General features: G+C 72.6%; 52 protein-coding genes (2 of these 52 running past the window's edge). 24 read left to right on the top strand and 28 right to left on the bottom strand.

What is annotated here, in order from left to right; all coding sequences use genetic code 11:
* The 3 genes in view from ACFUUZ_RS07650 to ACFUUZ_RS07640 are tightly spaced (at most 53 nt apart) and all read left to right on the top strand, a layout consistent with a single transcriptional unit that may run on beyond the window.
* Window positions 1–108, top strand: partial view of a cytochrome P450 gene (locus ACFUUZ_RS07650; RefSeq protein WP_378693614.1) — the 3' end only. 1107 nt of this gene lie to the left of the window's left edge; 108 of the gene's 1215 nt are visible here — the last part of the coding sequence; the start codon falls outside the window, past its left edge; its stop codon occupies window positions 106–108.
* Complete coding sequence (locus ACFUUZ_RS07645; protein WP_378693612.1) at window positions 105–1496, top strand: FAD-dependent oxidoreductase; 1392 nt, start codon at window positions 105–107, stop codon at window positions 1494–1496. Before ACFUUZ_RS07650 ends, ACFUUZ_RS07645 begins: the two co-directional genes overlap by 4 nt.
* A 53-nt stretch (window positions 1497–1549) precedes the next feature.
* A complete protein-coding gene (locus ACFUUZ_RS07640; RefSeq protein ID WP_378693610.1) occupies window positions 1550–2809 on the top strand; it encodes a cytochrome P450 in 1260 nt (419 codons plus the stop codon).
* 48 nt (window positions 2810–2857) lie between these two features.
* Here the strand turns inward: ACFUUZ_RS07640 and ACFUUZ_RS07635 are convergent, their stop codons facing one another.
* Entirely contained in the window at window positions 2858–3628 is a 771-nt protein-coding gene (locus ACFUUZ_RS07635; RefSeq protein ID WP_378693608.1) for a CPBP family intramembrane glutamic endopeptidase, read from the bottom strand.
* 179 nt (window positions 3629–3807) lie between these two features.
* Here ACFUUZ_RS07635 and ACFUUZ_RS07630 point away from each other — a divergent pair, with 179 nt between their 5' ends.
* Window positions 3808–5490 (top strand): hypothetical protein, encoded by a 1683-nt coding sequence (locus ACFUUZ_RS07630; protein ID WP_378693606.1) that lies wholly within the window; start codon window positions 3808–3810, stop codon window positions 5488–5490.
* Between the two features lie 9 nt (window positions 5491–5499).
* Here the strand turns inward: ACFUUZ_RS07630 and ACFUUZ_RS07625 are convergent, their stop codons facing one another.
* The 3 genes from ACFUUZ_RS07625 to ACFUUZ_RS07615 all read right to left on the bottom strand — a co-directional run bounded on the left by ACFUUZ_RS07625 (window position 5500) and on the right by ACFUUZ_RS07615 (window position 7686).
* Window positions 5500–5799, bottom strand: a complete 300-nt coding sequence (locus ACFUUZ_RS07625; protein WP_378693604.1) for a hypothetical protein — start codon at window positions 5797–5799, stop codon at window positions 5500–5502.
* A 483-nt stretch (window positions 5800–6282) separates the two neighbouring features.
* Entirely contained in the window at window positions 6283–7422 is a 1140-nt protein-coding gene (locus ACFUUZ_RS07620; RefSeq protein ID WP_378693603.1) for an AAA family ATPase, read from the bottom strand.
* Between the two features lie 36 nt (window positions 7423–7458).
* Complete coding sequence (locus tag ACFUUZ_RS07615) at window positions 7459–7686, bottom strand: hypothetical protein (RefSeq protein ID WP_378693601.1); 228 nt, start codon at window positions 7684–7686, stop codon at window positions 7459–7461.
* Between the two features lie 18 nt (window positions 7687–7704).
* On the opposite strand from ACFUUZ_RS07615, the gene ACFUUZ_RS07610 reads away from it, so the two are divergent.
* Window positions 7705–8355: a hypothetical protein gene (locus ACFUUZ_RS07610; protein WP_378693599.1), complete on the top strand. Its 651-nt coding sequence runs from the start codon at window positions 7705–7707 to the stop codon at window positions 8353–8355.
* Here the strand turns inward: ACFUUZ_RS07610 and ACFUUZ_RS07605 are convergent.
* Window positions 8352–9548 (bottom strand): GNAT family N-acetyltransferase, encoded by a 1197-nt coding sequence (locus tag ACFUUZ_RS07605; RefSeq protein WP_378693597.1) that lies wholly within the window; start codon window positions 9546–9548, stop codon window positions 8352–8354. The genes ACFUUZ_RS07610 and ACFUUZ_RS07605 overlap by 4 nt on opposite strands.
* Window positions 9549–9696: 148 nt before the next feature.
* Here ACFUUZ_RS07605 and modA point away from each other — a divergent pair, with 148 nt between their 5' ends.
* The 6 genes from modA (at window position 9697) to ACFUUZ_RS07575 (ending at window position 14421) form a co-directional block, all read left to right on the top strand.
* A complete protein-coding gene (gene modA / locus ACFUUZ_RS07600; RefSeq protein WP_378693595.1) occupies window positions 9697–10458 on the top strand; it encodes a molybdate ABC transporter substrate-binding protein in 762 nt (253 codons plus the stop codon).
* 85 nt (window positions 10459–10543) lie between these two features.
* Window positions 10544–12229 (top strand): FAD-dependent oxidoreductase, encoded by a 1686-nt coding sequence (locus tag ACFUUZ_RS07595; protein ID WP_378693593.1) that lies wholly within the window; start codon window positions 10544–10546, stop codon window positions 12227–12229.
* 30 nt (window positions 12230–12259) lie between these two features.
* Entirely contained in the window at window positions 12260–12844 is a 585-nt protein-coding gene (locus tag ACFUUZ_RS07590; RefSeq protein WP_378693591.1) for a TerD family protein, read from the top strand.
* Between the two features lie 44 nt (window positions 12845–12888).
* On the top strand, window positions 12889–13413 hold the full coding sequence (locus ACFUUZ_RS07585; protein ID WP_378693589.1) for a DUF1109 domain-containing protein: 525 nt from the start codon (window positions 12889–12891) through the stop codon (window positions 13411–13413).
* 79 nt (window positions 13414–13492) lie between these two features.
* Complete coding sequence (locus tag ACFUUZ_RS07580) at window positions 13493–13825, top strand: PEP-utilizing enzyme (protein WP_378693587.1); 333 nt, start codon at window positions 13493–13495, stop codon at window positions 13823–13825.
* Window positions 13822–14421, top strand: a complete 600-nt coding sequence (locus tag ACFUUZ_RS07575; protein WP_378693585.1) for a hypothetical protein — start codon at window positions 13822–13824, stop codon at window positions 14419–14421. The genes ACFUUZ_RS07580 and ACFUUZ_RS07575 overlap by 4 nt, the downstream gene beginning before the upstream one ends.
* A gap of 12 nt (window positions 14422–14433) precedes the next feature.
* Here ACFUUZ_RS07575 and ACFUUZ_RS07570 read toward each other — a convergent pair whose 3' ends face one another.
* A complete protein-coding gene (locus tag ACFUUZ_RS07570) occupies window positions 14434–15051 on the bottom strand; it encodes a fatty acid desaturase (RefSeq protein ID WP_378693583.1) in 618 nt (205 codons plus the stop codon).
* 157 nt (window positions 15052–15208) lie between these two features.
* Between ACFUUZ_RS07570 and ACFUUZ_RS07565 the strand changes: the two genes are divergently transcribed.
* Entirely contained in the window at window positions 15209–16333 is a 1125-nt protein-coding gene (locus ACFUUZ_RS07565) for an epoxide hydrolase family protein (protein WP_378693581.1), read from the top strand.
* Between the two features lie 37 nt (window positions 16334–16370).
* On the opposite strand, the gene ACFUUZ_RS07560 is transcribed toward ACFUUZ_RS07565, so the two are convergent.
* On the bottom strand, window positions 16371–17120 hold the full coding sequence (locus ACFUUZ_RS07560) for a hypothetical protein (RefSeq protein ID WP_378693580.1): 750 nt from the start codon (window positions 17118–17120) through the stop codon (window positions 16371–16373).
* 256 nt (window positions 17121–17376) lie between these two features.
* Between ACFUUZ_RS07560 and ACFUUZ_RS07555 the strand changes: the two genes are divergently transcribed.
* From ACFUUZ_RS07555 to ACFUUZ_RS07545, 3 genes are all read left to right on the top strand, one after another.
* Complete coding sequence (locus ACFUUZ_RS07555; RefSeq protein WP_378693578.1) at window positions 17377–19170, top strand: peroxidase family protein; 1794 nt, start codon at window positions 17377–17379, stop codon at window positions 19168–19170.
* Window positions 19167–20279, top strand: coding sequence for a catalase family protein (locus ACFUUZ_RS07550; RefSeq protein ID WP_378693576.1), 1113 nt, complete (start codon window positions 19167–19169; stop codon window positions 20277–20279). Before ACFUUZ_RS07555 ends, ACFUUZ_RS07550 begins: the two co-directional genes overlap by 4 nt.
* Before the next feature lie 101 nt (window positions 20280–20380).
* A complete protein-coding gene (locus ACFUUZ_RS07545) occupies window positions 20381–22975 on the top strand; it encodes a LuxR C-terminal-related transcriptional regulator (protein ID WP_378693574.1) in 2595 nt (864 codons plus the stop codon).
* Here ACFUUZ_RS07545 and ACFUUZ_RS07540 read toward each other — a convergent pair.
* A complete protein-coding gene (locus ACFUUZ_RS07540) occupies window positions 22972–24561 on the bottom strand; it encodes an ABC-F family ATP-binding cassette domain-containing protein (protein ID WP_378693572.1) in 1590 nt (529 codons plus the stop codon). The genes ACFUUZ_RS07545 and ACFUUZ_RS07540 overlap by 4 nt on opposite strands.
* Window positions 24562–24771: 210 nt before the next feature.
* Window positions 24772–25728: a LysR substrate-binding domain-containing protein gene (locus ACFUUZ_RS07535; protein ID WP_378693570.1), complete on the bottom strand. Its 957-nt coding sequence runs from the start codon at window positions 25726–25728 to the stop codon at window positions 24772–24774.
* Window positions 25729–25940: 212 nt separating this feature from the next.
* Here ACFUUZ_RS07535 and ACFUUZ_RS07530 point away from each other — a divergent pair, with 212 nt between their 5' ends.
* Window positions 25941–27182, top strand: a complete 1242-nt coding sequence (locus tag ACFUUZ_RS07530; RefSeq protein ID WP_378693675.1) for a Glu/Leu/Phe/Val dehydrogenase dimerization domain-containing protein — start codon at window positions 25941–25943, stop codon at window positions 27180–27182.
* Between the two features lie 124 nt (window positions 27183–27306).
* Here the strand turns inward: ACFUUZ_RS07530 and ACFUUZ_RS07525 are convergent, their stop codons facing one another.
* The 5 genes from ACFUUZ_RS07525 to ACFUUZ_RS07505 all read right to left on the bottom strand — a co-directional run bounded on the left by ACFUUZ_RS07525 (window position 27307) and on the right by ACFUUZ_RS07505 (window position 32587).
* Window positions 27307–28554 (bottom strand): acyl-CoA dehydrogenase family protein, encoded by a 1248-nt coding sequence (locus ACFUUZ_RS07525; protein WP_378693568.1) that lies wholly within the window; start codon window positions 28552–28554, stop codon window positions 27307–27309.
* Between the two features lie 15 nt (window positions 28555–28569).
* Window positions 28570–29613, bottom strand: coding sequence for a phosphotransferase family protein (locus ACFUUZ_RS07520; RefSeq protein WP_378693566.1), 1044 nt, complete (start codon window positions 29611–29613; stop codon window positions 28570–28572).
* Window positions 29610–30218 carry a TetR/AcrR family transcriptional regulator gene (locus ACFUUZ_RS07515; protein WP_378693564.1) on the bottom strand — a complete coding sequence of 203 codons (609 nt, stop codon included), beginning with the start codon at window positions 30216–30218 and terminating at the stop codon, window positions 29610–29612. The genes ACFUUZ_RS07520 and ACFUUZ_RS07515 overlap by 4 nt, the downstream gene beginning before the upstream one ends.
* On the bottom strand, window positions 30211–31875 hold the full coding sequence (locus ACFUUZ_RS07510; RefSeq protein WP_378693562.1) for an AMP-binding protein: 1665 nt from the start codon (window positions 31873–31875) through the stop codon (window positions 30211–30213). The genes ACFUUZ_RS07515 and ACFUUZ_RS07510 overlap by 8 nt, the downstream gene beginning before the upstream one ends.
* Before the next feature lie 106 nt (window positions 31876–31981).
* Complete coding sequence (locus ACFUUZ_RS07505; RefSeq protein ID WP_378693560.1) at window positions 31982–32587, bottom strand: TetR/AcrR family transcriptional regulator; 606 nt, start codon at window positions 32585–32587, stop codon at window positions 31982–31984.
* Window positions 32588–32717: 130 nt separating this feature from the next.
* On the opposite strand from ACFUUZ_RS07505, the gene ACFUUZ_RS07500 reads away from it, so the two are divergent.
* Window positions 32718–33971 carry a hypothetical protein gene (locus ACFUUZ_RS07500; RefSeq protein WP_378693558.1) on the top strand — a complete coding sequence of 418 codons (1254 nt, stop codon included), beginning with the start codon at window positions 32718–32720 and terminating at the stop codon, window positions 33969–33971.
* Here ACFUUZ_RS07500 and ACFUUZ_RS07495 read toward each other — a convergent pair.
* The gene (locus ACFUUZ_RS07495) at window positions 33910–34545 is read right to left on the bottom strand and encodes a hemerythrin domain-containing protein (RefSeq protein ID WP_378693556.1); all 636 of its coding nucleotides are present in this window, start codon (window positions 34543–34545) and stop codon (window positions 33910–33912) included. The two genes, ACFUUZ_RS07500 and ACFUUZ_RS07495, sit on opposite strands and share 62 nt — an antisense overlap.
* 162 nt (window positions 34546–34707) lie before the next feature.
* On the opposite strand from ACFUUZ_RS07495, the gene ACFUUZ_RS07490 reads away from it, so the two are divergent.
* On the top strand, window positions 34708–35520 hold the full coding sequence (locus tag ACFUUZ_RS07490) for an SAM-dependent methyltransferase (RefSeq protein ID WP_378693554.1): 813 nt from the start codon (window positions 34708–34710) through the stop codon (window positions 35518–35520).
* Window positions 35521–35586: 66 nt separating this feature from the next.
* Window positions 35587–36777, top strand: a complete 1191-nt coding sequence (locus ACFUUZ_RS07485; RefSeq protein ID WP_378693673.1) for an APC family permease — start codon at window positions 35587–35589, stop codon at window positions 36775–36777.
* On the opposite strand, the gene ACFUUZ_RS07480 is transcribed toward ACFUUZ_RS07485, so the two are convergent.
* Both ACFUUZ_RS07480 and ACFUUZ_RS07475 read right to left on the bottom strand, forming a co-directional pair.
* Window positions 36767–37342, bottom strand: a complete 576-nt coding sequence (locus tag ACFUUZ_RS07480) for a TerD family protein (protein ID WP_378693552.1) — start codon at window positions 37340–37342, stop codon at window positions 36767–36769. The genes ACFUUZ_RS07485 and ACFUUZ_RS07480 overlap by 11 nt on opposite strands.
* The gene (locus ACFUUZ_RS07475; RefSeq protein ID WP_378693551.1) at window positions 37339–38820 is read right to left on the bottom strand and encodes an MFS transporter; all 1482 of its coding nucleotides are present in this window, start codon (window positions 38818–38820) and stop codon (window positions 37339–37341) included. The genes ACFUUZ_RS07480 and ACFUUZ_RS07475 overlap by 4 nt, the downstream gene beginning before the upstream one ends.
* A gap of 99 nt (window positions 38821–38919) precedes the next feature.
* On the opposite strand from ACFUUZ_RS07475, the gene ACFUUZ_RS07470 reads away from it, so the two are divergent.
* Window positions 38920–39495: a helix-turn-helix domain-containing protein gene (locus ACFUUZ_RS07470; protein WP_378693549.1), complete on the top strand. Its 576-nt coding sequence runs from the start codon at window positions 38920–38922 to the stop codon at window positions 39493–39495.
* A 72-nt stretch (window positions 39496–39567) separates the two neighbouring features.
* On the opposite strand, the gene ACFUUZ_RS07465 is transcribed toward ACFUUZ_RS07470, so the two are convergent.
* The 6 genes from ACFUUZ_RS07465 to ACFUUZ_RS07440 all read right to left on the bottom strand — a co-directional run bounded on the left by ACFUUZ_RS07465 (window position 39568) and on the right by ACFUUZ_RS07440 (window position 47595).
* On the bottom strand, window positions 39568–40272 hold the full coding sequence (locus ACFUUZ_RS07465; RefSeq protein ID WP_378693547.1) for a hypothetical protein: 705 nt from the start codon (window positions 40270–40272) through the stop codon (window positions 39568–39570).
* Window positions 40273–40397: 125 nt separating this feature from the next.
* Window positions 40398–41456, bottom strand: a complete 1059-nt coding sequence (locus ACFUUZ_RS07460) for a branched-chain amino acid ABC transporter permease (RefSeq protein WP_378693545.1) — start codon at window positions 41454–41456, stop codon at window positions 40398–40400.
* Window positions 41453–42337 (bottom strand): branched-chain amino acid ABC transporter permease, encoded by an 885-nt coding sequence (locus tag ACFUUZ_RS07455; protein ID WP_378693543.1) that lies wholly within the window; start codon window positions 42335–42337, stop codon window positions 41453–41455. Before ACFUUZ_RS07455 ends, ACFUUZ_RS07460 begins: the two co-directional genes overlap by 4 nt.
* Window positions 42338–42356: 19 nt before the next feature.
* Window positions 42357–43064, bottom strand: a complete 708-nt coding sequence (locus tag ACFUUZ_RS07450; protein ID WP_378693541.1) for an ABC transporter ATP-binding protein — start codon at window positions 43062–43064, stop codon at window positions 42357–42359.
* On the bottom strand, window positions 43061–43834 hold the full coding sequence (locus ACFUUZ_RS07445) for an ABC transporter ATP-binding protein (RefSeq protein ID WP_378693539.1): 774 nt from the start codon (window positions 43832–43834) through the stop codon (window positions 43061–43063). Before ACFUUZ_RS07445 ends, ACFUUZ_RS07450 begins: the two co-directional genes overlap by 4 nt.
* A gap of 125 nt (window positions 43835–43959) precedes the next feature.
* Window positions 43960–47595 (bottom strand): CHAT domain-containing protein, encoded by a 3636-nt coding sequence (locus ACFUUZ_RS07440; protein WP_378693537.1) that lies wholly within the window; start codon window positions 47593–47595, stop codon window positions 43960–43962.
* 150 nt (window positions 47596–47745) lie between these two features.
* On the opposite strand from ACFUUZ_RS07440, the gene ACFUUZ_RS07435 reads away from it, so the two are divergent.
* The gene (locus tag ACFUUZ_RS07435; RefSeq protein ID WP_378693535.1) at window positions 47746–48138 is read left to right on the top strand and encodes a hypothetical protein; all 393 of its coding nucleotides are present in this window, start codon (window positions 47746–47748) and stop codon (window positions 48136–48138) included.
* A 4-nt stretch (window positions 48139–48142) separates the two neighbouring features.
* Window positions 48143–49054: a hypothetical protein gene (locus ACFUUZ_RS07430; protein WP_378693533.1), complete on the top strand. Its 912-nt coding sequence runs from the start codon at window positions 48143–48145 to the stop codon at window positions 49052–49054.
* 5 nt (window positions 49055–49059) lie between these two features.
* Here ACFUUZ_RS07430 and ACFUUZ_RS07425 read toward each other — a convergent pair whose 3' ends face one another.
* The 5 genes from ACFUUZ_RS07425 to ACFUUZ_RS07405 form a co-directional block, all read right to left on the bottom strand.
* Window positions 49060–50208: a glycerate kinase gene (locus ACFUUZ_RS07425; protein ID WP_378693531.1), complete on the bottom strand. Its 1149-nt coding sequence runs from the start codon at window positions 50206–50208 to the stop codon at window positions 49060–49062.
* A 2-nt stretch (window positions 50209–50210) separates the two neighbouring features.
* Window positions 50211–51002, bottom strand: coding sequence for an ABC transporter ATP-binding protein (locus ACFUUZ_RS07420; RefSeq protein WP_378693529.1), 792 nt, complete (start codon window positions 51000–51002; stop codon window positions 50211–50213).
* A gap of 17 nt (window positions 51003–51019) precedes the next feature.
* A complete protein-coding gene (locus tag ACFUUZ_RS07415; RefSeq protein ID WP_378693527.1) occupies window positions 51020–52054 on the bottom strand; it encodes an ABC transporter substrate-binding protein in 1035 nt (344 codons plus the stop codon).
* 46 nt (window positions 52055–52100) lie between these two features.
* Window positions 52101–52838 carry an ABC transporter permease gene (locus ACFUUZ_RS07410; RefSeq protein ID WP_378693525.1) on the bottom strand — a complete coding sequence of 246 codons (738 nt, stop codon included), beginning with the start codon at window positions 52836–52838 and terminating at the stop codon, window positions 52101–52103.
* 258 nt (window positions 52839–53096) lie between these two features.
* Window positions 53097–54137 (bottom strand): LacI family DNA-binding transcriptional regulator, encoded by a 1041-nt coding sequence (locus ACFUUZ_RS07405; protein WP_378693523.1) that lies wholly within the window; start codon window positions 54135–54137, stop codon window positions 53097–53099.
* Window positions 54138–54314: 177 nt separating this feature from the next.
* Here ACFUUZ_RS07405 and ACFUUZ_RS07400 point away from each other — a divergent pair, with 177 nt between their 5' ends.
* Together ACFUUZ_RS07400 and ACFUUZ_RS07395 are read left to right on the top strand one after the other, a co-directional pair.
* A complete protein-coding gene (locus ACFUUZ_RS07400; RefSeq protein WP_378693521.1) occupies window positions 54315–55481 on the top strand; it encodes a Gfo/Idh/MocA family protein in 1167 nt (388 codons plus the stop codon).
* On the top strand, window positions 55478–55999 hold the beginning of the coding sequence (locus tag ACFUUZ_RS07395) for a dihydrodipicolinate synthase family protein (protein WP_378693519.1). 669 nt of this gene lie beyond the right edge of the window; only the first 522 of its 1191 coding nucleotides appear in the window; its start codon is at window positions 55478–55480; its stop codon lies off the right edge, out of view. The genes ACFUUZ_RS07400 and ACFUUZ_RS07395 overlap by 4 nt, the downstream gene beginning before the upstream one ends.

The raw sequence follows: 55999 nt of genomic DNA, 5'->3' as shown, positions 1-55999 counted from the left end.
GGCGCCCTGCTCGACCGGGCGCCGGAGCTCGCGCTCGCCACCGACACCGTCGAGTACCGGCCCAGCCTGATCCACCGCGGGATCGTCTCGCTGCCGGTGACGCTGTGAGGGCGGTCGTCCTCGGGGCCGGGATCGCCGGGCTGCTCGCCGCCAGGGTGCTGACCGAGCACTACACCGAGGTCGTCCTGGTGGAACGGGATGCGCTGGACGACGGTTGGCGGCGCGGGGTCCCGCAGGCGCGCCACCTGCACGGGCTGCTCGACCGCGGCCGCACGGTGCTGGAGGAGCTCTTCCCCGGCTTCACCGCCGAGGCGGCGGCGCGTGGGGCGACCACGGCCGAGGCACTGGTCGGCACCCGGTGGTACCTGGGCGGAGCCAGGCTGGCGCCGACCTCGACCGGGCTGACGTCGGTCATGGCGACGAGGCCGCTACTGGAAGCGATCGTCCGCGAGCGTGTTCTGGCGCTGCCGGGGGTCCGGCTGCACACCGGTTCCGTGCGCGGGCTCATCGGTGACGCGCACGCGGTGCGTGGCGTGCGCCTGACCGCTGCCGAACTCACCGCCGACCTGGTGGTCGACGCCACCGGCCGCGGCTCCCGCGCCCCGCAGTACCTCGCCGACCTCGGTGCCCCCGTTCCCGCCGAGGAGCGGCTGGAGGTCGACCTCGGCTACGCGTCGGCGTTCTTCCCGCGCACCGAGGGCCAGCTGGACGGCCAGTCCTCGGTGATCATCTCGACCGGCCCGAACGGTCGTGGCGGCGGCGCGATCCGGGTGGAGGGCGACCGCTGGCACGTCACCCTGGCGGGCATGCTCGGCGACCACCCGCCCACCGACCTGCCCGGCTTCACCGCCTTCGCCGCCACCATCGCGGCACCCGACATCCATGCCCTGATCACCGCCGCCGCCCCGCTCGGCGAGATCACCCCGCACCGCTTCCGCTCCCCGCTGCGCCGCCGCTTCGAGCGGCTGCGCACCGTCCCGGCCGGTTTCCTGGTCATCGGCGACGCCCTGTGCAGCTTCAACCCGCTCTACGCGCAGGGCATGGCGGTGGCCGCGCAGCAGGCGCTGGTCCTGCGCGACTGCCTGGCAGCCGAAGCGTCGGCGGCCACCGGGCACGCTCCGGGCGCCGCCGCATCCCGCGGGAGCGCCACGGCGGGCCATGCCACCGCCGGGTCCGCAGGCCGAGCGCCCGACCCCCACCTTCCCGCCCGGTTCTACGCGGCGGCGAGCGCGGTGGTCGATGTCGCCTGGCGCCTCTCGGCCGGCTCCGACCTCGCCAATCCCGGCGTGCCCGGCACGCGCACGGCGCGCACCCGGCTCACCAACGCCTATGTGGCGCGGGCGCATCGCGCAGCGCACGCCGACCCGGTGGTCTCCCGCGCCTTCCTGCGGGTCGGCAACCTCGTCGACCCGCCCGCGGCGCTGCTGCGGCCCGCCATCGCCCGCCGGATCCTGCTGCCCCGCAGCGCGAACGGGACGGGCGAGCCGACCGGGTGAGCGGCCGCAGCGCCGCGGCCGCGCACCAGAACCGAACGACACCGGAGGGACCCATGGACTCGACAACGGCGGTCGCGGAGCAGGATTCCGCGATCGAGAACGCCATCGCCCACCTGTTCGGCCCGGAGGGGCGGGCCGACCCGTACGCCGCCGCGCGCGTCCTGCGCGAGGCGGGCCCGATGCACCGGACCCCGCTCGGCCACTACGTGCTCACCCGCTACGAGGACTGCGCCGCGGTGCTCTCCACCACCGCGTGGAGCCACGCGGAGGAGGCCGGGATGATGCACCCGACCGTCAAGCCGGAGGACGCCCCCGAGGAGCTGCCCACCTCGTTCCTCTGGATGGAGCCGCCGGACCACACCCGGCTGCGCAACCTGGTGACCAAGGGCTTCACCCCGCGCATGGTGACCAGGCTGCGCCCGCGCATCACCGAGCTCACCGAGCAGCTGGTCGACGACTGCCTGGCGGCGGGCGAGTTCGACCTGATCGAGAAGATCGCCTACCCGCTGCCGCTGATCATCGCCTGCGAGCTGATCGGCGTCCCGCACGAGGCCTACGACCAGGTGCACCGCTGGTCGCAGGATCTGGCACGCGGCTTCGACCACGACTACACGCTGCCCGAGGAGGCGCTGCGGGCGCGCTCGGCCGGGTCGCGCGGCTTCATGGGGTACTTCCGGGAGCTGCTGAACGAGCGGCGCGCCGACCCGAAGGACGACCTGCTCAGCGCGCTCTCCCAGGTCGAGGACCGCGGCGACGTGCTCACCGAGCAGGAGCTGCTCGCCACCTGCATCACCACCTTCGTGGCCGGGCACGAGACCACCGCCAACCTGATCGGCACCGGCATGCTGCAGCTCATGCGGAACCAGGACCAGATCGCCGCCCTGCGCGCCCGACCCGAACTGACGCAGACCGCGCCGGACGAGCTGCTGCGCATGGAGCCGTCGGTGCAGATGACCACCCGCGCGGCCACCAGGCCGATCACGGTGGCGGGCCGGGAGTTCGAGCAGGGCGAGGGCGTCGTCATCCTGATCAACTCCGCGAACCGGGACCACGCGGTGTTCCCGGACGGCGACCGGCTCGACGTCGCGCGCTACTCCGACCCGAAGCACCCCGCCAGGAAGCACCTCGGCTTCAGCCTCGGCATCCACTACTGCCTGGGCGCCCCGCTGGCGCTGCTGGAGATGGAGGTGCTGCTCGACGTGCTGCTCCGCAAGGTGAAGGACATCGAGCTGCGGGACGACGCCCCGGTCTACAAGCCGAACGTGGTGATCCGCGGACTGGAATCGCTCCCCGCCCGCTTCACCCCGGCCTGACCCGCTCGGGAACCGGGTCCTGATCCGGCCCGGTTCCCGGTGCACCGGTCAGCCGAGCGCCGCCGCGGCGACGATGCTCGGGGTGAACAGCGCCCAGTCGTTGAGGATGTGCGCGCCCGAGCAGACCCACAGGTTCTTGGTGCGGATCCAGGCCAGCGTGAGCACCAGGCGGGCACCGCCGATGACGATGAAGCACTGCGCGACGTTCCAGTCGTAGGTGGGCAGGTGCGCGGCGCCGAACCAGACCGCCGTCACCAGCCAGGCCACCACGATCGCGGTCTTCCTGGAGAGCGTGCCGCGCCGGGTGAGGAAGTAGAGCAGCGCCAGGAACGGGATGATCGTGAACAGCTCCTCGCCGACCAGCTGAATCCCGGTGCCCAGGTAGAAGGCCACCACCTCGACCGCGCCGTCGACACCGTCGACGGCTTCGTTGGCCGCCACCCCGAACACGGCCGCGACGACGAACCCCAGCACTACACTGACCACCAGGTTCAGCAGCGCGAAGCCGACGATGGTGAGCAGGTCGCGCCCGCGCACCGGCCGGAAGAGCGCCGACCAGTAGGGCCGGGCCAGCACCGCGAGCACCGCCAGCGGGATCACCACGAAGAGCACCCGGGGCAGCAGCGCGGCGACGCTGTCCGGCTGCGGCAGCAGCACCAGCGCGGCGAAGCCGACCGCCACCGAGAGCCAGGCCAGCACCCACTGCCAGGGCCCGAGCCCGACCGGCTCGCCCGCGTAGTACGGGAAGTCGACGCCGTCCTGCCGCTCGATCCGCGGGCCGAAGCGGTCCGGGGGCGTCTCCTGCACTGTTTCGGCCATGCTGCTCCTCGCTCCGTTCCGGCTAACTCGCAGCCATTCTCACCCACGGCCCCCGTGTGCCGCTGCACAGCGATCGACCGGGCCGGATTGTGAATCCTCCGACATTCCGGCGCGGTACCGTCCGAGAGCACGGCCTTCCGGGGTTGGCTGTGCGGAGCATGGCCGAAGGGACAGTGACGATGCGGAGTCGAGTGGTCGGCGCGGTGTGCGCGCTGCTGGTGGGGGTCTCGGCCACGGGCGCGGCGCCGGTCGCGGCGGAGCCGGGGCGCACCGAGTCCGGGTACCCGTCCAGCTCGCCGGTGACCTCGGTGATCTCCACGGTGGTGACCCGCGACGTCCCGCTTCCGCCCACCGCGCTGCCGCACCCGCCCGGCTGCGACCAGCTCTCCTACCTGCGCTGGCGCTCCGCGTCGGGGCCGAGCGAATCCGCGCGGGCGGACCGCATCCTGGTCGCGCAGCCCGGGATCTTCGCGGGCGCGGGGACATTCGACGGCGTCGCCCGCAATACCGTCGCGCTGGCCGCGCGCTTCGGCATCCACCTCGAGTTCTGGGCGCTCGACCGCCGCTCCAACTGCCTGGAGGACCACACCGGCACCAGGGCCGCGCTCGCCACCGGCGACCTGGACACCGCCACCGACTACTACTTCCACGGCGCCGAGGTCGAGGGCCGCCGCTTCGCGGGCTACGCCGACGGCGCCGCCACCGACTGGCTGCGCGACCAGGGCCTCGAGCAGACCCTGCGCGACCAGTACGACCTGCTCCGCCTGGAGCTGCCCGACCAGCGGGTGCGGCAGCAGAAGCTGCTGTGCGGCGGGCACTCGCTCGGCGGCTTCGTCACCGGCTACTTCGCGGGCTGGGATTTCGACGGCAACCCGGTGACCACCGACGACGCGGGCTACAACCAGTGCGGCGGCTGGTTCGCGCTGGACACCGTGATCCGGGTGGGGCTCGGGCTGCGCGGCATCGACATCCCGGCCATCCCGCCGAGCGTCGCGGGCGGCGTCGAGAACCTCGCGCTGCAGCTCGACACCGCGCTGCCGGTGCTCCGGCTGCCCGCCGTGATCAACCCGGAGACCACCAACCTGCTCGCGCTCGCCGGGCTCGCCGCGCTGCTCGCCCCCGAGGGCGTCAACGACCTGGTCAGCAGGCTCCCCGACAACCCCAATATCGCGCTCACCCTGCGCACCCTGCTCTCGCAGAACGCCGCCGCCTTCCTCACCGGCTCCCCGGACGCCCGCGACCTCACCGCGAGCAACGAGGCCGTGCTCGGCGCGCTGCTCGACGACAACTCGCAGCCGCTCGGCTTCCTGCAGGCCAGCGTCGGCTTCGTCACCGGCGGGCCGATCGGCCCCAAGGAGTTCCCGCTGCCGGACAGCATCGCCCGCGGCCCGCTCGGCTTCGGCGGCTTGGGCGACGCGCCCAAGGTCTCGCCGACCCGCTACTCCCCCGACACCGTCTACCGCTGGCTGGACTGGGACGAGGTCACCCCGGGCACCTCCCCCTACACCAACCCCGGCAGCGAGGTCACCTCGATCGCCCAGCTGGCCCGCACGCTCTGCGAGCCGCCGCTCGACTTCACCGAGTGGTACTTCCCCTCCCGCATCGCCTTCGACCTGCAGCAGACCACCGCGCCCTCGATCACCGCACACCACCTGCACCCGCACGGGGTCAACGCGCTCCCCATGCTGACCCTGCAGGGCAGCGGCGGCATCCCGCTGCCGGACTCCGGCAGCCCGCTCGACACCAGGATCGAGCTGGCCGGCTACAACCACCTCGACCTGCTCACCGCCGACCCGGATTCGCGCCGCGACGGGTCGCCGGAGCCGGTCTCCGCCCGCCTCGTCGAGTTCGCGACCCGCTGATTCTCGGCGCTATCGACCGGCGCCGCCCCGCTCCAGCCGATCGGCCAGCATCAGCAGTGCCGAGCCGTACTCCGCCGTCTCGGCGCGTGTCCGCAACTCGGCGGCGAGTTTCGTGCGGCGGCTGGGTGTGAGCCCGCGCTCCCTGTCCTTGATTTTCGCCAGCCTGCGCACCTCGGCCCCGATCACCGTTTTCCGCGCTTCCACCAAGCGTTCCGCATTGAGTCTCAGCACCGTCTCGATCACCACCTCCGCACCGGGAGGCAGCCCACTGCCCGGCACCAGGCGACCGGCGCGATCGACCACCGCCACCTGCTCCTGCGCCCAGCGTTTGGGATTTCGGAAAGCAGCGCAGATATCGGTGCCCTTCTTGGACGTATCGCAGGTCTGCCGTTTCTCCCCCGCACCTTCGTTCCCATCACAGCAGAGCAGCAGATTGGTCCAAGTCGTCGGCGCGGCGGAATTGTCAGCGGCTCCGCTGCACAGCGCGCAATCCGCGGTCCACGCAGACGCCGACTGCGGATGGAAGTGCTCGATCTTCGTCCGGTGGTCGGGGTTGGCAGGATTCCGGAGAATGCGCTCGCAGTAGGCGCACCGGCGCCCCTGCTCCAGCCACAGAGCACGCCGGATCGCCGGGTCCGAGGACAGTACACCGAACGCTGCACCGGCCGATCGGCCGAGGTGGAAGCTGGGCGGCTGCGACGCCGCCGTCGAGCCGCTCGCGCAAGCGCACAGCTTCGGCGGATCGCCCCGCTCCCTGATCGACGAGAGCGAGGTAGTGGTCGAGGACCTCGTTTATCTCGAGAGAGGGGTCGGGGAAGCATCCATGACCTCTCTGAGCACCACATCACTGCGCAGTCCGGCCGAATAGGGAACGGACCGCGCGCCCTGCTCACCCAGCACCCGGATGCTGTGGCCCTCGACGGTGGACAGCACCTGTGGGCTGTGCGTGGTGACGATGAACTGCACCTGCGGAACGGCCTCGGTCAAGGATGGAAGAATCTGCTGCTGCCACGTCGGGTGCAGGTGCAGGTCGATTTCATCGATGAGGACGATCCCCGGCACCGACTCCAGCAGATCCTCCGCGCCGCGCGCCGGATTCGCCCGCGCCATGCGGCTCACCAGATCGATCACCAGCCCGGCGGCGATCTTTATGCCGCTGGACAACGCGGACAGCGGTAGCTCGCCATGGGTGGGGTGCCGCAGCGTCATCCCCCGCACGATCGGATTCCAGACAGGGTCACGCCAGCCCGTGGTTTCCAACATCCTGTTGCAGGCAAGCGAAATCGCCTTCAACTGGTTGCGCGCGGCCCGAGCCTCGCCACCGCGGGAATCCGCGACGAAATCCGCCAGCGTCAGTGCCTCGATGTAGCCGGCAAGCCTCGTGAGATCCGATTTACCGTCGAGAGCCGATTCGTAGGCCCCGGCCCTCGAGCGTTCGACCGTCCCCGAGGTCTTTCCGCCTCCGATCGACCGTTCCACTCCGTAGAGCGCCAACACCGGCAGTGGCCGCGATCCCTCGTCTGCCCACAGCCTGCCGACCGCATCCTGCAGGGCCGAGGTGTTGCCCCACAGGTCGCTGCCCTTGGGCCGATGACGCTCCCGGAACCATTGGAAACGCTCCCCCGCGAGAGTTGCGTCAGCTCGGCCTCGGGCGGGGTACACCGGTTCCATTCGCGCTACGGCATCTCGAGAATCGAGATCGCGAGGAATCTCACGGACGTCGCTCACCGCAATGCTGCGTGTGTCGGCCTTGAAAATTCCGAGCACTGTCGAGAGCAGGATGGCGAGTGCGTCCAGGACAGCCGTCTTCCCGGTCCCATTCGGCCCGATGAGCACGGTCAGCTTCGGATCGAACGTGATGTCGAGCCGCTCGAAACAGCGGAAATTCTCGACTTCGAGCCTGTCGATGTGCCAATCGCCGGGTTCGGGCATGCCGCTCAGGCTACTCACCACGCGGCCCGCCTCCGCTCAGCGCCGGAAGCGGCGGCGTACGGCCGCTCGCGCGCGAGACCAGCGCGACTCCGCGGCGGGCGGTGGCGGCTCGACCGCCGCCGCCTGCGCGAACCTAGTGTGCAGCTGCTCCCTGACCTGGTCGGGGGTGTAGGCGCGGCGGCGTCGCTCGCCGCGCACCACGACCGCGCCGGTGGCCACAACGCCCGCTGCGCCCGCCAAACCCAACACCTTCCACCACCTCATACCGCCTAGGCTACGGGTATGGCGGGTGTGGACATCGATCTCGATCGGGCTGTCGAGATCACCAGGACGGGTGACATCTGGTTGTTCCGTGGTCATTCCACGGCCGATCGGATGATCAGGACGCTGACCAATGCTCCGGTGAACCACGTCGGCATGGCGGTGGTGATCGACGATCTACCGGCGCTGATCTGGCACGCGGAGCTGGGCCGCTCGCTCCCGGACATGTGGTCGGGCACCGCGCACCGCGGCGCCCAGCTGCACAACCTGCGCGACGCGGTGCTGGTGTGGGCGAACCGCTACGGCCAGCAGGCGTGGTTGCGGCAGCTGGAGCCGCCCGCCGACCGGGAGCGCGAGGACGGCGCGCTGCGCGCCATCGCCCGGTTGAACGGCACCCCGTTCCCGTCGACCGCGACGCTCACCGCGCGGTGGTTCCGTGGGCGGGTCCGGCTGCCGCGCCGGTCGTCCCGGCCGCCGAAGGCGAGCGAGGTGGAGAACGCGTACTGCGCGGAGATCGTGGCCGCCACCTACCAGGCCATGGGGCTGCTCAGCGAGAAGCGCAGCCCGGACTGGTACGACCCGGGCAAGTTCTGGAGCGGTGACCGCTTGAAGCTGCTCGGCGGGCACACGCTCAGCGGCGAGATCGCCGTGCGCACGCCGCAGGCGGACTAGAAGAAGGTGCCGCTGAACGGCGGTTCGTCGGTGCCGAAGAGGGCGTCGGCCGCCGCCGCGGCGTCCTGGCGGTGCGGCACGGCGCGGCCCGCGAGGACCAGGTGTCGCCAGGGGGTGCCGCCGAGGTAGGCGGCGGCGAGTGCCGAGACGTCGGCGGTGAGCTCGGGTTCCGCGTCGGTGCGGGTGGCGCCGTCCCCGGTCACCCGGTAGACGCCGGTGTTGGCGGGCAGGAGGGGGTCGGTGATGCCGAGCAGCACCGGTTCGGCGGCGCGGTAGGTTCGGCTCGCCAGCGCGGCGGGTACGTCGACCAGGCGCAGCCAGGTTTCGTCCCGCACGCCGGTGACGGTGACCGCGCGCTCGTCGGTGACCAGCTCGGCGAGCGGGAAATCGGTGGGCACCGTGGGGAATTCGATGCGGTGCGCGATATCGAGGGCGAAGAGGTGGCGGAGCAGGCCGAGCAGCGCCTCCGGTGAGCCGAACACCAGGTCGGAGACGCTGACCGCGCGGGCGGTGCTGCGTGGCCAGTCGGCGGTGTCCACCGCGCGGTAGCGGAGGAAGCCGTCCTCGGCGCCGGGATCGCCGTGCAGCACGGTGTGCTTGTCGCCGGTGTCGAAGACCTCGCGGGCGCGCCACCAGTACGGGGAACGGTCGATCGCTCCCGGTCGCGAATGTTGCATCCGCGCATGGATTTCCGCGAGGGTCGCGAGGGCCGTGGCGCGCTCCGCGAAGCGCACCGGCCCGGAGGCGGGCACCGTGTCGCGCAGCCGGGCCGCGGCGGTATCGATCCGCACGGTGGCCGAGCGGGTCGCTACGCCGTAGCCGAAGCGCTCGTAGATGCCGCCCTGGGAGGCGCGCAGGCTCGCCACCACCTCGCCGCGGGCGGCGATGTCGGTGAGCTGCCCGCGCAGGAGGGCGCTGACGATGCCGCGGCGCGCATGCGTCGGCAGCACCCCGACCCGGGTCACCGCGGCGTGCGGGACCCGCGCGCCGCCGGGCACCACCAGGCGCCCGGTGAACGCGGCGGCGGCGCCGACCGGGAGGCCGTCCGCCCTGGCCAGCAGGGTGCGGCCGGGTTCGTGCATGGAGACGGCGGGCACCGTGCCCGGCGGGATGCCGACCATGGCGACCCGGAACACCTCGGCCGCCGCCTCGACCTCGGCCTCGCTCGCTGCGGTTTCGATCTCGATCGTCACCGCACCGACTCTACGACCGCGGTCCACCGCACTGGTCGGGCGTTACGCAGCCACGGAGATGTTCGGCTCACAGTTCCGTGAATGCGGCGATATAGTCGTCTGCTGATCGGTATGTGCGGCTCTGCCGCCGAGCAGGACGGGGTCGGACATGAAGCGCACACTGGGGGCGATCGTCGCCGCGGTGGCCGTGGTCGCCGGATGCGGCTCCGAGCAGGCCGGGGATCCGGACACCGTCTCCGGCACGGTCACCGTGTTCGCCGCCGCGTCGCTCACCGAGACCTTCACCGAGCTCGGCGCGCGATTCGAGGCCGCGCACCCCGGCGTGCGGGTGGTCTACAACTTCGGGGCCAGCTCCGCGCTCGCGCAGCAGATCGGCCAGGGCGCGCCCGCCGACGTCTTCGCCTCGGCGGCGCCGCGCAACATGCGGCAGGTCCAGGACGGCGGGGACGTCACCGCCGCGCCGGTCACTTTCGTCCGCAATCGCCTGGAGATCGCCGTCCCGGCGGGGAATCCCGGCGGGATCACCGGGCTGGCCGACTTCGGCAGGACCGAGCCGAAGCTGGCGCTCTGCGCCGAGCAGGTGCCGTGCGGGGCCGCCGCGGCCACGGTCTTCGAGGCCGCAGGCATCACCCCGCAGCCCGACACCCGCGAGGCCGACGTCAAAGCCGCGCTCACCAAGGTGACGCTGGGCGAGGTCGACGCCGCGCTCGTCTACCGCACCGACGTGCGGGCGGCGGGCAGCAGGGTGCAGGGCATCGAGTTCCCGGAGGCGGCAGGCGCCGTCAACGATTACCCCATCGCGCCGCTCTCCGCCGCTCCGAACAGCGCCGCCGCGGCGGCCTTCGTCCAGTTCGTGACCTCCGAGCAGGCGGGGGCGGTGTTCACCGCGGCGGGGTTCGAGCGACCCTGACGAGAATAGGATGCTCTCGCATAGAGAATGACATTCGTGCAGAATGAGAGCGTCCACCGCCGGTGCGGACACGAGGAGCGAGCGCATGGCCTACGTAATCACGCAGCGTTGTTGCAATGACGCGAGCTGCGTCTCCGAGTGCCCGGTCGATTGCATTCGGCCTACTCCGGATCAGCCGGGGTTCGCCACGGCGGAGATGCTGCACATCGATCCCGATACCTGTATCGACTGTGGTGCGTGTGTGGATGCGTGCCCGGTGGAGGCGATCTTCTCCGAGGATGATCTGACGGCGTCGCTGGCCAGGTATCGGGATATCAACGCGGCGTATTTCCAGCGGCATCCGTTGGAGTCGAACATCGAGCCGTTGGTGTCTCCGGTGCGCCCGCCGAAGGCGTTGGGGACGTTGCGGGTCGCGATCGTGGGGGCGGGTCCGGCGGCGTGTTATGCCGCGGATGCGATTCTGCGGCGTGCGGATGCGCAGGTGGAGTTGTTCGATCGGTTACCGACGCCGTGGGGGTTGGTGCGGGCGGGGGTGGCGCCGGATCACGCGGGGACCAAGACGGTGTCGGCGATGTTCGAGACCGCGTTCCGCCGCGATACGTTGCAGTACTACCTCAATGTCGAGGTCGGCACCCACATCACCCATGAAGAACTCCTCGATCACCATCACGCGGTGGTGTACGCGGTCGGTGCGGCCACGGATCGGCGGTTGGGGGTGCCGGGTGAGGATCTGGCGGGCAGTGTGTCGGCGACGGAGTTCGTGGCCTGGTACAACGGGCACCCCGACTACGCCGACCGGACCTATGATCTGTCGGGACAGCGGGCGGTGATCGTGGGCAACGGCAACGTCGCGCTCGATATCGCTCGGGTGTTGACTCTGGATCCGGAGGAGTTGGCCAAGACCGATATCGCCGACCACGCGTTGGAGGCTCTGCGGTCGAGCAACATCCGGGAGGTGGTGATCCTGGGTCGTCGTGGCCCGTTGCAGGCCGCTTACACCTCGCCGGAGTTCCTGGCGCTCGCGCACTTGAAGAACGTCGATGTCGTGGTCGCTGCCGAGGACCTCGAACTCGACGACGTGAGCCGGGGGCATCTGGATGATCCGGATGTCGAGCCTTCGACCCGGTTGAAGTACACGCTGGCCGAGGAGTATGCGCAGGCGTCGCGGGATCCGGAGCACAAGCGGATCGTGTTCCGGTTCCTGACCTCCCCCACCGCCCTGCTCGGTGAGGACCGGGTGACGGCTGTCGAGTTCGCCCACAACGAACTGTTCGAAGACGGCGGCCAGGTCAGTGCCCGTACCACCGACCGCACCGAAACCCTGGAGACAGGGTTGGTGTTGCGTTCGATCGGGTATCGGGGTCAGCCGATCCCGGCGTTGCCGTTCGATGACCGCAAGGGTGTGGTCCCGAACGAGGCGGGCCGGGTGGTCGAGGACGGTGAACCGGTCACCGGCGTGTATGTGAGTGGGTGGATCAAGCGGGGTGCTCGCGGGGTGATCGGCTCGAACCGGGTCGATTCCGAGGAGACCGTCGAGCAGCTGATCGCCGATTTCATGGCCGGCAAGCTCCCGGCGCCGAAGGCGGATCGGGCGGCGTTGCGGGAGTTGGTGCAGTCCCGCCAGCCGGATCTGGTGGATCGTGCGGGGTGGAAGGCGATCGATACCGCGGAGAAGACCGCGGGCAAGACCGCGGGCCGCCCCCGGGTCAAGCTCACGACCAAGGAAACACTCCTGGAGGCCGCCCGGGCGACCGACCTCGCCGTCCGGTGAATCGGACACGCACACTCTAAGGTGGATCCCATGATCACCCTTCGCAAAGAGGACGGCGCAGCCGATCTGGCAGGAATCACCGATCTCCGGGTCGCGGTGTCATGGGACCCGAGCGCGGGCGCGTCCGGGGGCCTGCTCGGCATCGCGCGCCGCAAGAAGGGGGTCGACCTCGACCTCATCGCGATCCTCATGCAGGGCCCGGAACCGGTCCGCTTCGCGGGCCTCGACTCGCTCGACCCGCTCGGCAACGGCTCCGTCGTGCACACCGGCGACGAGCAGACCGGCGCCGCCGCGGGCGACGACGAGACGGTGAACGTCGCGCTCGGTCAGGTGCCGCCCGCCATCGACGGCATCATCTTCGTGGCCGCCGCGTTCAAGAAGGGCAGCTCGTTCGAGAAGGCGAACAACGTCGCCTTCAAGATCTACGACGCCACCGGCGGCAGCAGCCAGCAGGTCGCCGAGATCTGGCCCTCGCTGCTCGGCGCCGACAATGCCAATGCCATCGCCCGCGCCTTCCGCAACGGCCCCATCTGGCAGCTCGAGGTGCTCGACCGCAAGGGCAAGATCAAGCAGGGTGACCGGCAGGGGCTGCTCCGCTTCGCCATGCAGGGCTGATCATTCCGAGTCCGCCGCCAGGCCCGCGGCTGCTCCTCGCCGCCGTGGCCGCGGTCGCGGTCCTGCTGTGCGCGCGCTACGACTGGTGGCCGTCCCGATACGGCACGCTCCCCCGCCCGGACCCGCTGCTCTGCGCCGCCGTCGCGCTGGTCCTGCTCGCGGGGGTGCTCACGCAGTGGGCGATCCGGGCGCTGTATGTGGTCGGCCGGGACCGGCGCTGGTCCTGGTGGGTGGCGCCGATCCCGGCGGTCGTGGTCGCGGCGAGCGTGCTGACCGTGATCCTGCCCCCGCCCGGCTTCGACGACCTGCGCGGTGAGTTCGAGCGGGTGGCGCTCGAGCTCATCGACACGCCCGAGCGCGAGCGCACCGACCTGGAGATCGGGCCGATCGATATCGACAGCGTGCGGGAGGAGCCGGGCGGTGTCGTCTACTTCGTGACCGCCGACGGCCCGCCCGACGGCTGGGCGTACGCGCCGGGCGGGCTTCCGGCGCACGGTTTCGCGGGCTACCGCGCGATCGGCGTCGGCGGCGACTGGTACGAGCTCGAGCTCGACTACGGGTGGCGCTGACCTCCCGTGGTGCGGCCGCGTTGACAACACCACCGCCGCTGCGCTGCGATCGCTCCATGACCGACGACGCGCCCGGCCGATGATCCTGCTCACCGGCACCCCGGCGGGGCCTGGCACCGCCACCGGCCCGGTCCGGGTGATCCGTGGCCTCGACGACTTCGCCCGCTTCCACCCCGGCGACGTCCTGGTCTGCCGCGCCACCTCGCCCGCGTGGACCCCGCTGCTGGCCCGCGCCGCCGCCGTGGTCACCGAGACCGGCGGCATCCTGGCGCACGCCGCGATCGTGGCACGCGAGTTCGGCATCCCGGCCGTCACCGCGGCGGCGCGGGCCACCGTGCGCCTCACCGACGGGGATCGGGTAGTAGTGGACGGCGGAACCGGAACCGTCAGCAACGCTCAGGACGCCCCTTGACCCACGAGACCCCACCCGACCTGCTGGTCCTGCACGCCGTGCGGACCACCGGCTACGCGAGCACGCTGCGCCTGGCCGACCTGCTCGGCCTGCCCGCGCCCGTGGTCGAGGAGCACCTGGAGGACGACCGCGCGCACGGCTGGGTCACCGAGGCCGCCTTCGCGGGCGACCGCGGCTGGACGCTCACCGAGGCGGGCAAGGCGCACGGGGAGCGGCTGCTCGCCGCCGAACTCGACGCCGTCGGGGCGCGCGCCGATTTCGAGCAGATCTACCGGGATTTCCTGCCCGCCAACGCCGTCGTCGGCGCCACCTGCACCGCGTGGCAGCTCACCGAGCTCGGCATCGGCGAGCTGCCCGCCGACGCCGAGGCCATCGTCGCCGCCCTGCACGAACCGGCCCGGCTGCTCGGCGAGCTGGAGCAGCGCCTCACCGCCCACCTGGCCCGCTTCTCCGGCTACCACCGGCGGTTCGGCACCGCGCTCGCCGCCGGGGCCACCAATCCGGCCTGGATCACCGGCACCGACCGGGATTCCGCGCACCGGGTCTGGTTCGAGCTGCACGAGGACCTCATCGCCACCCTCGGCATCGAGCGCTGACCGAATAGTCGGCTATTCGTGCGACGGGGATCGATCGGGCAGCGCGATCGGCCCGCGCAGCTGCCGCCCGACCGCTCGGAACCACCCGGCGTCGCACTCCCCGCCCTCGGCGTCGAAGGCGGGGCGCAGCTCGTACCAGCGCAACCCGGGTCGGCGGTGGTGCAGCCCGTGCAGGTTGAAGCCGAGCGCGAACAGCTCGAGCGCGGGCGGGAGCCGCAGGTTCAACGCCACGAGCGGCTGGTCCAGGTCGGTGCCGTAGTGGTAGGCGTTGTCGGAGAGCGAGACGATCAGGGCCCGGCCCCCGAGCGCGAGCGCGAGCATCCACCAGTGCGCACCGTAGGCGGCGAAGGCGAGCCCGTGCAGCACGGCGATGGCGGCGGCGTCGATCCGGAACTGCCGCAGCACCTTCGGCTGCGCGAGCCGCTCGAGGAGCGGCCCCGCCACACTCTCCGGCTCGTGGATGAGCGACCAGAAGGGGGTGGTGAGCAGCGCGAGCGGGAGCAGCGTCCAGCCCGACCACGGGTCGCCGGGGAGCAGCAGCAGGGGTAGGGCGAACATCTGATAGAGCCGGAGCGCGAGCGCGACGGCGGTCAGCCGGGTTCCGACCGTCCGGCGGGTCGGGAGAAGCATGGGTCGCTCGGCCATCGGCAGCCTCCGGTCGGGCCGCGCCCCACCGTTCGGGTCGCGGTGCGCGCCGATCCTGCCCGGCGCGGCCGGCGGGCGCCCCTACGCCGGGAGTCGCCTCGCTTACCGGCATGCGACGGATCGGGGCCGGGACAATGGCGGCATGACCGAACTCCGCCCGTTCCGGATCGACGTCCCCGACCCCGTCCTCACCGACCTGCGCCGCCGGATCGCCGACACCCGCTGGCCCGAACCGGAGACGGTGCCCGACTGGAGCCAGGGCATCCCGCTGGCGTACACCCGCGACCTCGCCGGCTACTGGGCCGACGGCTACGACTGGCGGGCGACCGAGGCGACGCTCAACCGGTTCGAGCAGTTCACCACCGAGATCGACGGCCTCCCCCTCCACTTCGTGCACCACCGCTCCCCGCACCCGGACGCCTTCCCGCTGGTCATCACGCACGGCTGGCCCGGCTCGGTGCTGGAGTTCGCGAAGGTGATCGAGCCGCTCACCGACCCCACCGCGCACGGCGGCCGCGCCGCGGACGCCTTCCACGTGGTCTGCCCCTCGCTGCCCGGCTACGGCTTCTCCGGCAAGCCCGCGGCGACGGGCTGGAACGTCGCGCGGATCGCCGCGGCGTGGGAAACCCTGATGACCCGGCTCGGCTACGACCGCTACGGCGCGCAGGGCGGCGACTGGGGCGCCGCGGTGACCACCGAGATCGGCCGGAACGTCGGCCACTGCGCCGCCATCCACCTCAACATGCCGATCGCGACCCCGCCGCGGCAGCTCGACCCGGACGCCGACGGCCCCGCCGTCGCGGCGCTGGAGTACTACCGGCGCTGGGACTCCGGCTACGCCAAGCAGCAGTCCACCCGCCCGCAGACACTCGGCTACGGGCTGCTCGACTCCCCGGTCGCGCTGCTGGCCTGGATCGTCGAGAAGTTCTGGTCCTGGACCGACTGCGACGGCCACCCGGAGAACGCCCTGACCCGCGACGAGATCCTGGGCAACGTCACGCTGTACTGGGTCACCGGCACCGCCGCCTCGTCGGCGCGGCTGTACTGGGAGACGCGCGGTGCCTTCCGCCCCGGCGCCAGGGTGGAGCTGCCGACCGGGGTCGCCGCCTTCCCGAAGGAGATCGGCCACGCCCCGCGCGCCTGGTGCGAGCCGAACTACCGCATCACGCACTGGACGGAGCTGCCGCGCGGCGGGCACTTCGCCGCCTTCGAACAGCCGGAGCTCTTCGTCGACGACCTCCGCGCCTTCTTCGGCACCGTGCGCTGAGCGCGGGCGAGCCGCCCCCTGCGGAGCTCGCCCGCGCTCAGCGTTCGATCGGCCGCCGCACCAGCGCCGAGAGCATCCGCTGCGTCTTCGTCCGCCCGCGCAGCACCGGGAACCCCGCCCGCCGCACCGCGGCCTCGAACCCCTGCTGGGTCTGCGCGGCCCTGGTCATCAGCTCCAGCGGCGTCTCGCCCTCGATCGGCTCGACCCGGATGGCGAGTTCGAGCAGGTCGGTCCCGGCGGCGGTCCAGCGCTCGACGTCGAGCTCGAGGTCGCCGAAGCGGACACCGGTCCAGCGGGTGGCGGCGATCGGGCCGACCGGCTCGAGGTGGTCGAACGCGACACCGGGGCGGGTACAGGTGACCAGGAACTGCCGCTGGGCGGAGTTCAGCAGCGAGGTCACGGCGACGCCGGAGCGGGCCACCTCGGCCAGCGAGCCGGGCGGGCGCACGCCGAGCACCGAGGCGGTGAGCGCGCGGCGCTGCCCGCACCAGTCGTCGGCGATCCGGTACTCGGTCTCGGTGTCGGTGAACGGCCGCGCCCAGCGCCCCATGAGCTGGGAGCGGCGGCACGGGCGCAGCCGGACCGTGAGGTCGTCGAGATCGCCGCTGCGCAACCGGATCACGATGCCGTTGCCGAGCAGCGCGAGCGCGCCGTCCTGGCCGTCCGCGCGCGATTCGGCGAACCAGATGCTCCGGCGCACCGCGGGGCCGCCCGCGCAGCCGAGCCGGTCCAGCGCACCGTCGACGTCCACACCGAGGTTGATCTTGATCTCGACCGGGGGGATCACCGCGCCGCCTTCCACTACCGCACTCCGGGTGCCGCCGGGCGGGCGGCACCATTGCGGCACAGCGTCACCCGGCGCACCCGCCGCGGGCACGAGTACCGCACTACTCGATCGTTCGGTGGACACCGCCCCGTGCCACCGCCGATTAGGCTTTGAGGTAGTCCACTACTCATGACCGGGGAGGCAGATCCCTCGGAAACTGGGCTTCCAATCCGAGATCGGCGAGCCGTGGCTCGCGCCTGCCTCTGGAGGTTCGTTCATGGTCGAAGCACAGCCGACGAGCGCGCGAGCGATGTCCCGCCTGTGGGGCCGGGTCGCGGAGCAGATCGACCGCAGGGTCGGCTGGTCCCGATTACCGACGCCGCTCGGCCTCGCCGTGCTGGCCGGGCTGCGCACCCGGCTCCGGGCGGAGAACCTCTACGACACCGGGGCGCACCCGGGCGGGTTCGCCGCCGAACCGGCGAACCCGAACGTGCGCACGATCGACGGCTCCTGGAACGACCGCGCCGACCCGGGCGCGGGCGCCGTCGGCTGCCGGTTCGGCCGCAACTTCCCGCCCGCGCAGTCCTTCCCGGAGAGCGAGGAGCGGCTGCTCGACCCCAACCCGCGCACCGTCAGCCGCACCCTGCTCACCAGGGACACCTTCCGCCCGGCCACCTCGCTGAACCTGCTGGCCGCGGCCTGGATCCAGTTCGAGGTGCACGACTGGCTCAGCCACGCCCCCGCCGCCGACCGCCCGCTCGAGGTGCCGCTGGACGCCGCCGACCCGTGGCCCGAGCACCCCATGACGGTGCCGCGCACCGCCGCGCTCGCCGGCGAGCCGCCGACCTACGCCACCGAGCAGTCGCACTGGTGGGACGCCTCCCAGATCTACGGCAGCACCCCGGAGTTCGCCGACTCCATCCGCAGCAAGGACCGCGGCATGCTCGCCGTCGACGAGCACGGCCTGCCCCCGGTCGACCTCGAGCAGCTGGCGCGGCGCGACGACACCGCCGCCAACTTCTGGGTCGGGCTCGCGCTGCTGCACTCGCTCTTCACCCGCGAGCACAATGCCATCTGCCTGCGGCTCTCGCGGCGTTACCCCGAGCTCACCGACCAGCAGCTCTACGACACCGCGCGGTTGGTGAACGCCGCCCTGATCGCCAAGATCCACACCGTCGACTGGACGCCCGCGCTCATCGCCCACCCGACCACGGTCGCGGCCATGCGCGCGAACTGGTTCGGAGTCCTCGGCGAGAAGAATCGAAACCGGTTCGGCCGCTTCGACAGCGAGATCCTCAGCGGCATCCCCGGCGCGCCGATCGACGACAGCGGGGTGCCGTACTCGCTCACCGAGGAGTTCGTCGCGGTCTACCGGATGCACCCGCTCATCCCGGACTCGCTCGCCCTGCGCGACCTCGCCGACGACGCGCTCCGCGCCGAACTGCCCTTCCCCGACCTCGGCGTCGCGCACGTCGGCGCCCGGCTGGCGGAGACCCCGATGGCGGACCTGCTCTACTCCTTCGGCCGCGCCAACCCCGGCGCGCTCACCCTGCACAACTACCCGAAGCACCTGCAGGAGCTGCGGCGCCTCGACCACCCACCGCTCGACCTCGCGACCGTCGACATCCTGCGCGTGCGGGAGCGCGGCGTGCCGCGCTACAACGAGTTCCGCAGGCAGCTGCGGCTCGCCCCGGCGACCTCCTTCGATGAACTCACCGACGACCCGGCGTGGGCACGGGAGCTGCGCGAGGTCTACGGCGACGTGGAGAGCGTCGACCTCATGGTCGGGCTGTACGCGGAGCCGAAGCCGGAAGGGTTCGGCTTCAGCGACACCGCCTTCCGGATCTTCGTGCTCATGGCGTCGCGGCGGCTCGCCGCCGACCGCTTCTTCACCACCGATTTCCGCCCCGAGGTCTACACCGAGGCGGGCATGGCCTGGGTGCGGGACAACGACATGCGCAGCGTGCTGCTGCGGCACTTCCCCACGCTGGCACCGGCGCTGGACGGGGTCGCCAACCCGTTCGCCCCGTGGCGCAGCACCGCGAAGCAGGAGAGGAACACCGACCGATGACCGATGTGGCCGAGCGCACCTACGTCCGCTACTCCGAGGAGCTGGAGTCACCGCGCTCGGACGAGGAGCGCGACATCGACCGGATCATCGAGGTGCTGCGCAGCAACAACGAGCGCGCCTACCGCACGCACAAGCGCGGCCTGCGCGACGCGCACGCCAAGAGCCACGGCATCCTGCGCGGCGAGCTGACCGTCCCGGCCGACCTGGCGCCGGAGCTCGCGCAGGGCATGTTCGCCGCACCGGGCAGCTACCCGGTGATCGCCCGGCTCTCCAGCACCTCCGGGGTGATCCGCAGCGACCAGCTGCGCGGGGTGCGCGGCCTCGGCATCAAGGTGCTCGGCGTGCGCGGCCCGCGCGCACTGCCCGACGACACCGCCACTACGCAGGACTTCATCATGGTGACGCACCGGGAGTTCCTCTTCGCCGACGCGCACGCCTACCGCACCATCGGCATGCCGACCGCGTGGACGCTGGCCCGGCTCCCCGACCCGCTGCTGCAGCGCGGGAGCGCGCTGCTCGCCGCGGTGGACCGCGGGGTGCTGCGCCGGATCGGGAAGCGGGTGCCCGCGAACCTGGCCGTGTTCATCGCGCCGAACACCCACATCCTCGGCGAGCCCTTCTACTCATCGGCGCCACTGCGCTGGGGCGACCACGTGGCCAAGCTGCTCTACACCCCGGTCTCCCCGGAAGCCGCTGCGCTGCAGGGGAAGACGATCGACCCGAAGGCGGGGGTGAACGCGCACCAGGAGCTGGTCGTCGACTTCTTCGCCCAGCACGGCGCCACCTACGAGCTCCGCGCCCAGCTCTGCACCGACGTGCGCTCCATGCCGATCGAGGACGCCACCGTCGCCTGGCCGGAGGAGGAGTCACCGCACCGGACGGTGGCCACCATCCGCTTCGAGCCGCAGGATCCGTACACCCCGGAGCGCCGCGCGTACGGCGACGACGTGCTTTCCTTCAACTCGTGGCGCGGGCTGGACGCGCACCGCCCGCTCGGCTCGATCAACCGGCTCAAGCAGCGGGTCTACGAGGCGTCGAGCAACTACCGACACCAGGTGAACAACGCGCCACGGGTGGAGCCCGCCGACGTCTCCGAGCTGCCGGACTGAATGGTTGCCCGCGAATAGCGGCAAGGTGAAACATGCACACCGGGTTTTCACAGCAACGAACGCATCGCGATGCAGGAGAACAGGATCTACACTCGAGCACCATGCTGGAGCGCTGGCAACTGCTCGATCGCCCCGACGAATCCGACACCGTGCGCGCGGCCCTGACGGGCGCCGATGCCGGTGGCATCGTCCTCGTCGGCAATGCGGGCGTCGGCAAGACGACCCTCGCCCGGATGGTCACCGCGGAGCTGGACGCCCCGGTTCGCTGGGCGGTGTGCACCGCGTCGTCACAGGCGATTCCGCTCGGGGCGTTCGCGCCGTGGATCGACGGCTCGGCCTCCCGCGACCCGCTGGCGCTGCTCACCGAGGCGCGCAAGAACCTGATCGCGGGCGACGACCCGGTGATCGGGGTGGACGACGCGCACCTGCTCGACCAGCTCTCCGCGACGCTGCTGCACCAGATCGCGGTGGAGCGCAGCGCCCGCATCATCGCGACCGTGCGCAACGGCGAGCCGGTGCCCGGCGCGGTGCTCTCGCTGTGGAAGGACGACTACCTGGACCGGCTGGAGCTGCAGCCGATGGCCAAGGGGCAGTGCGTCGAGCTGGTGGAGTCGGTGCTCGCCGGCACGCTGGAGGGGCTGAGCGCCGACGTCATCTGGGAGTCCTCCGGCGGCAACCCGCTGTTCCTGCGGAACATGGTCGAGGGCGCTGTCGAGGCGGGCAACCTGACCCGGGTCGAGGGCGTCTGGCAGCTGCGCGGCCCGACCGCGGTGCCCTCCGGGCTGGTGGAGCTGCTGCACGAGCGGCTACAGCGAACCGGCGCGGCGGTGGTCGACGCGCTGCAGACCCTCGCGCTCTACGAGCCGCTGGACCTCGACATCCTGACCGCGCTCGCGGACCCGGCGGCGGTGGACGCCGCCGAGCTGGCCGGGCTCATCCGGATCAGCACCGACACCCCGCCCACCGCCCGGTTCAGCCACCCGCTGCTCGGCGAGGTGGTGCGCCAGCAGATCGGCACCGCCACCGCGCGGGCCCGGTGCGGGCGGATCGTGGAGGCCCTGCGCGACCGCCCGCTCGACACCGCCGCCAGCCGCATCCGGCTGGCCAGGCTCTGCGTGGACAGCGACCGCCCGATCGACACCGACCTGCTCATCACCGCCGCCAAAGACGCTGTGGCACTGGCCAACCTGCCGCTCGGCGAGCGGCTGGCCCGCGCCGCGCACGACCGGGACGGCGGGCTGCGCGCCGCCGAAGTGCTCTCCCGCGCGCTGCTCTGGCAGGGCAGGCCGCGCGCAGCCGACGAGATCCTGGCCCGCTACGACCCCGAGCAGCTCGATCAGCTGCAGATCGTGCAGTGGGGGGTGCCGCGGGCCAGCCTGCGCTTCTGGTCGCTGGGCGACGTGGCGAGCGGCCGCCGGTTGATCGACCTCATGGGGACCAAGGCCGAGCACCCCGCGCTGCGGCTCATCGTCGACGCCGCGGGCGCGGCGATGGCGGTGCACGAGAACCGGATAGCCGACGGCATCGCCGCGGCCGAGGCGGTGCTCGAGGCCCCCGACGCCCCGCGCCAGGCCGTCGATTTCGCCGCCTTCGCCGCCGGGCTCGCCATGCCGGTGGCCGGGCGCGGTCTGGACTTCGGCCCGATCGCGGCGCGCAGCCGAGCCGAGCAGAAGGCCACCGACGGCATGATCCGGGTCATGGTCCGCTACTGCGACGTCCTCGCCCTGACCACCGTCGGCGAGCTGGACGAGGCCGAACACCGCGCCGCGGAGTACAACGAGTTCTTCTCCGCGGGCCAGTTCCTCGGCTGGGCCATCGCCAAGATCGCGGTCGGCGTCGTCGCCACCGCGCGGGGCCGCTTCCGCGCGGCCGTCACCGCCTTCGAGCAGGCACTGGCCGCGCTCAATGCCGAGACCTCGCTGCCATGGCAGCTCCCGGCCCGGCTACTGCTGGTCCGCGCCTACGCCGCGCTCGGCGACACCGACAAGGTGGAGAAGACGCTGCGCGACGCCGACCAGCACGCCGGGGCGCACCTGGCCCTGCACGAGCCGCAGCGCATGCTCGCCCGCGCCTGGGCCGCCGCCCCGCAGAACAACGCCACCGCCGCCGAGCTCGCCCGCAGGGCCGCCCGCGTCGCCCGCAACGCCGGGCAGTTCGCCCTGGAGGCCGAGGCGCTGCACCACGCCGCCCGCTTCGGCGACGGCTCCGGCGCACCCCGGCTCGCCGAGCTCGCGCCAAGGGTGCAGGGCGAGGTGGTCGCGCTCTACGCCCGCCACGCCGACGCCGTCGCGAACAGCGACGCCGCCGCACTCGAGGCCGTGAGCACCGACTTCGAGGCGGCGGGGCTGTTGCTCTCGGCCGCCGACGCCGCCGCCCAGGCGATGCCGTTCCACGACCGGGCCGGGCGCCGCGGCCCCAGCGCCCGCTGCACCGCCCGCGCCACCGAGCTCTCCTCCCGCTGCGACGGCGCGACCACCCCCGCGATCACCGCGGCCAGCCGCCCGCTGCCGATCACCCCGCGCGAGCGCGAGATCGCCGCCCACATCGCCAAGGGGCTCTCCAACAAGGAGATTGCCGAGCGGCTGGTGGTCTCGGTGCGCACCGTCGAGGGCCACATCTACCGGGCATCGATCAAGCTCGACGTGGACGACCGGGAGAAGCTGGCCGACGTGGTCTGGCCGGGGGTGCGCGGCTAGCGCCGCACGGACAGCCCGTCCGGGCCGAGCTCGACGACCGTGTCGATCCCGAGCGCCCGCAGGAACTCGTCGTCGTGGCTGACCACCAGCACCGCGCCGCGGTAATCCGCCAGCGCCGCCACCAGCTGCTCGACGCTGGCGATGTCGAGGTTGTTGGTCGGCTCGTCGAGGACGAGGAGCTGGGCGGGCGGGTCGGCGAGGAGCAGCCGGGCCAGCGCGACCCGGAAGCGCTCGCCGCCGGAGAGCGTGCCCACCGGGCGGTCGACGCTGTCCCCGCGCAGCAGCAGCCGGGCCAGCCGGTTGCGGACCGTGGCCGCCGTGGCGCCGGTGGCGACCGCCTGCACGGTGGCGAGCGCGCTCGCCGTGTCGTCGAGGCCGTCCAGCCGCTGTGGGAGGTACCCGACCCGGTCGGTGTGCAGCACGCCGTGCACGGAACCCGGCGCGGCGGAGCGGATTCCGAGCAGCTGCTCGAGCAGGGTGGTCTTCCCGGTGCCGTTCCGGCCGACCAGCGCGACCCGCTCCGGGCCCTGCAGCACGACGGTGGTGGCGCCGTCCCGCAGCTCGGCGATGCGCCGCCCGGCGGGGACGTCGGGGTCGGGCAGGTCGAGGTGGATGTGCTCGTCCCGGCGGACCAGCGCCGAGGCCGCGTCCAGCGCCTGCTCGGCGGCGCGCACCTTGGCGTCCGCGGTGCCGCGCAGCGCGCCCGCCGCGTTCTGCGCCTTGCTCGCCCGGTTCCCGGCGAGGATGCGCGGGATGCCGCCGCCCCGCTGGGTGGCCCGCCCGGTGCGCTCGCGGCGGGCGATCTTGGTCTCCGCCTCGATCCGCTGCCGCTTCTCCACCTCCAGCACCTGCGCCGCGCTGCGGGCGGCCTGCGCCGCGGCGGCCTGCCGCTGTTCGACGTGCTGCCGCCACGCGCTGTACGGCCCGCCGAAGACGTCGAGGCTGCCGTCGTGCAGCTCGGCGGTGTACTCCATCCGCTCCAGCAGCTCGCGGTCGTGGCTCACCACCACCAGGGTCCCCGGCCAGCCCGCGACCAGCCGGGCCAGCTCGGCGCGGGTCTCGCGGTCCAGGTTGTTGGTCGGCTCGTCGAGCAGGGTGACCGGCGTGCGGCGCAGCCGGAGCCCGGTGACCGCGACCAGCACCGCCTCGCCGCCGGAGAGCGTGCCGACGGTGCGGTCCAGCCCGGCCGCGCCGAGCCCGATCTCGTGCAGCGCCTGCGCGGCGCGTGCCTCCAGATCCCAGTCGTCGCCGACCGCCTCGAAGTGCCGCTCGGCGGCGTCGCCGGACTCGATGGCGCGCAGCGCGGCCAGCGTCTCCGCGATGCCGAGCAGGTCGGCGACGGTCGCGCCGGTGCCGAGTGTCAGGGTCTGCGGCAGGTAGCCGACCGGCCCGGCCGCCTCGACCCGCCCCGCGGTGGGCGTCAGCACCCCGGCGATCAGCCGCAGCAGGGTGGATTTGCCCGCGCCGTTGCGCCCGACCAGGCCGGTGCGCCCGGCCGGGATGGCGGCGGTCAGCGGGCGCAGCGCCACGGCGCCGTCCGGCCAGTCGAAGGCCAGGTCACGCAGGGTAATTCCGGAAGTGGACATGGGGGTGCTCCTCGCGCCCGGAGACGGGCAGTCGAATTCGGGAAGGATTCGATGGCTCGAAAAGCAGCGCGGAAACGGACCACCCGGATCAGGGGTGGTCGGCGAGGTGCCGTACAGGCCGGATCCGCCGCCTGCCACGAGCAGGCGGCCCGAGTCTGTCGACCTCGATGAGCACGGGGAAAGCCTAGCACCGAGGCCGAGCTGCCCGGCTCAGCGCCAGGAGTTCGCGGGCCCCGCGCTCGCGTCCTGGGACGACATGTCGGCCCCGAGCCCTTTGTCCACCGCCGCCGTGCGGATGGCGTCCACGACGATGAGCAGCGCGGCCCGCCGCGCGGTGTTGGTGCGGTAGGCGAGGGAGACCGTGCGGGTGAAGACGTCGGCCAGCGCGACGATGTCCACCCCGGCCGGGCGCAGCGCCAGCCCGAGGTCGGAGACGAGGGTGACGCCGAGCCCGGCCGCGACCATGGCCATGGCGGTCGCCTGCTCCTCCACCTCGTGGTCGATCCGCGGCTCCACCCCGGCGGACTGGAAGGCGAGCCGCACCGCGTACCCGAAGTGCGAGCGGGCGGGCGCCAGGATCCACGGGTGCTCGGCCAGCTCGGCCAGGGTGACGGTGGCCACCGGGAGCATGCCCGCCGGCACGCAGCCGTAGAGCCGCTCGACCGCGATCACCGCGCGCTCCAGCCCGCGGTCCCAGGTGACCGGGGAGTTCGAGTAGTCGAGCACGAAGGAGAGGTCGAGCGCGCCGTCGCGCACCGCCGCCGCCGTGGCCTCCGGCGGCAGCTCCCTGGTCCGCACCAGGATGCCGGGGTGCGTGCGGGCCAGCGTCTCCAGGGCGTCCGGGAGCAGCCCGGAGGCCACCGAGGCCCAGACGCCCGCGGTCAACTTCGCCGTCACCGACTCGCCCGCGTCCTCCAGCGCCTGGGTGGCGCGCTCCACCGAGGCCAGGATCTCCTCCGCGTGCTCGGCGAGCAGCAGCCCGAGGTCGGTCAGCTGCACCCGCCGCCCGCGGCGCTCCAGCAGCCGCGCCCCCACGTCCCGCTCCAGCTGCGCGAGCTGCTGCGACACCGCCGAGGCGGTGTAGTGCAGCGCGCTCGCGGCCGCGGTGATCGTGCCGCGCCGATGCAGTTCGCGCAGCATGCGCAGCCGCGCCAACGACAGGTCCATGAACCGAGCCTAGGTCTTGTGCAGGAACCGTGAACACTGCCGTGAACGAACCGTAAATAGACGCGCGGCCCGGATCGGCCGCACGCTGGAGGGACCGGGCACGCGCCATCGACAGCGACGACGACGTCCGGGCGGGGTAGAACGACAGGCTGGGAGTTCCCCGTGGCGACCGAGTTGAAACGCGCGATGAGGAGGTGGTCCTCGTGACCACGATGCAGAACCCCGCCGGGGGCACCCCGGACCTGACCGCGACCGCCACCGCGGCGCCCGCCCTGCCGATCGCCCCCGCGGCGCTGCGCCCCCAGCCCTACATGCGGCTGCACTGGACCGATTCGGTCACCGGCGCCGTCGGCTACCTCGTCGTGCACACGCTGCGCGCGGGCCTCGCCACCGGCGGCACCCGCATGCGCGCGGGCTGCACCCTGACCGAGGTCGAGGACCTGGCCCGCGGCATGGCGAACAAGACCGCCACCTTCGACCTGCCGATCGGCGGCGCCAAGGGCGGCATCGACTTCGACCCCAAGGACCCGCGCGCGCTCGGCGTGCTGGAGCGGTTCTGCGAGGCCATGCGGCCGTGGATCGACGCGCACTGGGTGACCGCCGAGGACCTCGGCGTGCCGCAGCACCTGATCGACGAGGTCTTCGAGAAGCTCGGGCTGGGCCAGAGCTACCACGCCGCGATCCGCCGCGCCGCCGACCCGGCCGCCACCCTGGAGCGGGTCCGCGCCGGGCTGAACGCCGCGGTCGACGGCGGCTTCCTGCTCGGCGACGTGATCGGCGGCTACGGCGTCGCGCACGCCTGTCTCGCCGCGGCCGTCTCCTGGGGCCGCTCCCCCGCCGACACCACCGTCGCCATCCAGGGCATCGGCACCATGGGCGGCGCCGCCGCGCACTACCTGCACGAGGCGGGCATGCGGGTCACCACCCTCGCCGACGCCGCGGGCACCCTGCACCGCGCCGACGGCCTCGACGTCCCCGCGCTGCTCGCGCTGCGCGACGGCTACGGCGAGATCGACCGCTCCCGGCTGCCCGCGGACGTCGAGCAGCTGCCGCGCGCCGCGGTGCTCGCCGCCGAGGTGGACATCCTGGTGCCCGCCGCCATCTCCTACGCCATCACCCCGGACAACTCCTACGACGTGCGGGCGAAGGTCGTCGTCGAGGCCGCCAACGCCGCCACCACCCCGGAGGCCGAGGCCATGCTCGCCGCCCGCGGCATCCCGGTCCTCCCGGACTTCGTCGCCAACGCGGGCGCGGTCGCCTGGGCCTGGTGGCTGCTGCTCGGCCTGGTCGACGCCGACCCGGAGAACTCCTTCGACCGGCTGCGCACGATCATGCACAGCAAGGTCGCGCTGCTGCTCGCCGCCTGGACCGACCAGGGCGTCACGCCGCGCGACACCGGGCACCGCTGGGCCGACGAGCCCGGCCCGGCGGTCACCGCCGTCGTCATCCCCTGACCGCCCGCCCCCGCGGTGCGGTACCGCTACCGCACCGCGGGGGTCGGCTCCGGAGGCGTCGCCCATCCCGCCGGGCACGGCGCCGAGGCTCGAACTCCGCCCGGCGGGCTTCGGTGCCGGGCGACTACCGCGCGTACCGGCGCAACTCGTTCTTCGCGATGGTCCGCACGTGCACCTCGTCCGGCCCGTCGAAGATCCGCATGGCCCGGTGCCACCCGTACATGGCGGCCAGCGGCACATCGTCGCTGACCCCGGCCCCGCCGTGCACCTGGATGGCCCGGTCGATCACCTCGAGCGCCACCCGCGGCACCGCCACCTTGGCCGCCGACACGTACGGCGCCGCCGCCTTGTTCCCCTGCTCGTCGATGACCTTCGACGCCAGCTGGCACAGCAGCCGCGCCTGGTCGACGGCGATCCTGGACTCGGCGATCTGCTGCTGCACCACCCCCTGGCTCGCCAGCGGCGCGCCGAACGCGACCCGGTCCTGCGCCCGGTGCACCAGCAGCGCCAGCGCCCGCTCGGTGGCGCCGAGCGCGCGCATGCAGTGGTGGATGCGCCCCGGGCCGAGCCGCGCCTGGGCCAGCGCGAACCCGGACCCCTCCTCGCCGAGCAGGTTCTGCACCGGCACCCGGACGTCGGTGTACTCGACCTCGACGTGGCCGTGCTGGTCGTGCCGCCCGAAGACCGGAACGTCGCGCACCACCCGCACGCCGGGGGTGTCGATCGGCACCAGGATCATGGACTGCTGCCGGTGCGTGGCGGCGTCGGGGTCGGTCTTGCCCATGACGATCAGCAGTGCGCAGCGCGGGTCGGCGGCGCCACTGGTCCACCACTTGCGGCCGTTGATGACGTAGCTGTCGCCGTCGCGCTCGATGCTGGTCTCGATATTGGTGGCGTCCGAGCTGGCGACCGCGATCTCGGTCATGGAGAAGGCCGAGCGGATGGTGCCGTCCAGCAGCGGCTCCAGCCAGCGCTGTTTCTGCTCGGCGGTGCCGAAGAGGTGCAGCAGCTCCATGTTGCCGGTGTCGGGAGCCTGGCTGTTGATCGCCTCCGGCGCGAGATGCAGGCTCCAGCCGGTGATCTCGGCGAGCCCGGCGTAGTCGAGCTGGGAGATGCCGGACTCGGCGGGCAGGAACAGATTCCACAGGCCGCGGGCGCGGGCCTCCTTCTTCAGCTCCTCGACGCACGGCGGGACGGCGTGGTCGTCGGCGCCCGCGCGGAACTCCTCGTAGGCGTGCTCGGCGGGGAAGACCCGCTCGTGCATGAAATCGATGAGCGCGGCGCGCAGTTCGAGCGCGCGGGCGGAGGGGCGCAGGTCGAGCGCAGCGGCGTCGACGCGGGGGGCGAGCATGGCCGGGGTCGGCAGGGTCATGGGATTTCCTCGGGTTCAGCGGAACAGGGACGAGCGGGCGGCGCGCTCCAGCGCCCGGTTCAGCAGCGGGCCGACCATGGCGCCGACGGTGTCGAAATCCGCGCCCTCGGTGAGCCCCTGCGTGTGCCTGGCGTGGATGCCCTCCAGGATCACCGCGATCTTGAAGTCGGCGAAGACCAGGTACCAGTCCATCTCGGCGACATCGATGCCGCGCGCCGCCGCGTAGGCGGCCACCAGCTCGTCGCGGGTCGGGAAGCCGGGCAGCGCGGTGGCGCCCGCGGTGATCGGGTTGTGGAACTCGCCGTTCTGGTCCCAGAACGAGCAGAGGATGCCGAGGTCGGTGAGGGTGTCGCCGAGCGTGCCCAGCTCCCAGTCCAGCACGCCGACGATCCGGGTCGGGTCGGCGGCGTCCACCATCAGGTTGTCGATCTTGAAGTCGCCGTGCACGATCCCGGGGAAGCGGTTCGGCGGCACCGCCGCCCGCAGCCGGGCGTGCAGCTCGTCGACCTCCGGGCGCGGCGCCGTCCGCGACGACTCCCACTGCGCCAGCCAGCGCCGCAGCTGCCGCTCCAGGTAGCCGTCCGGGCGGCCCCAGCCGTCCAGCCCGACCGCGGCCGGGTCGACCTCGTGCAGCGCGACCAGCACCCCGATCAGGTTCGCGGACAGCGTCTTCCGCTGCTCGGGGGTGAGCCTGCCGGTGTCGGCGGCGGTGCGCAGGGTGACCCCGTCCAGCTTGTCCATGACGTAGAAGGGCGCGCCGAGCACCGCGGTGTCGGTGCACAGCCCGACCGTGCGCGGCACCGGGACGGCGCTGCCCGCGAGCGCGGCGAGCGCGCGGTACTCGCGGCCCATGTCGTGCGCGGTCGGCAGGACGTGGCCGAGCGGCGGGCGGCGCAGGATCCAGCGGCGGGCGCCGTCGGTGAGCTCGTAGGTCGGGTTGGAGCGGCCGCCCGCGATCAGCCGCGCCTCCAGGTCGGGGCCGACCCGGCCGGTCTCGGCCGCGGCCAGCCAGGCGCGCACCCGCGCGGTGTCCAGGGCGGTGTCGGTGGTCGCGGTCATGCGCTCGGCCTTTCGGAGGTCGGCAGGATGGCGGCGCCGACCGTGCCGAGCGCCAGGACCGAGTAGCGGTCGGCGAGCTCGTCCGGGCCGAGGTCGCCGCCGGGGCGGTACCAGGCGGCGATGGTGTAGCCCATGTTGATCACGGCGCGCGCCGCCTCGCGCGGGTACGGGGTGGCGAAGGCGCCCTCGGCGACGCCGCGGTCGATGACGTCGCGGAAGAGCTGTTCCTGCTGGTCGCGCAGGGTCACCACGAGCCGGTGGCCCGCGGCGTCCAGGCTGCGGATCTCCGACGCCCCGATCAGCGCCTCCGGCCTGCGGCCGGTGTGGAAGAGCACCCAGGTGCGCATGAGCGCCGCCAGCTGCCGCTCCGGGGTGCCGCCCGCGCGCAGCACGGCCGCCCTGGTCAGCGCGATCACGTCGGTGAGCACCCGCTCCATGATCTCCTGCAGGATGAGCTGCTTGGACGGCCAGTGGTGGTAGATGGAGGCGGGGGTGATGCCGGCGTCGCGGGCGATGTCGCGCATCGAGGTGCCGTGGTAGCCGAGGCGCTGGAAGTTGTCGATCGCCGCGTCCAGGATGATCTCCCGGCCGCCGCCCTCAGGCATCGCGCAGCTCCCGGCGCAGCAGCTTGCCGCTGGCGTTCTTCGGCAGCTCGGCCAGCAGCACCACCGAGCGCGGGTACTTGTAGGCGGCCATCCGCTCCCGGCAGAAGCCGATGAGCTCGTCGGCGGTCGCGCTCGCGCCGGGGACCAGGGAGACGAAGGCGCGCACGGTCTCGCCGCGGTACTCGTCCGGCACGCCGACCACGGCGGCCTCGCGCACCGCGGGGTGCTGGTAGAGCACGTCCTCGACGTCGCGCGGCACCACCTTGAAACCGCCCGCGTTGATCAGGTCCTTGATCCGGTCGACCACGAAGAGCCAGCCCTCCGGGGTGACCTTGCCCAGGTCGCCGGTGTGCAGCCAGCCGTCCCGGACGGCGCGCGCCGACTCCTCCGGCAGCTGCCAGTACCCGGGCACCACCATCGGCCCTGCCACCACGATCTCCCCCACCTGGCCCGGCCCCAGGTCGCGGCCGTCGCCGAGGTCGACGATCCGCACCCGCGCGCCGGGTACCGGAACCCCGACCGCGAGCGCGCCGGACTCCGGGTCGGTGGGCGGCTCGGCGTCGATCGGGCCGAGGTGCGTCGGCGAGGTGGTCTCGGTCATGCCGTAGGCGCCGCGCAGCGTCCAGCCGGTCGCGGCGTGCACCCGCTCGACCAGCGCCCGGCTCACCGGCGCGCCGCCGGAGGGGGTCTTGGTCAGCGAGGAGACGTCGTACCCGGCCAGCGCCGGGTGGTTGCTCAGCGCGATGAAGGCGGTGCTGGCGCCGATCATGAAGGTGCCGCGCCTGCGGTCGATCGCGCGCAGCGTCTGCTCGGCGTCGAAGCGGTGCATGAGCACCAGCGGGGCGCCGCTGATCAGGTGCGCGCCGAATCCGGCCACCAGCCCGGTGATGTGGAAGACCGGGGCCAGCCCGATCAGCACGTCCCGCTCCGGGCGCAGGTCCCACCAGCGGGTGTAGACGGTGGAGCTGTGCACCATGGCGCTGTGCAGGTTCATCGCGCCCTTGGCCCGGCCGGTGGTGCCCGAGGTGTAGGTGAGCACGGCGATGTCGTTGCCCTCCGGCGCCACGACTTCCGGCGTGCGGCCGCCGTCCTCGCGCAGCGCCGCCTTCCAGCTCACCGCGTCCTCGAACGACCGTTCGGCCGGGACGTGGGCGGCGAGCGCGGGCGGCAGCGTGGCGTCCGGGGTCAGGTCGAGCGGGTGGGTGGTGATCACGGTGCGCAGCTCGGTCCCCGCGCGGACCTCGGCCACCACCGGCTCGTACAGGCTGTCCAGGCAGATCAGCGCGCGGGCGCCGGAGTCGGTGAGGATGTGCGCGAGCTCCGTGGCCCGCAGCATGGGGTTCACCGCGACCGGCACCGCGCCCAGTCGCCACGCGGCCAGCAGCGCGACCAGCCACTGCGGGTCGTTCTGCAGGTAGATGGCGAGGCGCTCGCCCGCTCGCAGGCCGCGACCGTGCAGCGCGGCGGCGAGCGCGGCCGCGGCGGCGTCGAGCTCGGCGAAGGTCAGGGTGGCGTCGAAGTAGTGCAGCGCGGGGGCGTCCGGGCGGTCACGCACGTGCTGCTGCCACGCCTCGAGCATGGTGGCGACCGGAGGGGTCAGCTCCGGCGCGATCCGGCCGGGGTAGTACGCGGCCCACGGGAGCACGGGAACGTTCACCGGGTGCACCTCTTCCTGTCGGCGGAACACCCACACTCGCAACCGAACGATCGTTTGTCAATGATCGGTGTAGTGCGGGTTCTCCGCGGTCAGGAAGAAACGCTCGTTAGGCGGATTCCACGATGGCGAGCGCTAACGTCTCGTACCTGGTGGCGAGCTGCTCGGCGGTCATCGGGCCGTCGGCGCGCCACCACATGCAGATGGACTGGCCCATGCTGATGATGCCGCGGGTGGCGTCGAGCGGGTGGTCGGTGCCGAAGACGCCCTCCTCGACGCCGCGCGCGACCACGTCGCGGAAGAGCGCCTCCTGCTCGTCGCGCAGCGCGATCACCAGCTCCCGGCCGGGCGGCTCCAGGCTGCGCAGCTCGGTCGCGGCGACGACGGCGTCCAGCTGGTGGGTGGTATGGAAGATCACCCAGGCCCGCATCACCGCCCGCAGCTGCCCGCCGGGCGAGCCGTCGGACCTGACCACCGCGGTCCTGGTGAGCGAGAGCGCCGCCTGCAGCGCGCGCACCATGATGCTCTGCAGGATCTCCTGCTTGGACTTGAAGTGGTGGTAGATCGAGGCGACCGTGATCTCGGCGCCCGCGGCGATGTCCCGCATCGAGGTGCCGTGGTAACCGCACTGGTTGAACAGGCGGATCGCGGAATCCAGGATGGCATCCCGCCCGTTCGAGCCCCGTGGCACCGCTGCGCCATCGGCCACGCGCATCGCGCCTCCCGTTCGACCTCGTCGTGACCGCCACAGCGTAGTCGGTCCCCGGGTTCGCGCGTGTCCCCGGAACGACCGATCGGCCCGGTGGAGGTGCCGGGGGCACGGGTGCATCGGTACCGTCTGGCAGGTGCTGCTCTCCGTTCTCGGCCCGCTGCGCGCCACCGTGCACGGCGGCGACGCCGACGACACGCCGCTGCTGCGCCGGGCCCGGCTGCACACCAGGGCGCTGGAGGTGCTCGGCGCCGAGGCGGACGCCGCCGAGCTCGCCAGGCACGCCTCGGCCGCGGCGGGTCCGGCCACCGCGCAGCAGGCGATCCGCTACCCGGTGGCGGCGGCCCGCGCGGCCGAGCGGGCCGGCTCCTGGCGGGAGGCCGCCGCCCAGTGGCGGGACGCGCTGCGGCTGCGCGAGCTCGCGGGCAGCAGGGCCACCGGCACCGCGGTCGAGTTGACGGCACCCGCCGTAACCGCGCACGCCAGGGCAGGCGACTCGGTGCGCGCCCGCGCCATCTACCTGACGGCGCTGGACGCCGCAGCGGGGGCCGGCGCGCGGCAGGTGCGAGGCACCGCCGGGCCCTTATCCGCGCCGGACAGGGCGCACCCCGCCGGACCCGACCGGCTGCGGCCGGCCTCCGGCACCGCCTGGCCCACATCCGCGCCGGACAGGGTGCACGCCGCCGGACCCGACTGGGCGGGGACCGCCTCCGGCACCGCCGGTCCCCTGCCGGACCTCGCACTGCTCACCGCCTGGGACGCCCCACTGATCTGGACCACCAGGGACGGCCGCGCCCCCTCGCACACCGCGATCGCCGCGATCCGCGCCCACCTGGCGACCGAGCTGCCGGACGACACCAGGGTCCGGCTGCTGCTCGCGCTCTTCCGCGAGCTGGAGGGGTACGACGAGGCCGATGGCCAGCGGGTGAGCGCCGCGGCGCTGGCGCCGGCCAGGACCGTGCCCGACCCCGCCCTGCGCTGCGCGGCGCTGAACGTCAGGGCGTACGCCGCGCTCGGCCCCGACCTGCGCGCCGAGCGCCGCCCGGTCGCCGAGGAGTACCTGGCGGCGGCCGTCGCGGCGGGCCGGATCGACCACGAGGCGGTGGCGCACTGGCTGCTGTTCCTGGACGCCGCCGCGCACACCGACCTGGCCGGTGCCCGCGCCGAGATGGAGCTCGCCGTCACCAGGTCGACCACCGGCCAGCTCGGCATCCTGCTCGCGGTGGTCGCCATCTTCTCCGCGCTGCTCGAGCTGCTCGCGGGCCGGGTGGACGCGGCGCTGCACGCGCTCTTCGGCGACCCGGCCTACGCCCGCTCGGCGGCCGAGCTCACCGCGCGGCTCCGAACACCAGCGCCTCCCGACGGCGGAACGGCACCGGCAGGAGCTTGATCATGAGCGCGACCGGGATGCCGCCCTCCCGGCGCGCCTCGTCCAGCTCGGCGCCGGTGCTGACCGCGAGGATCCGCGGCACCTCGAAGCTCATCTTGCCGCCGCGCTTGCGGATGGTGGCCTCGACCCGGTTCCACTCCTCGTCCGAGACGTAGCGCCGGATCAGCGGCACGATGGTGCGCTCCTCGTCGGTGACGTGCCCGCGCACGGTGTCGCGCAGGTCGGCCAGGTCGGCCGCGAGTTCGGCGGTGACCGTCCGGGTTTCGCGCAGCGCCGCCGCGCCCGCCCGGATCCGGTCCAGCTTGGGGTCGAGCTCGGCGTGGTCGTCGCTGAGCTCGGTGAGGTCGACGTGCGCGCCCGCCGCGCGCTCCAGCACCGGCCAGAGCACCTCGTCCTCGGCGCTGTGGTGGTGGTGGATGCTGTCGCAGAAGTCGGTGAGGTAGGCGGCGACCGCGGTGGCGCGCCTGCGCTCCAGCGGGGTGCCCGCGAGCCGCGCGGCGAGCGCGGCGCAGCGGTCGAGGTCGCGCAGCATGGCGCGGTGGGCGAGCAGTAGGCCGTTCGGTTCGTTGTGCATGCCGCCACCGTGCGCCCGGCCACCTGCGGCGCACCTAACCGGCACTCAACGCCCGCCGAGACAGCCGGTGTGTAGGACCCATATGCTGGATCCCGTTGGGCCGCTTACCCGTGTGCGGTATACCTCGGTGGCCCACCTTTCTCGACGCACAGGAGAATTCAGGTGTCCGACGGCAGGCCCGACCTGGGTGCCAACGTGGCGCATCCGGCCCGCATGTACGACTACTTCCTCGGCGGCAAGGACTCCTACGACGCCGACCGCGAGGCCGCGGAGAAGGCGTTGCGGGAGTTTCCCGCGGTCCGGCTGACCGCCCGCACCAACCGCGAATTCATGCGGCACGCAACGCGTTTCCTCGCGGGCCGCGGCATCAGGCAGTACCTCGACATCGGGACGGGCATCCCGACCGCGCCGAACCTGCACCAGGTGGCCCAGGAGCTGGCCCCCGAGTCCAGGGTCGTGTACGTGGACAACGACCCGATCGTGCTCGCGCACGCCAGGGCGCTGCTGGTCGGCACCCCTGAGGGCCGCACCGCCTACATCCAGGCCGATGCCGCCGACCCGCAGTCCATCCTCGGCGCCGACCAGCTGCGGGACACCCTCGACCTGTCGCAGCCGGTGGCGGTCTCGCTGATGGCGACGCTGCACTTCGTCCCCGGCGACGTCTACGAGCACGTGCGCGCCTTCATGGCACCGCTCGCCTCCGGCTCCTACCTCGCCATGTCCTATGTGACCACCGATTTCGACGACGGCCCCGACGACCCCGAAGGCATGGCGCGGCTGCTGCAGGTCTATCAGGACCGCGGGATTCCGGTCCGGCCGCGGAGCCGGGCCGAGGTGGCGCGGTTCTTCGACGACCTGGAGCTCGTGGAGCCGGGCGTCGAGGTGATCCACCGCTGGCGCCACGAAGGGATCGCGCACCCGAAGAGCCACGACAAGGCGGTCTCGCTGTACGGGGCGGTCGGCCGCAAGCCCTAGGATCGCGCCGTGGAGTTGCGGCGCAGTCTGGGCGTGCCCGACGCGGTGGTGATCGGCCTCGGCGCGATGATCGGGGCGGGCATCTTCGCCGCGCTCGCCCCGGCCGCCGCGGCGGCGGGCTCCTGGCTGCTGCTCGGGTTGGCGCTCGCGGCGGTGGTGGCCTATTGCAACGCGACCTCGTCGGCGCGGCTGGCCGCCCGCTACCCGGAGTCCGGCGGCACCTACGTCTACGGCCGGGAGCGGCTCGGCCCGTTCTGGGGGTACCTGGCCGGTTGGGGTTTCGTGGTCGGCAAGACCGCCTCCTGCGCCGCCATGGCGCTCACCGCGGGCAGCTACCTCTGGCCCGAGCGGGCGCGGGTCGTCGCGGTCGTCGCGGTGCTCGCGGTCGCCGCGGTGAACTACCGCGGGATCCAGAAGTCCGCGCTGGCGGCCCGGGTCATCGTCGGCACCGTGCTCGCGGTGCTGGCCGCGCTGGTCGTGATCGCCGTCCCCGCCGCCGAGCTCGACCGCGTCACCGCGTCCTCCGGTGCCTCCCCGTACGACGTGCTGCAGGCCGCCGGGCTGCTGTTCTTCGCCTTCGCCGGGTACGCCAGGATCGCCACGCTCGGCGCGGAGGTCCGCGACCCGGCGCGCACCATCCCGCGCGCGGTCCCGATCGCGCTCGGCATCGCGCTGCTCGCCTACGCCGCCGTCGCGGTGGCCGCGCTCGCCGTGCTCGGCCCGGAGCGGCTGGCGGCCGCGGCGGCGCCGCTCGCCGAGCTGGCGAGCGCCGCCGGGGCCACGTGGGCCGCCCCGGTGATCCGGGCGACCGCCGCGCTGGCGGCGCTCGGCGCGCTGCTCGCGCTGCTGCTCGGCGTCTCCCGCACCACCTACGCCATGGCCCGCGACCGGCACCTGCCGAAGGCACTGGCCGCGGTCCACCCGCGCTACGCGGTGCCGCACCGCGCCGAACTCGCCGTCGCCGGGGTCGTCGCCGTGCTGGCCGCGAGTATCGACCTGCGCGGCGCCATCGGCTTCTCGTCCTTCGCGGTGCTCGCCTACTACGCCATCGCCAACGCCGCGGCGTTCACCCTGCGCCCCGCCCCGGGTCCGGCCGACCCGCGGCCCCGAGGCGGGCAGGCGCCGCGCCTGATCCCGGCGCTGGGCCTGGTCGGCTGCGCCGTTCTCGCCGTCGCCCTGCCGCCCGCCTCGATCGCGGCGGGCGCGGGCGTCCTCGCGCTCGGGGCGCTGGTCTACGCGGTCCGGGTCAGATATTGACGCCGTAGTCGCGGGCGATCCCGGCCAGCCCGGAGGCGTACCCCTGCCCGATGGCGCGGAACTTCCACTCGGCGCCGCTGCGGTAGAGCTCGCCGAAGACCATGGCGGTCTCCGAGGAGGCGTCCTCGGAGAGGTCGTAGCGGGCCAGCTCGGCGCCGGTGGCGCGGTCGACGACCCGGATGAAGGCATTGCGCACCTGGCCGAAGGACTGCTGCCTGGACTGGGCGTCGTGGATGGAGACCGGGAAGAAGATATTGGTGATGGTGGGCGGGGCGCCCGCCAGGTCGACGTTGATGACCTCGTCGTCGCCCTCGCCCTCGCCGGTCAGGTTGTCGCCGGTGTGCTCGATGCTGCCGTCCGGCGAGCGCAGGTTGTTGTAGAAGACGAAGTGCTGGTCGGAGAGCACCTTCTGGTCGGAGCCGGTCGCGAGCGCGCTCGCGTCGAGGTCGAAGTCGACGCCGGTCGTCGACCGGACGTCCCAGCCGAGCCCGACCGCGACCGCGGTCAGATTCGGCGCCTGCTTCGACAGCGACACATTGCCGCCCTTGGCCAGACTGACACTCATTCGCAAACCCTCTCGCGTCGCCGGAAAAGACGTATCGCTCTCGACCCTAGCCGGGGCGCACCGGCCGCGACGCGAACCGGATGATCAGCCGGGCAGTCCGCGCCGAGCGGGAGTCTCGCCGGACGGCGGGCGCTGGTGCGCGCGCTCCCGACCACAAGCAGCACGACGCCGCACCCGGCAACCACCCACCACCCCGGCGCCGCGGCGGCGGCGAACCCCTCGGCGGAGACCCCGGCGACCAGGCTCCCCGCCACCGCGACCCCGACGGCGGTCCCGACCTGCCGCGCGGTGGACGCGGTCCCACCCGCCACCCCGGCCCGATCCGCGGGCAACCCGCCGACGGCGGTATTCGTGATCGGCGCATTGGCGAACCCGACCCCGACCCCGATCAGACCGAACGCCGCGAACAGCGCCGCCGCCCCGAACACGACGAGCACCCCACCCCCGAGGGCCAGGAACCCCCCGGCCACCAGCAGCGGAACGCGCGGCCCGAGCCGCCCGACCAAATACCCGGAGATCGGCGCGCACACCGTCGCCCCCACCGCCATCGGCAGCGTCGCCGCCCCGGCGGCGACCGGTGTCCACCCCTGCCCCTGCAGGTACAGCGTGGCCAGGAACAGCGTCATGCTGAAGGCCGCGAAAATCGCGACCGCACCGACAACGGCTCCCGCGAAACTCGGCACCAGGAACAACCCCGGCTCGATCAACGGCTCGCTCCGCCGCGTCTCCACTCGGACGAACACCACCACCAGCACACCGAAGACCACGTAACCGGCCAGCGCCGCCGGCGAACCCCACCCGACCCGCGGCCCCTCGATCAGCACCCCCACCCCCACCCACAGCACTCCGATCAGCAGCACCTGCCCGGGCAGGTCGAGCCGCCGCACCCGCGCCCCCCGCGACTCCGGCACCAGCGCCCGGACCAGCGCGATCGCCACCAGCACCACCGGCACGTTGATCCAGAACACCGCCCGCCACCCGAACGCCGCGATCAGCGCGCCCCCGGTCACCGGCCCCGCCGCCATGCTCAGCCCGAACACCGACCCCCACACCCCGATGGCCCGCGCCCGCTCCCGCGGGTCCGGCATGGCGGCGACCACGATGGCCAGCGCCACCGGCGTGAGCATCGAGGCGCCGACCCCCTGCAGCACCCGCGCCGCGACCAGGAGCTCCGGCGTGGGCGCGAGCGCGCAGGCCAGCGAGGCCGCCCCGAAGACCACCAGCCCGACCTGGAAAACCCGGCGCCTGCCGAACCGGTCCGCCACCGCACCGGCGGTGACGAGCAGGCTCGCGAAGGTCACCGTGTAAGCGTCGACCACCCAGGCCAGCTGCTCCGCCCGCACCCCGAGCCCGCGCCCGATCGCACCGAGCCCGACGGTCACGATCGTCGTGTCCAGCCCGACCAGGAAGAGCGCCGACGCGCAGATCACCAGCACCGTCCAGCGCCCGCGCGCCGTCGTCGGCTCCGAAACCGGCATCCCGACACCACCTCTCGTCCGCCCGGCACCGCGCCGGGCGCCGCCGATGCTGCCCGCAGCGCACCCGCGCACCCCAGCGCTTTTGCGGAATCTGCAACCATGGGCCGGGTGGATGCGGAGACGGCGGAGATCCTGGCGGGCATCGGCCCGCGGCTGCGCGCCCTGCGCCGGGAGCGCGCGCTCTCGCTGGCCGCCGTCGCCGACCGCACCGGGCTCTCGGTGAGCACCCTGTCGCGGCTGGAGACCGGCCACCGCGCCCCCACCCTCGACCTGCTCATCCCGCTGGCCAGGGTGTACCGGGTCGCGCTCGACGCCGTGGTCGCCGCCCCCGCCACCGGCGACCCGCGCATGCACCTGCAACCGCACCGGCACGCGAGCGGCGGCGTCGTCGTGCCGCTGACCGGCTACCCCGGCCGCGTCCAGGTCTTCAAGCACGTCCTCGGCCCGCGCGAACCCCGCCTGGTCACGCACGACGGCCACGCCTGGCTCTATGTCCTCGCGGGCACGCTCCGGCTGCTCCTCGGCGCCGAGGAGCACCTGCTCGGCCCCGGCGAGACCGCCGAGTTCGACCCCGCGACCCCGCACTGGTTCGGCCCGGCGGGCGCCACCCCGGTCGAGATCCTGCACCTCTTCGGCCCGCACGGCGACCGCGCGGTCGCCAGGGTCACGCCGTGACAACGGCCCCACCCGGTCCGCCCGGGTGGGGCCGCCTGTCCCCCGGCCGCTCCGCCGGGTGCTGTTCCGCTCCTACTTGGCAGGCGCCGGAGCCGGTGCCGGAGCGTTGATCGTGGTGAAGTACTGGATCGCGGCACCGATCACCACCGGGGCGGTGATCAGGATCTGTCCGGCCAGGGTGCCGAGCGCGCCGATCGCCAGGATCCCGCCGATGCAGCCGACGGCCGCGGCCGGGATGAACGGGCCGAAGAGCCCGATGATCGTCGCCGAGGCGACGGTCGCGCCCGCGATCCCGCCGAGCACACAACCCGCGGCACCGCCGATCAGCCCGCCGACCAGCGTGCCGACCGTCGCGCCGACGGTGATGGTGCTGGTCAGCCGCGACCACGCCGCCTGCTCACGGTCGTACTCGTTCTTCCACGGCGCCTTGTCCTCGTAGGGCAGCGCGACTGGCTTGTACACCGCCAGCGCGGCGTCGATCTGCGGGGTCAGCGTGGCGGTGCGGTCGGTGATCTGCGCCGCGATCGGGAACTCGAACTCGTCGATCCGGAAGGTCAGCGGCGTGCCCGCCACCACCGTCCCGTCCGGCGCCTTGATCTTCAGCGCCGCGTCCTCGACCACCAGCGAGCCCTCATCGATGCTGATGACGCTCTGGGTCTCGGTGGCGTGCGCGGTGAAATCCACGGTGCCGTCCCCGGCCGGAGCCGCACCGGCGCTGCCGGTGGCGATCCCGCATGCGGCGACCAGGCCCGCGGCCACCGCGACGATCTTCCTCATCCTGATGTTCCTCTCGGTTTTTCGGAGCACCCGGCAGCCCTGGTCGGGTTCCGGGGAGTTTCTGGGCAGCACGAATCCGCCTGTCACCGAACTCGTTTCGGCGCGGCTTGGCTGCGGGGGCCGGACTAGAGCGGTACCGGCACCGGTTTCTCGGTCTCGACCTGTGGTCGCGGTCGCCCGCGCCGCCGTCCTGGAATGCGCGCCACCACCGGCGCCAGCCCCAGCCGGACGAGGCTGAGCACCCCGTACGGCAGCACGAAGATGAAGACGATCAGCGCGGCGCCGTAGGTGATCCCGGCGGCCGACTGGTTCAGGTCTGCGGTCCACTGCGGCACGTAGACCACGAAGAAGGCGCCGAAGATCACGCCGGGCACGGTGCCGAGCCCGCCGACCACGATCATGGTGATGAAGGCGATGGCGAGCGGCAGCCCGAACGCCTCCGGCCCGACGTACTGCACCACCCAGCTGTAGAGCACGCCGCCGACCCCGGCGAGCGCGGCGCTGAAGGCGAAGACCGTCGTCTTGGTCCTGGTCGCGGGCACCCCGAGGGTGGTGGCGACCGCCTCGTAGTCGCGGATCGCGAGCAGCGAGCGCCCGATCCGGCCACCGGCCAGCCGCCGCACCACCAGGTAGGCGAGCACCGCCACTACCAGGCAGAGGTAGTAGACCCACTGGTCGCGGGCGAGCCCGGTGGCCGCGGGCGCCTCGGCGCCGAAGATATTGATCCCGGCCTGCCCGTCGGTGACGTGCTCGAACCGCTTGATCACCGCGGGCGTCACCAGCGCGAGCCCGAGCGTGGCGAGCGCCAGCTGCAGCCCGTGCAGCCGCAGCGCGGGCAGCCCGAACAGGTAGCCCGCCAGGTAGCAGGCCGCGAAGGCGACTCCAGGCAGCAGCGGGTAGGGCACGCCGACGTCCTCCATGAGGACGGCGCTCAGGTAGGCGCCGAGCGCGAAGAAGAAGCCGTGGCCGAGCGAGATCTGCCCGGTGTTGCCGGTCAGCAGGTTCAGCCCGAGCCCGACCACGATGTACACCAGCACCATCGAGCGGTCGAAGTTCACGTACGGCGCGGAGACCAGCGGCGCCAGCGCCGCGAGCAGCAGCACCACCGCGACCGTGGTGCGGGAGAGCCAGATCGGCGCGTCGAGTTCGGCGCGCGGCCTGCGCAGGAGTTGCAGCAGTTTCATACCCGTGCCACCTTCTTCACCCCGAGCAGCCCTTCCGGCTTGAGCAGCAGCACCCCGAGGATCAGGGCGAGCGCGACCGCCTGTTTGAAGTCGTGGCCGATCCAGGGGACGTAGGTGCCCGCCAGGTTCTCCGCCACGCCGACGCAGAGCCCGCCGACGATGGCGCCGACCGGGCTGTCCAGCCCGCCGAGCACCGCCGCCGCGAAGGCGTAGATCAGCGACGCCACCAGCATGTTCGGCTGCAGGAAGAGCTGCGGCGCGGCCAGCGAGGCGGCGAGCGCGCCGATCGCGGCGGCCAGCCCCCAGCCGATCATCAGCATCCGGCCGACCGGGACGCCGATCAGCTGCGCCGAGTCCGGGTTGCCCGCCGCCGCCCGCATGGCCAGCCCGACCCTGGTCCGCTGGAACAGCACGTACATGAGCGCCGCGACCACCACGACCGCGCCGACGATCACCACCGACTGCCGCGACATCACCACCGGCCCGAAGCTGAGCACCGGCCCGGAGGCCAGCGCCGGGAACTCCCGGTTCTGCACCCCCCAGATCCAGCCCGCGGCGCTGTTCAGCAGCAGCATGAGCCCGAGCGTGATGATGACCAGCGGCATGTGGTTCGGCGACCCGGCGAGCGGCCGGATCAGCACCCGCTCGGTGGCGGCGCCCGCCACGAACGAGACCAGCATGGCGCCGAGGATGGCGAGCGGCAGCGGGGCGCCCCACTGCGCGAACTGCCAGGCGCAGAACGCCGAGACCATCGCCATCTCGCCCTGGGCGAAGTTGACGATCCCGGAGGCCCGGTAGACCAGGACGATGCTGAGCGCGAAGGCCGCGTACAGCGCGCCCCACGTCACCCCGTCCACCACTTGTTGCAGAAACACCTGCATGATGCGAAAACTCCTGTGCTCAGTAGCCGAGGTAGGCGCGGCGCACCGATTCGTCGTCGGCGAGCCCGGCCGCGGCGCGCTGCGCCACCACCCGGCCCGCGTCGACGAGCACCGCGGACGATCCGATGTCGAGCGCGAGGTGCGCGTTCTGCTCGACCACCAGGATCGTGGTGCCGGTATCGGCATTGATCCTGGCCAGCGCCTGGAAGACCTCCCGCGTGATGCGCGGGGCCAGCCCGAGCGACGGCTCGTCGAGCAGCAGCAGCCGCGGCCCGGCGATCAGCGCGCGGGCGATGGCGAGCATCTGCTGCTCGCCCCCGCTCAGCCCGGCCGCCTGCTGCCCGCGCCGCTCGCGCAGCCGCGGGAAGAACTCGTACCACTGCTCGATCGCCCGCGCGGTGGCCGCGGCCGAGGTGGTGAAGCCGCCGATCCGCAGGTTCTCCTCGACGGTCAGGTCGCCGAAGGTGCCGCGCCCCTGCGGGACGTGCGCGATGCCGAGCCGGGCGACCCGGTCGGTGCGCAGCCCGGAGATGTCGCGGCCGTCGAAGACGATCCGCCCGGTGGTGTGCACCATGGCGCAGATCGCGCGCAGGATGGTGGTCTTCCCGGCGCCGTTCGCGCCGAGCACCACCGTCACCTCCCCGGCCGGGACCGCGAAGTCGATGCCGTGCAGCACCTCCGCGCTGCCGTAGCGGGCGTGCAGCCCCTCGACGCTCAGCAGGTTCACGCCGCACCGCCCAGGTACGCCTCGACCACCTCGGGGTGCGCCGCCACCTCGGCAGGCACCCCCTCGGTGACCTTGCGGCCGAAGTTGAGCACCACCACCCGGTCCGAGATCGCCATGACCATGGCCATGTGGTGCTCGACCAGCAGCACCGAAAAGCCGCGCTCGTTGCGCAGCGCGCGCACCGTCTCGGCCAGCTCGAGCACCTCCTCGTGGATCAGCCCGTTGGCGGGCTCGTCCAGCATGAGCAGCGCGGGCCGCTGCATGAGCGCCCGTGCCAGCTCGACCCGCTTGAGCGTGCCGTAGGGCAGGTTCCCCGCGGGCTCGGCGCCGAGGTGCGCGAGCTGCATGGAATCCAGCAGCTCCCAGGCGTTCTCGCGCTCCGCGCGCTCCTCGGCGCGGGTCGGCGGGAGCCCGAGCGCGGTGCGCAGGAACCCGGCCCCGGTGCGCGAGTACGCCCCCGTCAGCACGTTCTCCAGCACCGTCATGGTCGGGAAGAGCCCGATGTTCTGGAAGGTCCGCGCGATCCCGGCCTCCGCGATCCCGGCCGCGGGCAGCGCGAGCAGGTCGACCTCGCCGAAGCCGATCCGCCCGGAGTCCGGCTGGTAGAGCCTGCTGATGCAGTTGAAGAGCGTGGTCTTGCCCGCGCCGTTCGGCCCGATCAGCCCGACGATGTGGCCGGGCTCGATGGTGAACGACGGTCCGTCGAGCGCCACCACCCCGCCGAAGCGGAGCCGCACCTCCTCGACGCGCAGCGCCGCCGTCTTGGTCATGCTGCCTCCTCGGCACATCCTCTTTGACGTGACAGTCATGTCAACTTGAAGGAGTGTGACCGGGAACACGGAACATGTCAACCGGTCGGATTTCGGCCGGGCGGAGACGGCCGTCTCAGTCGGGGTCAGGCGCCGATGTGGACGAAGGAGCCCCAGTGCCGCGGCGGGACATCGCGGTCACGCAACGTCCGGACAGCGGCGTGTAGTGCGCGGGCAACCGACGCGGAGCCATCAGCGCTCGTGTCGTTCAGGTGCTGGTAGAAGGCGGCGGTGGCCGCAGCCGCATGATCAGCGTCGACACTCCACAGGGTGGCGACGAGATCGCGCCTGCCGGTGTAGGCGAGCGCCGCGGCGAGGCTGATCACCTCGTCTGCGCCCGATAACTGTCCGGGATGCGTGTGACACGCGGACAGAAAAGCGAACTCGTGCGCGCCGGAGGTCGCGGTCGCGACGTCGGCAACCGTGAGGATGCCGTCGTGCAGCACGATTCCGCCGGTCGACGGTGTCGCCCGATCTACGCGGCCGTGACAGGACACGTGGGCACGCGGGTGAGTCGCGAGCGCGTCGAGCACTGCGGCACGGGTCGCGTTCGGGCCGATCAGCTGCGTCGACACCACTTCGGGAAATCGGCCGGACAAGGTCTGCAGCTCGATCTCGACCTGGGGCAGGTCGCGCTCCCCCGGCGTTGTCGGCATGCCGACGAAGACCCCGGGCCCGGCACTGCTGTGCGTGGGGCGCCCGAGGCGGGTACTGAGCGCACCGATGGTGGGCGTGTAGGAGGACACCACCAGATCGAGTACGTGCGGAGCCGGATGCCGCACATCGGTATCGTCACCCGCGGCGTGAATCGGCAGCGCCGAGAGCACACCGGTGGGGCACCACCAGATGCGCTGCCCTGTACTCGCGCTCACCGGCTCGAGCAGGCCGAGCTCGCACAGGATCGGCTCGGCGACGACCTGCCACAGCCAACGCAGCGTATCCCGGACCACCTCGGCCGCAACGGTTTTAGCGAGCCTGCCGCGGCGCGGTGATTCGAGCACGCCGAGCGCGGCGAGGTAGCCCGCGGCGTACCGGGTTGCGTCGGCGGCGGTCAGCGCGCGCAGTGGAATCGCGTGAACACCGTCGTGCGTGACCACGAGGGCGTCACACCGCCGCGGGGCGACATTCACCATGACCACCCGGCCCCCGACGATCGGTGCACACAGCTCGGAGGGTTCGAGACCGCGCATGAACCGGGAAAGCCCGGGCAGTGCTCGGATCTCGGCGAGGAGAGAGTCGAACCGCCGGGATGCCGCGACGGCACGAGCGCGGCGCTGTTCCGGGTCGACGGCGGCCCCGGGCACGCGGAACATCGCGACCGATGCCGGATCCAGAACGTGCAGCTGTGCGAGGAGTTCCGTGCCGAGCTCGGAGTTGGCGGCCAGTGCGTCGTCGACCTCGGTCCGGTTGCGGACGAGCTGGTTCCACAGCACCGCGCGGCCCGTCTCGAGCAGCGCGACCGCTGTCTCGGGCTCGCCCGCCCCAACCGCGTAGGCGGCTGCCTCGGCCGCCAGCCCCTGCCACGAGCCGATGCTGCGCTCCCGGTCCATCCGCTCGGTGCCGTGCACCGCCAGACGTTGCACGAGCTCCACCGCGCGGCGGTAGAAGCCGAGGGCACGAGCGGGATCTCCGAGCATCGCGGCCGCGAGCGCGCACTCCCTGGCCGCCGAGATCCGGGTTTCGGCAGGCGTCACCAGTTCGTCGGCGGCCTGCTCGCCCACGACGATCGCACGGTGCGTCAGTGGTCGCCATGGCTCACCGCGGTCGCGTTCCAGTTCGGCACGGGCGCGGAGCGCGCTCGCGAGGTTGAGCAGGCCGTTGGCGCGCACCGCGTTGCCCGCTGCCGGACCCGCGAGCGCCGCGGTGGCTTCGGTGACGGCCGCCTCGAGGTCCGCGGGATCCGCGCTGTGGTGGTAGCGGGTGCGCAGTGCCGCGCAGGCGTTCAGCAGATACATCGCCCCGTCGGGGTGGTGGACACCGAGGCAGGCGGCGGCAGCGCGCAGCAGGGCGATGGCCTGATCCAGGCCCTCTGGGTCGTCGCTGCGCTCCGCGGCGGTGTAGAGGGCTGTGCCGAGGTTGCCGGAGGCGTGCGCCGAATCGATCCCGCCGGGATCGGCCGCTTGCCGCACCTGGTCGAGCAGATCGAGCGCTTCGTCCAGATCGGTCTGAACAGCGCGGTTCTCGAACCGTGCCATGAGCGCGGTGGCGAGGTTGGACTGCCAGGACGCGAGGCGGTGATGGCCGCGCGGGGTCGCGCGTACGGCGCTGCGGTGCGCGGCGATCGCCTCGTTCAGGTCATCGATCTGATCGGTGTCCTCGTACCGGGCGTGCAGTGCCACCCCGAGGTTGGACAGCAGTGCCGCCCGGTCGATCGACGGCTGCGGAAGCCCGGTGCCGCGCCGGTAGTGCGCGATGGCCGCACCGAGGTCGTCATGAGCGCCGATTCGCTCGTAGCGGGCATACAGCGCATTGGCCTGGTTGACCAGCAGCGCGGGCAGGATGGCGGCTCCCGGGTCGTCCGGCGTCGCCGCGGTCGCGGCCCGGATCGAGGCATCGAGGTCCGACTGGTCACTGCCGCGCTCGTACCGGGTGAGCAGCACGGTCGCGAGGTTGACCTGCACGCTCGTATGGAGATGGTGGTGGTTCTCGGTGGCGGCCGCGGCGAGCCAGAGTTCGTCGATGGCGGTTTCGAGATCGCTGTCCGTTCCGCTGTTCTCGAAGCGCCGCGCCAGTGCGGCGGCAAGCGTGGTGCGGGTGCGCGCGTTGTCGAAGTGCTCGGCCGGCGCGCCGTCGACGGCCTGGCGGCAGAGTTCGATCGCCTCGTCCAGCAGCCGGGGGTCCGAATTCTGTTCGTAGCGTGCCGAGAGCACCAGCGCGAGGTTCGACCGATAGCCGGGGTGGTCGTCGGCATCCTCGGTGACCGCCTCCCTGGCAGCGGTCTCGGCGGCCACGAGATCCGCGGGATCATCGCTGTGCCGGAACCGCGCGTGCAACGACAACGCGAGGTTGGAGCGGAAATTCGCTCGATCCGACGGCGCCGCGGTGGCGACGGCCTCGCGGGCCGCGGCGATCGCCCGGTCGAGGTCGTCACGGGAACCGGTCTGCTCGGCACGCGCCGCGAGCGCGTTGGCGTGGTTGTTCAGTCGGCCCGCCCGCTCCTGTTCGTCGTCGGCCGACCCGATCGCGTTCGCGCTCGCCACGATCGCGGCATCGATGTCGGCTGCCGACCCGCTCCGCTCCGCACGCATCAGCAACGCGACGCCCAGCAGCGAGAACTGCTCGCCGGTCGCATGGTCCGGTTCGGCCGTGCAGCGGGTGAGTATTTCGATGACGGCGTCGAGTGCGTCGGGGTCGTCGTGATCGAGGGCGTAGGCCAGCAGCTCCTGCCCGCGGCCCGCCCACGCGGCGGCGGCGACACCGTCGAGCGGCCGTTCGCGGAGGTAGGGGCGGATCGGCTCGGGCACCGCTTCCGGCGCGGCAGCGGCGACGGCGTCGAAGAGTTCGACGGCCCGCTCGAAATCCAGCCGGTCCGCTCCGATGGGCAGGGCCAGGTAACGCAGCCAGTGCAGCAACCCGACCAGGTGGACCGCCTCGATGGCTACCGAGCCGTCGCGGGTGCCCGCATCCCACAGCGCGTCCGCCGCGGCCAGCGCGTCGGCGCCGAGCACCGCTTCGTCGTCGCCGTCAACGGCGACAGCGATCCGCTTCTCCAGCGCCGCCACCCCGGCACGGAGAGCGCGGCTGCGCGGTCGACGAAAGAGACTTCGGCGAAACGCCTTTCGCCACTGCATCGGATCACTCCCCCTCCGAGTCGTGCTCAGTACACTAGCGGCATCCCGGCAGCTACGACCGGGACTCCACCGGGAGGGACCATGACCGATCCCAGCGGGGTGCTCCGCCCCGGCGCAGGCCCCGCGGACGCTGTCGAGCTACTGCTGCCCGTCGGGACCACCGAGTACGACATCGCCGACACGGTCGAGACGGTGTTCGCGGCTCACCCCGGCATCGACGGTGTGGCGGTCTATCTCGGTGCGCGCCTCGGCGGTCACGTGCTGCGTGCTGATCTGGACGCGGCCGCCGCTCCCGACTCGGTCAACACCAAGTCCTACGGCGACGGCGATGGCGCAACTCTGCCAGGTATCGCACCATTGGCGCCGCTCAGCGCGGTCTGCCCCCGATGTGCCACCGAATACCTGGTGGCGAGTTTCGATCCCGCCGAACCGTCGCCCTGTCGTCTCGACGGCACGGCCCTGGAATTGAGGTGAGGGCGTGAACTTGGCGACCCTGTTCACCCCGGCACACACCGCGGGCCGCTTCTTCCTCGTCGGGGTCCTGCCCACCTATTGCGCAGGCATCTTCCTGCTCGTGCTGGTGTGGGCCGGTGCCCCGGGCCCGCTGCGGTTCACCGACGCATGGGCCACGGCCGCGAATCTCGGCCTGGGCGAGGCGCTCCTGATCACGCTCGCCGTGTCCGCGGTGGCGCTGCTGCTGCACCCCTTCCAACTCGGCCTGGTGCGGCTGCTCGAGGGCTATCACTGGCCGGAACGGCTCGCCCGCCCCCGACACACCAGGCACGCGACCAAACTCGCGGCGCTCACCCAGCGCTCGGCGCCCGTTCCTGTCGGAACTGTCCGATCGGCGCTGGAGATCACGGCATGGCAGCGGGCTGATCGGCTACGGCGCACGCGCTATCCGAACGCCGAGCGGGTCAGGCCGACCGCGCTGGGCAATGCGCTCGCCGCCGCCGAGTACCGGGCGGGCCGCGAGTACGGCTTCGAGGCGGTGGTCGCGTGGCCGCGGCTGTACCCGCTGCTGTCCGATCGGGTGCGGGTCGTCGTCGATGATCGTCGGGACCAGCTCGACCTCGCGGCACGGTTCACAGCGCTCGGCGGCCCGCTCACCGTCGTCACCGCCGCGTTGCTGTACCGGTCGCAGGGGTGGCTCGCGCTCGCAGCGGTTCCGCTGCTCGTCGCGATCCTCGCCTACGGGGCGGCCGTCCGTGCCGCAGTCGAATACGGCGTCGCCCTGCGCACAGCCTTCGACCTGCATCGCTTCGATCTGGTGAGTGCGCTGCACCTGGAACTACCCGGCACTCCGGCCGACGAGCGGGACATGAACCGGAGGCTGTGCGCAATGTGGGCACAGGGCGGCGAAGCGCCTGCCGCGTACCGTCATCCGTGACGTACTCAGCAGGTCCGCGCGGCCGTCCTGCGGGGTGATCGCGGCGCGGCGGCGGAGCTACCGATCTTCCGCCCGATCCGGGTCAGCAGCTGCCCGGTCAACTCCGGGTTACGCGCGGTGTCCAGGTCGGTGTAGTCACCGAGCGCGTAGACGGCGCTGAACCCCGCCGCCCGCCACTGCTCCGCATACAGCGTGCTCCGCCCGGCGACGGCGACGACCGGAACGGGCTCGGCTCGGCGGGCGAGCACCGCGGGCAGCTTGCCGTTCGCCGTCTGCTCGTCGATGCTCCCCTCACCGGTGACCACCAGGTCGAAATCGGCTAGCTGCCGGTCGAATTCGAACAGGTCCAGGAAGAACTCCGCCCCGGACACGACGGTCGCGCCGAGCAGCAGCGCCGCGAACCCGACGCCACCGGCGCTGCCCGCTCCCGGCGCCGCCGCGAGCGCGGGGGCGTCCGGGTAGCCGCTGCGGGCGAACGCGCGGACGAGGGTGGCCAGCCCGGCCTCGAGCACCGCCACCTCGGCCGGGGTCGCCCCCTTCTGCGGCCCGTAGACGGCGGCGGCGCCGTCGGGTCCCAGCAGCGGGTTGGTGACGTCGCCCGCGACCACGATCTCGACCCCGTCCAGCCGCGCCACCCTGGACGCGTCGACGCTGTGCACGCGACCCAGGTTGCGCCCGCAGGCGCGCAGCCGGGTGCCGCGGACGTCGGCGAAGGTGTAGCCGAGCGCCGCGAGCAGCCCCATTCCGCCGTCGGTGCTCGCGCTGCCGCCGAGCGCGAGCACCAGCCGGCGCGGCCGGTGCCGCAGCGCCTGGGCGATGGCCTGCCCCATGCCGAGGCTGCTCGCGTCCAGGGGCAGCGGGCGCCCGCTCGGCAGGGTGGCGAGGCCGCAGGTGTTGGCGATCTCGACCACGGCGGTGCCGCCGCCGACGGCGATCCGGCCGGAGACGGGGGTGCCGCCCGCCCCGGCCACGGTCACCGGGTGCGGGGTGAACCCGGCGGCGACGGCGGCGTCGACGCTGCCGTCGCCGCCGTCGGCCAGCGGCATCTCGCGGCTCCGCACCCCCGCCGCCGCCAGGCCCCGCGCCACGTGCTCGGCCACCTCGGCCGCGGTGAGGCTGCCCTTGAACTTGTCGGGGGCGATCAGGACCCGCACGGTCAGTCCGCGTGCGAGGCGGCGCCGAGCAGGTCGCGCACCCGATTGGCGACGCTGATGAACTCCGGCGTCTCCATGGTGGCGGCGTAGTCCCGGTGCGCGGGCAGGTCGACGTCGAGCAGCTCGACGATCCGGCCCGGCCGCGGGCTCATCACCACGACCCGGTTGGCCAGGTAGACGGCCTCGGCCACCGAGTGCGTGACCAGCAGCACCGTCGTGCCGGTCTCCCGCCAGATCCGGTGCAGCTCGACGTTCATCCGCTCCCTGGTGAGCGCGTCGAGCGCGCCGAACGGCTCGTCCATCAGCAGCACCTCCGGCTCGTGCAGCAGCGCGCGGCAGAGCGAAACCCGCTGCTGCATACCGCCGGAGAGCTCGTGCGGCAGCGCGTTCTCGAAGCCGGTGAGCCCGGTCATCTCGATGAGCCGCGCGCACTCGGCCGCGGCCGCCCTCCGGTCCATGCCGCGCATCTCGGCCTGCAGCAGGATGTTCTTGCGCACGGTCCGCCACTCCAGCAGCGCGGCGCGCTGGAACACGTAGCCGATATTGCGCTGCGGCCCGCGCACGGGGGCGCCGCCGAGCTCGACGCTGCCGCCGCTCGCGTCGGTGAGCCCCGCGACGACCTTCAGCAGCGTGGACTTGCCGCAGCCGGAGGGGCCGACGATGGAGACGAACTCGCCGCGGCGAACCCGGAGGTCCACCTCGTGCAGCGCCGTGACCTCACCGCGCTTGGAGGAGAACCGGACACTGAGGTCGGATACCGCGACCGCGGTGTCGGCGATGGTCGGTGTACTCATGTGGTCACCCGCTCCGGTCACTGCTCGTTGGTCGGCGTGAAGGACGAGTCCCAGTACTTCCCCGGGTCCTCGGCCTTCTCCAGGAGTTTCGCGTCGCTGAGCACCTCGACGGTGGCGACCCAGTTCGCCTCCGCATTGGTGCCGGGCGCGGCGCCCGCGGTCTCCGGCGTGCTGAGCAGCGGGATGGTCTGCTGCCACTGCTGGAGCAGCACCGCCTGCGGCGGCAGCTGCGGGTCCTTGCCCTCCATCGCGGCGGCCGCCGCCTCGGGCGCGGCGACCGCGGCGGCGAAGGACTCGCTGGTCGCGTCCACCATGGCCTGCACCAGCTCGGGCGAGGACGCGATGGTCTCCTGGTTGGTGATCAGCCCGTTGCTGTAGAAATTCAGCGCCTGGTCCGAGTACCGCAGGTAGCGCACCTCCCGGCCGCTCCGGTTGGCGATGGTCGGCCCCTGGTCGTGGGCGAAGCCGATCAGCCCGTCGACCCGGCCGGAGAGCATCGCCGACATCTTGCCCGCCGAGTCGAGGCTCTGCTGGGTGACCTGGTCGGCGGGGACGTTCGCCTTGTCGAGGAACATCGGGAAGGTGGTCGTCGGCGCGTCACCGGCGGAGACGGCGATGGTCTTGCCCGCCAGGTCGGCGGGGGTGTTGATGTTCGAATCGGCGAAGACCTGCACCGCCGACGGCGTGGTCTGCAAATAGACGCCGACGCTCTTGATCTTGACGCCCTTGTCGATATTGCTGAGCACGGCCGGGGTGTCGGCCCAGCCGAAATCGGTCTGGTCGGCGCCGGTGGCCTGCGCGGTCTTGGTCGAGCCCTGGCCCGCCGAGATCTTCAGGTCGATGCCGTGCTTGGCGAAGATGCCCTCCTGCACCCCGTAGTAGAACGGGGCGTGCTCCCCGTAGGGGTACCAGTTGAGCATCAGCGACACCTCGGTGGTCTCCCCGTCGGCGCCGGGGGCCTTCGCCTCGTTGCCACCGCCGCCGCAGCCGGTCACTGCCAGGATCGAGGCCAGCGCCGCGGCGCCGATGGTCGTGCGAGTACGGAATTTCATGCGAGTTCTCCAGCTGAAGCGGGGGTACGAGGAGGAGGTGGCGTGCTCACGCGCCGCCGACGACCGAGGCCGTGGAGCGACGGGAGGCGTGCCAGGGAATGAGGAACTGCTCGGCGACCTCGATGATCGCGAACAGGATGATGCCGAGCAGCGACATGATGATCAGTGCCGCGAACAGCATCGCCGTGTCGATATTGCCGTTGGCCTGCAGGATCACGTAGCCGAGGCCCTCGTTGGCGCCGACGAATTCGCCGACGACGGCGCCGGTGACCGCGAGCGTGGCGGCGATCTTGAGCCCGGACATCAGCTGCGGCAGCGAGGCGGGGAAGCGGACCTTGACGAAGGTCTTCCAGTTGCTCGCGCCCATGGTGGAGGTGAGTTCGAGAATCTCCGGGTCCACCGAGCGCAGCCCGGCCATGCCCGCGATGACGATCGGGAAGAAGGCCATCAACACGGCGACCAGGATCTTCGGGCTCGGCCCGAAGCCGAGCCAGACGATGAACAGCGGCGCGATCGCGATCTTCGGGATGACCTGCGCGAAGAGAATCAGCGGGTACATGGTCCGCTCGACCGACCGTGAGTAGATCATCACCAGCGCGACGGCCTCGCCGATCACCGCGGCGATGATGAAGCCGACCACCGTCTCGTAGGTGGTGACCCAGGTGTTCTCGAGCAGGTAGGTCGAGTTGTCGACCGTCGTGCGCCAGGTCTCGGCGGGCGACGGCAGGATGTAGGGCTCGACGAATTCGAATTCGGTGACGGCCCACCACGCGGCGATGAGCACCGCCACCAGGGTGAGCGGCCGCCACACCGTCGACCACGCGGCCGACGGGGATGGCAGCTTCCGGCGCCGGGGCCGAGGGGGCTGTGTCGCTTTCGGGACGGGGGGGCCGGCTTCGACCGCCGTGACTACCGCCATCTGGAGTCCTCGAGCTAGTAGTGGAGCGGGGTTCGAAGCCCCCGCCGGGAATGCGCTTTCCGAAGCTACTGCGAGGCTAATGTGACCCGACCCACAGTGTCAAGGGTCTCGAATCGGCGCAGCTCAGGGCCGGGAAAAATCGCTGCTGGCGCGCAGCACGACGGTGCCGGGGACGAATTCGTGCACCCGCGCTGCGGTCGCCGACTCGTCCAGCGCGAGCGCCACCGCGCGCTCCCCGATCTCGACCAGCGACAGCGCGACCGTGGAGAGCGCGGGCACGTGGTCGCGCAGCGTCGGGATGTCGTCGAACCCGGCCACGCAGACATCGCCGGGCACCGAAAGACCCAGCTCACGCCAGGCCGCTATGGCCCCGATCGCCATCACGTCGCTGACCGCGAAGACGCACGGCGCCGCGGCCCCGGCCTGCCCGGGCCGCAGCTCCAGCGCGGCGGCGAGCCGGCGCGCTGCGCTGAAGCCGCCGTCGCGGGAGAAGTCGCCCGCGATCTCGACCAGCGGGGTCACGCCCCGGCAGGCCAGCGCCTCGACGAAGCCGTTGCGCCGGTCGACGGCGGTGCGGATGTGGCCGGGCCCGCCGATCACGGCGAAGTCCCGGTGCCCGCGCTCCAGCAGCGCCCGCGCCAGCTGCGCCGAGGCGGCGTGGTTCTCCGGCTCCACCGCAGCGCCGAAGGAGAGCGGCTGCCCGATGACCACCACCTTGCCGTTGTTCTCCAGGTAGCGGGCGCACTCCTTTTCCAGGTCGCGGTCGAGATCCCCGCTCTGCCGCGAGCCCGCCAGGATGATCGCGTCGGCGCGGTGCGAGATGAAGGTGCTCACCGACTCGCGCTCGATGTCGAAGTCGCGCTGCGTGCTGGCCAGCAGCACGAGTTTGCCCGCGCGCCGCGCGGCCGCCTGGACACCCTGCACGATGGAGGAGAAGTAGGGGTCGGCGATGTCGTGCACGACCAGGCCGATGAGCCCGGTCGACGCCCGCGCGAGCGCCTGGGCCTGGGCATTCGCCACGTAGCCGAGGTCGGCGGCGGCCGCGCGGACCCGGTCGGCGACGCCCTCGCCCGGCACCCGCGACGAGCCGTTGAGCACCCGGGACGCGGTCGCCAGGGAGACGCCCGCGCGGACCGCGACGTCTTGCAATCTCACAGCCGCCATGGCTCGGTGCCTCGTTCTCTCGTCCCGCGCGGGGGTTGACCTGACTTCGCGACTAGCATAGCTTGGAAAGCGCATTCCGAGGCTGCTTGTCCCCACGTCGGTTGCGAGTCCCCTCCGCACCGTGCGCGACCCCGTTCCGCGGTCGCCGGTCCCGCAAATCAGAAGAGGCACAGACCAATGCCCGATTCCAGCACGTCCCCACGCCTGCTCCGGATCGCCATGAACGGCGTCACCGGCCGCATGGGTTACCGCCAGCACCTGGTCCGCTCGATCCTGCCGATCCGCGACGCGGGCGGCCTGCTGCTCGCCGACGGCACCCGCGTCCAGGTCGAGCCGATCCTCGTCGGCCGCGACGCCACCAAACTGGCCGAGCTCGCCGAGCGGCACGGCATCGCGGAGTGGAGCACCGACGCCGCCGCCGTCATCGCCGACCCCTCGGTCGACATCTACTTCGACGCGCAGGTCACCTCGCGCCGCGCCGACGCGCTGACGACCGCGATGAAGGCGGGCAAGCACGTCTTCACCGAGAAGCCGACCGCGGAGACGCTCACCGAGGCCGTCGAGCTGGCCAGGGTCGCCGCCGACGCGGGCGTCACCGCGGGCGTCGTGCACGACAAGCTCTACCTGCCCGGCCTGGTGAAGCTGCGCCGCCTCGTCGACGAGGGCTTCTTCGGCCGGATCCTGTCGCTGCGCGGCGAGTTCGGCTACTGGGTCTTCGAGGGCGACGGCCAGCCCGCCCAGCGGCCCAGCTGGAACTACCGCGCCGAGGACGGCGGCGGCATCGTCGTCGACATGTTCTGCCACTGGAACTACGTGCTGGAGGGGCTGCTCGGCAAGGTCGAGGCGGTCACCGCGAAGGCGGTCACACACATCCCGACCCGCTGGGACGAGCAGGGCGCCCCCTACCCCGCCACCGCCGACGACGCCGCCTACGGCATCTTCGAGATGCAGGACGGCGTCATCGCGCAGATCAACTCGTCCTGGGCGGTCCGGGTATACCGGGACGAGCTGGTCGAGTTCCAGATCGACGGCACGCACGGCTCCGCCGTCGCCGGGCTGCGCAGCTGCGTCGCGCAGCACCGCTCGCACACCCCCAAGCCGGTCTGGAACCCGGACCTGCCGGTCACCGAGCCCTTCCGCGAGCAGTGGCTGAAGGTGCCCGCGAACCGGGAGCTGGACAACGGCTTCAAGCTGCAGTGGGAGGAGTTCCTCGCCGACGTGGTGCACGAGCGGCCGCACCGCTACGGCCTGGTCTCGGCCGCGCGCGGGGTCCAGCTGGCCGAGCTCGGGCTGCGCAGCTCCGCCGAGGGCAGGCGGATCGAGATCCCGGAGATCGCGCTGTGACCGCCACCTCCGCGGGCGTCTCGGTCGTGCTCCCCGTCGACGGCGGGCTCGAGCCCTACGTGCTCGGCTCCCCCGGCGCCTGGACCCGCCCGTCCCGGCCGATCACCTCGCGCGTCGCCTTCGCCGCCGCGCACGTGATCCCGCGCGCCACCGCCGAGAACACCCCGGGCGCGCCCGCGGCCATCGACTGGGACGCCACCCTGGCATACCGGCACGAACTGTGGTCCTACGGGCTCGGCGTCGCCGACGCCATGGACACCGCGCAGCGCGGCATGGGCCTCGACTGGCAGGCGACCGCGGAGCTGATCCGGCGCTCCGGCGCCGCGGCGGCCGCGGCCGGTGGCAGGCTCGCCTGCGGCGCGGGCACCGACCAGCTCGACCTCGCCGCCCTCCCCGCGGGCGCGGCCGGGCTCGCCAGGATCGTCGACGCCTACCGCGAGCAGGTCGAGGTGGTCACCGCGGCCGGAGCGCAGGTGATCCTGATGGCCTCGCGGGCGCTGGTGCGGGTCGCGCGCTCC

This window comes from Nocardia sp. NPDC057353, from assembly GCF_042667085.1.
GTDB lineage: Bacteria > Actinomycetota > Actinomycetes > Mycobacteriales > Mycobacteriaceae > Nocardia.
This window is presented reverse-complemented; position numbering and strand designations above follow the sequence as displayed.

What these genes read in the sequence shown, in the direction of transcription:
- modA (WP_378693595.1), top strand. Translation starts at nt 9,697, where the DNA reads ATGAAGCGCACACTGGGGGCGATCGTCGCCGCGGTGGCCGTGGTCGCC.
- ACFUUZ_RS07550 (WP_378693576.1), top strand. Translation starts at nt 19,167, where the DNA reads ATGACCGATGTGGCCGAGCGCACCTACGTCCGCTACTCCGAGGAGCTG.
- ACFUUZ_RS07595 (WP_378693593.1), top strand. Translation starts at nt 10,544, where the DNA reads ATGGCCTACGTAATCACGCAGCGTTGTTGCAATGACGCGAGCTGCGTC.
- ACFUUZ_RS07445 (WP_378693539.1), bottom strand. Translation starts at nt 43,834, where the DNA reads ATGACCAAGACGGCGGCGCTGCGCGTCGAGGAGGTGCGGCTCCGCTTC.
- ACFUUZ_RS07515 (WP_378693564.1), bottom strand. Translation starts at nt 30,218, where the DNA reads ATGCCTGAGGGCGGCGGCCGGGAGATCATCCTGGACGCGGCGATCGAC.
- ACFUUZ_RS07420 (WP_378693529.1), bottom strand. Translation starts at nt 51,002, where the DNA reads ATGAGTACACCGACCATCGCCGACACCGCGGTCGCGGTATCCGACCTC.
- ACFUUZ_RS07540 (WP_378693572.1), bottom strand. Translation starts at nt 24,561, where the DNA reads ATGTCCACTTCCGGAATTACCCTGCGTGACCTGGCCTTCGACTGGCCG.
- ACFUUZ_RS07455 (WP_378693543.1), bottom strand. Translation starts at nt 42,337, where the DNA reads ATGCAGGTGTTTCTGCAACAAGTGGTGGACGGGGTGACGTGGGGCGCG.
- ACFUUZ_RS07555 (WP_378693578.1), top strand. Translation starts at nt 17,377, where the DNA reads ATGGTCGAAGCACAGCCGACGAGCGCGCGAGCGATGTCCCGCCTGTGG.
- ACFUUZ_RS07465 (WP_378693547.1), bottom strand. Translation starts at nt 40,272, where the DNA reads ATGAGGAAGATCGTCGCGGTGGCCGCGGGCCTGGTCGCCGCATGCGGG.
- ACFUUZ_RS07620 (WP_378693603.1), bottom strand. Translation starts at nt 7,422, where the DNA reads ATGCCCGAACCCGGCGATTGGCACATCGACAGGCTCGAAGTCGAGAAT.
- ACFUUZ_RS07505 (WP_378693560.1), bottom strand. Translation starts at nt 32,587, where the DNA reads ATGCGCGTGGCCGATGGCGCAGCGGTGCCACGGGGCTCGAACGGGCGG.
- ACFUUZ_RS07530 (WP_378693675.1), top strand. Translation starts at nt 25,941, where the DNA reads ATGCAGAACCCCGCCGGGGGCACCCCGGACCTGACCGCGACCGCCACC.
- ACFUUZ_RS07480 (WP_378693552.1), bottom strand. Translation starts at nt 37,342, where the DNA reads ATGAGTGTCAGTCTGGCCAAGGGCGGCAATGTGTCGCTGTCGAAGCAG.
- ACFUUZ_RS07400 (WP_378693521.1), top strand. Translation starts at nt 54,315, where the DNA reads ATGCCCGATTCCAGCACGTCCCCACGCCTGCTCCGGATCGCCATGAAC.
- ACFUUZ_RS07570 (WP_378693583.1), bottom strand. Translation starts at nt 15,051, where the DNA reads ATGCTTCTCCCGACCCGCCGGACGGTCGGAACCCGGCTGACCGCCGTC.
- ACFUUZ_RS07630 (WP_378693606.1), top strand. Translation starts at nt 3,808, where the DNA reads ATGCGGAGTCGAGTGGTCGGCGCGGTGTGCGCGCTGCTGGTGGGGGTC.
- ACFUUZ_RS07415 (WP_378693527.1), bottom strand. Translation starts at nt 52,054, where the DNA reads ATGAAATTCCGTACTCGCACGACCATCGGCGCCGCGGCGCTGGCCTCG.
- ACFUUZ_RS07615 (WP_378693601.1), bottom strand. Translation starts at nt 7,686, where the DNA reads ATGAGGTGGTGGAAGGTGTTGGGTTTGGCGGGCGCAGCGGGCGTTGTG.
- ACFUUZ_RS07640 (WP_378693610.1), top strand. Translation starts at nt 1,550, where the DNA reads ATGGACTCGACAACGGCGGTCGCGGAGCAGGATTCCGCGATCGAGAAC.
- ACFUUZ_RS07405 (WP_378693523.1), bottom strand. Translation starts at nt 54,137, where the DNA reads ATGGCGGCTGTGAGATTGCAAGACGTCGCGGTCCGCGCGGGCGTCTCC.
- ACFUUZ_RS07495 (WP_378693556.1), bottom strand. Translation starts at nt 34,545, where the DNA reads ATGCACAACGAACCGAACGGCCTACTGCTCGCCCACCGCGCCATGCTG.
- ACFUUZ_RS07485 (WP_378693673.1), top strand. Translation starts at nt 35,587, where the DNA reads ATGATCGGGGCGGGCATCTTCGCCGCGCTCGCCCCGGCCGCCGCGGCG.
- ACFUUZ_RS07635 (WP_378693608.1), bottom strand. Translation starts at nt 3,628, where the DNA reads ATGGCCGAAACAGTGCAGGAGACGCCCCCGGACCGCTTCGGCCCGCGG.
- ACFUUZ_RS07520 (WP_378693566.1), bottom strand. Translation starts at nt 29,613, where the DNA reads ATGACCGCGACCACCGACACCGCCCTGGACACCGCGCGGGTGCGCGCC.
- ACFUUZ_RS07525 (WP_378693568.1), bottom strand. Translation starts at nt 28,554, where the DNA reads ATGACCCTGCCGACCCCGGCCATGCTCGCCCCCCGCGTCGACGCCGCT.
- ACFUUZ_RS07565 (WP_378693581.1), top strand. Translation starts at nt 15,209, where the DNA reads ATGACCGAACTCCGCCCGTTCCGGATCGACGTCCCCGACCCCGTCCTC.
- ACFUUZ_RS07435 (WP_378693535.1), top strand. Translation starts at nt 47,746, where the DNA reads ATGACCGATCCCAGCGGGGTGCTCCGCCCCGGCGCAGGCCCCGCGGAC.
- ACFUUZ_RS07475 (WP_378693551.1), bottom strand. Translation starts at nt 38,820, where the DNA reads ATGCCGGTTTCGGAGCCGACGACGGCGCGCGGGCGCTGGACGGTGCTG.
- ACFUUZ_RS07545 (WP_378693574.1), top strand. Translation starts at nt 20,381, where the DNA reads ATGCTGGAGCGCTGGCAACTGCTCGATCGCCCCGACGAATCCGACACC.
- ACFUUZ_RS07460 (WP_378693545.1), bottom strand. Translation starts at nt 41,456, where the DNA reads ATGAAACTGCTGCAACTCCTGCGCAGGCCGCGCGCCGAACTCGACGCG.
- ACFUUZ_RS07610 (WP_378693599.1), top strand. Translation starts at nt 7,705, where the DNA reads ATGGCGGGTGTGGACATCGATCTCGATCGGGCTGTCGAGATCACCAGG.
- ACFUUZ_RS07470 (WP_378693549.1), top strand. Translation starts at nt 38,920, where the DNA reads ATGGGCCGGGTGGATGCGGAGACGGCGGAGATCCTGGCGGGCATCGGC.
- ACFUUZ_RS07535 (WP_378693570.1), bottom strand. Translation starts at nt 25,728, where the DNA reads ATGGACCTGTCGTTGGCGCGGCTGCGCATGCTGCGCGAACTGCATCGG.
- ACFUUZ_RS07580 (WP_378693587.1), top strand. Translation starts at nt 13,493, where the DNA reads ATGATCCTGCTCACCGGCACCCCGGCGGGGCCTGGCACCGCCACCGGC.
- ACFUUZ_RS07590 (WP_378693591.1), top strand. Translation starts at nt 12,260, where the DNA reads ATGATCACCCTTCGCAAAGAGGACGGCGCAGCCGATCTGGCAGGAATC.